Origin of the sequence: uncultured Paracoccus sp., from assembly GCF_947496875.1 — a bacterium.
Taxonomy (GTDB): Bacteria; Pseudomonadota; Alphaproteobacteria; order Rhodobacterales; family Rhodobacteraceae; genus Paracoccus.
In genome coordinates, this window is the sequence record NZ_CANMEH010000018.1 from 1 (window position 1) to 49,173 (window position 49,173).

Below are 49,173 nucleotides of genomic sequence, written 5' to 3' on the forward strand. Positions count from 1 at the left end.
ATCCATGATCCCGCCGGTCTCGTGATGGGCACGGCCTCTGACATGCGGGCCATGGCCGAGGCGCTGGACAAGGTGGGTGGCAGCCTCGCTGCCGGCTATGCCGCCAAATCGGGCCGCTCGATCGAGGAGATTGCGGCGCTGATGGCTGCCGAGACTTGGCTGGATGCCAGCGAGGCGCTGGCGCTCGGCTTTGCCGACCGGCTTGCCGAACCGGTGCGGATCGCTGCGCGCTTCGATATCGCGCGCTTCCGCAACGCGCCGCCGGCGCTGGCAGAAGCGATCGCGGCTGGAACCGACAGCGGCGACGACAACGATGGTGACGACAACGACGGCGCCGGCACCGATGCCGCCGAGGCCGCCGGCGGGGCCGAGGAGAGCGATGGGGCCTCTGGCGCCGGGGAAGAAGAGATCGCCGGGACCGACGCCCAACAGCCGCCGGTCGAGACGCCAGCGCCCGGGGGCGCACAACCCGATCCCGCGGCGATCCGCGCCGAGGCCATCACCCACGCCCGCGCCGTCGTCGATCTCTGCCGTCTTGCCGGACAGCCGCAGATGGCCGGCCGCTTTCTGGAAAGCGATGCGGACCTCGACAACGTCCGCGCCGCACTGCTCGCCGCGAAAGCCGAGGCCGAGCCCGAGATCGCCGGCCATCACGCGCAACCGGGCCGCCCATCGAGCACCCGCCCCTGGGGCGAGATCGTCGCCCGCACCTTCAGGCTGAAAGGATGACCCATGACCACGCTCACCGAGACCCCGCATCCCGGCGGCTTCCTCGTCTGGGAGGCGTTCCGCGACTACACCCGCGAGACCATCACTGTTGCAACCGGCACCCTCGACCCCGGCACCGTGCTCGGCAGGATCACCGCCTCCGGCAAATACGCCGCCTACGATCCCGCGGCCGTCGACGGCACCGAGACCGCCGTCGCGGTGCTCTGGGGCAAGGCCGACGCCTCGGTCGGCGATGCGCTCGCCGTCGCCGTGGTCCGCGGCCCCGCCATCGTCAACCGCCATGATCTCGTCTTCGCCGGCACGCCCAGCGCCCCCGAGATCGCCGCCGCCCATACGGCGCTCCTCGCCGCGGGCATCCTCGTCCGCTGACCCAGAACCGACCGGAGGCATTCCCATGGCGACCATGGACATCTTCGAAGGCGATGCCTTCACCATCATCGAACTCACCCGCGCGCTGGAAAACATCCCCTTCCGGCCCGCGATCCTGTCGGGCGCCGGCCTGTTCTCGCCGCGTGGGGTGCGCGCGCGCACCGTCGTGATCGAGAGCCGCGACGGCACGCTGTCGCTGATCCCGTTCTCCGAACGCGGCGCGGCCTACGAGAGCCAGGTGCCCGAGCGGCGCGAGATGCGCGCCTTCGTGTGCCGGCAGTTCAAGAAGCAGGACGTGCTCTGGGCCTCGGAAATCCAGGGCATTCGCGACTTCGGCTCGGAGAGCGCGGCCCAGCAGGTGCAGAGCGAGGTCGCGCGCAAGCTCGGCCGCCTGCGCCAGGATGCCGAGGCCACGTTCGAGTACCACCTGCTGAACGGCATCCAAGGCATCGTGAAGGACCCGAAGGACGGCGCGACGGTGATCAGCTACTTCACCGAGTTCGGCATCACGCCCGCCGCCGAGATCGACTTCGACCTCGACAATGCAACCCCGACCTCGGGCGCGCTCCGGAAGCGGTGCCAGGCTCTGATCGAAGACGTCGAGGCGTCGATGGGCGGCCTGGCTGCCGGCGCCATCCAGGTTCGTGCGGAATGCGGCTCGGCCTTCTTCGCCGATCTGGTGGCGCACAAGGAGGTGCGCGAGACCTATCTCAACACCGCCGCCGCGGCCGATCTGCGCGGCCGGGTGGCCGACGAGGTCAGCTTCGGCGGCGTCACCTTCCGCCGCTACCGGGGCGGCGCGGGCTTCGGCGTGCCGACCGACAAGGCCTTCTTCTATCCCGAAGGTGTCGAGGGCCTGTTCGAGATCTGTCACGCCCCCGCCGACACCTTCGAGACGGTGAACACGCTGGGTCTGCCGCTCTACGCTCGCACCATCCCGGACCGGGACCGCGACGAATGGGTGCGGCTCGAGATCGAGAGCAATCCGCTGCCGATCTGCACCCGCCCGCAGGTGTTGCGCTCGGCGCGGCGGACGTGATGTCCGCTTTCGCCGCCGCTGTCGACACGCTCTTCGCCGACCCGAACATCGGCCGGGATGCGGTCTACATCGCCGAGGCGGGCGCGCCCGTGCTGGTGCGCGTCGTCGCCCGGCGCGCCGACGCGATCACCGAGTTCGGCGATGCGAGGCTCTGGTCGGAAACCACCCGGTTCGACCTGCGCGTTGCCGAGGTGCAGCAGCCGCGCCCCGGCGACCGGATCGAGATCGACGGCGAGGCTTTCCTCGTCCAAGGCGAGCCCCTCCGCGACCGTGAGCGGCTGGTCTGGACCGTCAATCTGAGGCCTGCGTGAAGCTCGGCATCAACATCGTCGGCGATATCGGCCGGATCGTGGAGGCCGAGACCCGCGCGGGTGAGAAAGCCGTCACCACGGCGATGCGCGACGCCGGAACGGGCCTGAAAGCAGCCTGGCGCGCGCAGATCACCGGCGCCGGCCTCGGGGCGCGGCTCGCCCGGACCATCCGGTCCGAGCAGTTCCCGAAAGGCCGTGCCAGCCTGAACGCCGCGGCGCTCGTCTGGTCGAAGGCGCCGGTGATCGTCGGCGCGCATGACACCGGCCCGCTGATCCGCTCGAAAGACGGCTTCTGGCTGGCGATCCCCACGGCCGCGGCCGGTAAGTCCCTCCGCGGCGGCCGGATCACCCCCGGCGAGTGGGAGCGCCGCACCGGCCTGCGTCTGCGCTTCGTCTATCGGCGCAGCGGACCGAGCCTTCTGGTAGCAGAGGGGCGGCTGAATACGAAAGGCCGCGCGGTGGCGTCGCGCTCGAAGACCGGCCGGGGGCTCACCACCGTCCCGATCTTCCTGCTGGTGCCACAGGTCAGGCTGAAGAAGCGGCTGGACCTCGCGCGGGACGCGGAGCGGGCGCGCGATGCGGTGCCCGGGCTGATCGTGGCGAACTGGGTGGAAGGGCAGACTGGCTGATGGCCCGCACTGGCTGTTCGCCTCCGGCGATCCCGTGGTGCTTCAACGTTAGCTGATCGCTCACTGGGCAACGTCAGCTTTTCGGCCGGTGCTTCAGCTTGACAGCTGTTCGCCACCGATCAGGAGGGTCACAATCAACCCGCTTTCGCACCAGTCGTAAGAGATCGAACCTCCAAGCTGATGCTCTATTGTCTGGCGTATCAGTTCGCTTCCGTAGCTGTCACCGGCTTCCGGAGCGGTCACCTCGGGCCCACCATCCTCTGACCAGACGATCTGTATATCATTTCCATTCGAGGATCCCGATATGTCAAGCCTGCCGCTTTCGACTGAAAGCGCGCCGTACTTCAGCGAATTCGTGGCAAGCTCATGCACCACGAGCGCGAGGCCGGTTGCCGCGGCCTCGCCGATGCCCATGCGAGGCACAGCCACCCTGATGCGGCCTGCAAAGGCACCGTCATCATCGTAGGGCGCCAGCAGCACGCTGAACAGATCCCCCATAAGAGCTGCCTTGCCCTGGCTGTCGGGCAAGGGGCGCACAAGATCATGGGCTCTGCCCAAGGCTATCAGCCTTTGTGTCAGCTGTTTCGACATGTCATCTATGGAGGTCGAAGTGCGCGAGGTGATCTTGGTCAGCCCTGCCGCGATCGCGAGCAGATTCTTCACCCGGTGGCTCATTTCTCCCGCCAGCAGTTCGTGGCCCTCCTCGGCCTGCTTCCGACCGGTGATGTCGATGAAGATACCCGTCATGGAGCGCCCGACGATGCCGACATCGCTGCCTTGCCCACGTGCGGAAATCCACCGGACGTCAGGCCCCACGCGGGTTCGAAAATCTATTTCATAGGCGCCCGTGACCGCGCGAGTTGCCGTGAAGGCTTCCCTGACGCGGTCCATGTCGGCGGGGTGGATCTTTTCCGAAAGCCTCTCGAACGTCAGTTCCTCCCCTGGTGGAATATCCCACAGCTCATACCCATGCGGATCCATGGCCAGACTGTCTGTATCGACATTCCACGACCAAAGCGCCACGCCGGCCGCGTCGATGGCGCGACGAAGGTCCTCATATCCCCATTCAGGGTCACTAAGTTTGCTGGATGACACCGGATTTCCTGTTGATCTGAGTGATCGTGCTCTGTTTGCCGAGTTGGACATAAATCGAGATCAAGGCCAACTGATCAGACCGCATCGCATCCGTTCGCAGCCGACTATGCTTGTCCAGGGGTGGCCCAGGGTCGGCTTTGAAGTCGTAGGTATCATTCCGTTACAGGTCCTGGAACCATGCCCAGCTCCCGCGAAACCATCCTCGCTGCGCTGCATGCGCGGCTCGTGGCGCTGCCCGCCACCGCCATGCGCGGCGAGGTGCTGCCCGAGCGCGTGCCCGCCGCAGGCCTCCTGATCCTGCGCGACGGCGAGCCGGGGGAGCCAGAGGTCACGCTGTCGCCGCTGCGCTACCACTACCAGCACCGCGCCGAGATCGAGGCGGTCGTGCAAGGCGCCAACCTTGACACGGCATTCGACACGCTGACCGCCAGCATCGGCGCGGCGATAGCCGCCGACCGGACTCTGGGCGGCCTCTGCGACTGGGTCGAGGCGGAAGCGCCACGTCCCGTAGACCTGCCGGTCGAGGGCGCGGCCAGCCTGAAGGCGGCGGTGATCCCGGTCATTCTACATTACTCTGTCCCGGACCCGCTTGGCTGACGCCGCCGTGAGGGCGGGTGCTGCGTTCGGCGGGACGACAGTCCACTGGACTGTCGCCTGATCCGCCTTACTCCACGGCCGACCAGCTGGCCTGACCCAACCGCCCACAGGAGACGAACATGGCACGAGCCCAGGGGGCGCGGGCGCTGATGGCGCTTGCGTTCGAGACGACCTATGGAACGCCGCCCGCCAGCGGCTTCACCCGCATGCCCTTCGCCAGCACGTCGCTCGGCGCCGAGCAGCCGCTGCTGAACTCGGAGCTGCTGGGCTATGGCCGCGATCCGTTGGCGCCGATCAAGGACGCGGTCACGGCCGACGGCGATGTCGTGGTGCCGCTCGACGCCGAGGCCTTCGGCTTCTGGCTGAAGGCGGCCTTCGGCATGCCCACGAACACCGGCGCGGAAGCGCCGTACACCCACGAGTTCCAGTCGGGGTCCTGGACGCTCCCCAGCATGTCGATCGAGACCGGCATGCCGGAGGTGCCGCGCTATGCGATGTACTCGGGCTGCGTGCTCGACCAGATCACCTGGCAGATGCAGCGCTCGGGGCTGCTGACGGCAACGGCGCGGCTGGTCGCGCAGGGCGAGACGGTCGGGACCACGACGAGCGCGGGGACACCGGCCGCGCTGGAACTGAAGCGCTTCGGGCATTTCAACGGGGCGATCACGCGCAACGGCTCGGCACTCGGCAACGTGGTCTCGGCCGAGATCACCTATGCCAACAACCTGGACCGGATCGAGACGATACGCTCGGACGGCCGCATCGACGGTGCGGACCCGTCCATCGCGGCGCTCACCGGCCGGATCGAGGTGCGCTTCGCCGACCAGACGCTGGTGACGCAGGCCATCAACGGCGAGGCCTGCGAGATGGAATTCGCCTACGTCCTGCCGTCCGGCGAGAGCTTCACCTTCACCGTGCACGCCGTCTACCTGCCGCGCCCGCGCATCGAGATTTCCGGGCCGCAGGGCGTGCAGGCGACCTTCAACTGGCAGGCCGCCCGCGACAGCGTCGTCGGCCGGATGTGCACCGCCACCCTCGTGAACGACGTGGAGACGTATTGATGCTGACGCTCGACCTGACCAATGCCCCGCGCTGGCATGACCTCGCGCCCGGCGTCCGGGTGCAGCTGCGCCCGCTGACCACCGCCCTGATGGTGGCGACCCGCGGCGACCCCGCGGTCGAGGCGGTGCCCGAGGAGACGTCCGACGAGGAGCGCGCCGTCGCCTTCGCGAAGGCACTGGCGCGGCGGGCGGTGCTCGCCTGGGACGGCATCGGCGATGCCGAGGGCACCCCCATCGATCCGAGCCCGGCAGCAATCGACGCGCTGCTCGACATCTGGCCGATCTTCGAAGCCTTCCAGCTGACCTATGTTTCCAAGGGCCTGCTGCTGGATGCGGAAAAAAACGCCTCCGCGCTCTCGCCGAATGGTCCTTCGGCGGGGGCGACCGCTACTGCGAAGCCTGTGCGCAAGCCTGTCCGGACTGCCCGACGCGGCTGAACCAGCCGCTCACTCATGAAGGCTGGCAGGTCTGGGACTTGGTGAGCCGCCTCGGCGGTCAGGTCCGCGTGCTGCCCGGCGCGGTGATCGGCTGGGACATGGCGGCGGCGCTCGCGCTCGGAGACGCCCTTGGCGTGCCAGCCCTCGCCACGGCCGAACTGCTGCCCGTGATCGAGGCGGTGATGGTCGCCAAACTCAACGAACAGATGGATCACTCCCATGGCTGAGAAGAGGGTCAGCGTCCGCCTCGCGGCCGTGGGCGGACGGCAGGTGCGCGCCGAGCTGGAAGGCGTGGGCGAAGCCGGGTCGCGTGGCTTCGGACGACTGAGCCGGGAGATGGAGGCGGCGAATGCCCGGCTCGCGGCCTTCTCGCGGCGGGTGCGGGTGGCCGCAGCCGCTGCCGTCGCCGCTGCCACGGCCGCCGGTGTCGCCATGGTCCGATCCGGCCTGCAGACCGTCGATGCACAGGCGAAACTCGCGCAGTCGCTCGGCACCACGGTCGCCTCGATCCAGACGCTTGAGCGCGCGGGCGAGCTGGCGGGCGTCTCGATGTCCGGCATCGAGCAGGCGACCAAAGATCTGACGCGCCGTCTCAGTCAGGCGGCCGCCGGGACCGGCCCCGCAGCCGATGCGCTGGACCGGCTCGGGCTTTCGGCCAACGAGCTGATCGCCCTGCCGCTGGACCAGCGCGTGGGTGCGATCAACGCTGCCATCGAGAGCTTCGTGCCCGCCGCCGAACGTGCGGCTGTCGCTGGGCAGCTCTTCGGCGAGGAAGGCTCCATCGCCATGTCGCGGATCGACACCGCTACGCTGCGCCAGGCGACCGAGGACGTCCTCGCTTTCGGAGTCGTCGTCTCCGAGCAGGATGCCGACCAGATCGAGCGCACCAACGACGCGATCTCGCGGCTCGGGCTGATCTGGCGCGGGCTGTCGAACCAGCTGGCGGTCGCAGCAGCCCCCGCGCTGGAAGCCGTCGCCAACGCCATGGCGGCGGTCGCCAGCCGCACCGGACCGCTGGGCATCGCCATTCGCGGCCTCTTCGACAACATCGGTCGCCTGACCACCTATGCCGCCACCTTCGCGGCCTTCCTCGCGGGCCGCTGGGTGGCTGGCATGGCCGCCGCCGCGCTCTCCGTCCGCGGTCTCGCCACGGCGCTCGTCGTGCTGCGCGGCGCGCTGATCCGCACCGGCATCGGCGCGCTGATCGTCGGCGCGGGCGAGCTCGTCTACCAGTTCACCCGCCTCGTCTCCGGCGCGGGCGGCTTCGGCGAGGCGATGTCGCTCCTGAAGGACCTCGCGGTCGAGGTCTGGGAACGCATCAGGATGGGCGCCGCAGCGGCGGGCGCAGCCGCCACGGCGATGTTCTTCGACCTGAAGGCCGACGCCGCCTCGGGCATGCAGAGCGCCATCGAGAGCGTGGTGAGCTTCGGCAACACCGCCGCGAACACCTTCGAGGGCGCTTACGAGGCGATCAAGGCGGTCTGGGGCCTGCTGCCCGCCGCCATCGGCGATCTGGCGTTCCAGGCGGCCAACAGCCTGGTCGACGGCGTCGAGGCGATGCTGAACGGCGTGGTCTCGCGCATCAACGGCTTCATCGACGGGATCAATCAGGGGCTGGAAGCGCTCGGGTCGGAGCGCCGCATCTCGCTGGTGCCCGACCTCGACCTCGGCGAGATCGAGAACCGCTTCGAGGGCGCGGCCAGCGCTGCCACGACAGCGGCGCAGGCGGCTTTCGACCGGGCCTTCGAGGACAACCCGCTCACCGCGCCCGACCTCGGTCTGACCGAGGCGGCAAATCGGGCGCTCGAGTCCGCGAACCTCTATCGCGGCGCGGCCAGCGATTTGGCGGAAGCCGCCCGCGCGCCGCTCGAAAGCTGGCAAGCCCTGCGCGATGCCGTGCGTGGCACCGACGAGGCGAGTGCCGATGCGCTGACCGAGGCTACCGGTGCGGCCGAGCGGCTGGAGACGGCGCTCGGCGATGCCGGACGCGCCGCGACGGGTGCAGGCGCGGCGGCCGGAGCTGCCGCCGCTGCAGTGGAGCCCGCGACCGAGGCTGCCGTCACGGGCTGGCAGGCGGTCACGGCGGCGCTCTCCGACTATGCCAGCAAGGCGCGCGAGATCGGCGGCGATATCGGCCAGAGCCTCGTCGGGGCTTTTCAGTCGGCCGAGAACGCCGTCGGCCAGTTCGTGAAGACCGGCAAGCTGAACTTCCGCGATCTGGTGACGTCGCTCCTGGCCGATCTCGCCCAGCTGGCGGCGCGGCGGTTCATCCTCGGGCCGATCGCCAATGCGCTCTCCGGCGTGTTTGCCGGGGCGGGCGGCATCTTCGCCAACGTCCTGCATGCGGGCGGCATGGTGGGGTCTGCGGGGCCCTGGCGCATGGTCCCGGCCATTGCCTTCGCCGCCGCGCCGCGAATGCATGGCGGCGGCATGGCCGGGCTTCGTCACGACGAGGTGCCCGCGATCCTGCAACGCGGCGAACGGGTGCTGTCGCGGCGCGAGGCGCAGAGCTACGGCGCAGGCGGCGGGGTCAACATCACGATCATGGCCCGCGACGCCGAGAGCTTCCGCCAGTCCCGCACACAGGTCGCGGCGGACATCGCCCGCGCCGTCTCGCTCGGGCGGAGGGGCATGTGATGGCGTTCCACGAGGTCCGGTTTCCCGACAACATCAGCCGGGGCGCGCGGGGCGGGCCGGAACGGCGCACCCAGATCGTCGAGCTCGCTTCGGGCGACGAGGAGCGCAATGCGAGCTGGGCCAACTCGCGCCGCCGCTACGACGTCGCCTACGGCATCCGCCGCGCTGACGATCTGGCGGCGGTGGTCGCCTTCTTCGAAGCGCGGAACGGTCGCCTGCACGGCTTCCGCTTCAAGGACTGGGGCGACCACAAGTCCTGTCTACCCTCTGGCACGCCGTCGCCCACCGATCAGTCGATCGGCACCGGCGACGGCACTGCGTTCCAGCTGGTGAAGCGCTACGCCTCCGGCGCGCAATCCTGGACGCGCGCCATCGCGAAGCCGGTAGCGGGCACCGTGCGCATCACGCTCGACGGGGTGGAGCAGCTCTCTGGCTGGTCGGTCGACACCACGACAGGTGTCGTCAGCTTTGGCGCGGCACCGGGCGCAGGCGTCGCGATCACCGCGGGCTTCGAGTTCGATGTGCCGGTCCGCTTCGACTCCGATGCGCTCGACGTGACGCTCGACCTCGAGCGGCTCGGCTCGATCACCTCCATTCCGCTACTGGAACTGCGCCGATGAAGTCCCTCGATCCCGCCCTGCAGGCCCATCTCGACGAGGGCACGACCACGCTCGCCTGGTGCTGGCGGATCACGCGGGCCGACGGCGTCACCTTCGGCTTCACCGATCACGACCGGACGCTCAGCTTCGACGAGACCGACTTCGAGCCCGAGAGCGGGCTGACGGCCTCCGAGGTCCGTTCCGGCTCGGACCTGTCCGTCGATGCGCAGGACGCCGAAGGCGTGCTGACCTCCGACCGGATCACCGAGACCGACATCCTGGACGGCCTCTGGGACAACGCGGAAGTCGAGGTCTGGCGGGTGAACTGGGCCGACACGAGCCAGCGCGTGCTGATGCGGCGCGGCGCTATCGGCCAGATCCGGCGCGGGCGGCTTGCCTTCGTCGCCGAGGTCCGCTCGCTCGCCCATGTGTTGGGCCAGACGGTCGGGCGGACCTTCCAAGCGACCTGCGATGCCGAGCTTGGCGACGCACGCTGCGGGGTCGATCTGGAGGACCCCGCCTACAAGGGCACGGGCGCGATGATCGATCTTCTGCGCGACCGGGCCCTCACCGCCTCGGGACTCGGCGGCTTCACCTCCGGCTGGTTCACCTTCGGCACGTTGGACTGGACGAGCGGCGCGAACGCGGGGCGGCGCACCGAGGTGCTGGGCCATGACGTGACCGACGGCATCGCCGTGCTGACCCTGCTCGAAGCGCCGGTGCGCGCGATCGCCGAGGGTGACGGCTTCACCATCCGCGCGGGCTGCGACAAGCGCATGGAGACCTGCGGGGCGAAGTTCGCCAACACCGCCAATTTCCGCGGCTTCCCGCACATCCCCGGCCAGGATGCCGTGCTTCGCTACGCCACCAAGGATGGCGGGCACGAGGGGTCGGTGCTGTGACCTCCGCCGATCCCACCCGCGTCATCGCCATTGCGCGGTCCTGGCTCGGCACGCCGTATCATGATCAGGCCAGCCTGCGCGGTGTCGGCTGCGATTGCCTCGGGCTGGCGCGGGGCGTCTGGCGCGAGGTCGTCGGCCCCGAGCCGTTCCCGATCCCGCCCTACAGCCGGGACTGGGGCGAGACCGGGCCGCGCGAGGTTCTGGCCGAGGGCGCACGCCGGATGATGATCGAGGTGTCGCCCGCCGAGGCAGGTCCCGGCGCGCTGGTTCTCTTTCGCATGAAGCCCCGCGCCATCGCCAAGCATGTCGGGATCCTGACCGGTCCCGCCACCTTCCTCCATGCCTACGAGCGGCTCGGCGTGATCGAGGAGGCGCTAACCCAATCCTGGCGGCGGCGCCTCGCTTTCGCTTTCCTGTTCCCGCAACGCTGAGACCCCGACCATGGCCACCCTCGTTCTCGGCGCGGCCGGCGCCGCCATTGGCGGCAGCATCGGCGGCGCGATCCTCGGCGTGAGCGCCGCGACCATCGGCGGCTTCATCGGCTCCAGCATCGGCTCTGTCGTCGACAGCTGGATCATCTCGTCGCTGGCGCCCACGCAGCGCATCGAGGGCGCGCGGCTCGACACGCTGCGCATCACCTCCGCCACCGAGGGCGCGGTCATTCCGCGGCTCTACGGCCGCATGCGCATGGGCGGCAACATCATCTGGGCGACCGATTTCCGCGAGGAGACGAAGACCACCACGCAAGGCGGCGGCAAGGGCGGCGGCGGGGGCGGCAAGGTCAAGACGACCGAATATCTCTACTACGCCTCCTTCGCGGTCGCGCTCTGCGAGGGGCCGATCACCGGCATCGGGCGCATCTGGGCCGACGGCAAGCCGATGGACCTCTCCGGCGTCACCTGGCGCTGGTATCCGGGCGACGAGGCGCAGACCGCCGATCCGTTCATCGCCGCGAAGATGGGTGCGACCAGCACACCCGCCTATCGCGGCACGGCCTATGTGGTCTTCGGGGAGCTGGCGCTCTCGACCTATGGCAACCGCCTCCCGCAGCTGTCCTTCGAGGTGTTCCGGCCGCTTGCCGATCCCGACACCGCTGAGGGGCTGACCCGCGCCGTCACCATGATCCCGGCCTCGGGCGAGTTCACCTACGCCAGGCAGGCGATCCGCAAGACCGATGGCGGCGTGACGGTGCCCGAGAACCTGAACGCGCTGGCCGACTCCACCGACATGGTCGAAGCGCTCGACCGGCTGCAGGCGATGGCCCCGGCTGTCGAGAGCGTCAGCCTTGTCGTCGCCTGGTTCGGCGACGATCTGCGCGCGGGATCCTGCAAGGTGCGGCCGGGCGTCGAGGTCTCGGCCAAGTCGACCACGCCCGCCAGCTGGTCGGTGAACGGCGTGAGCCGCGCCAGCGCCTTCCTCGTCAGCCGGGATGCAGAGGATCGTCCGGTCTATGGCGGCACGCCGTCGGACTTCGCGGTGGTGCAGGCGATCCAGGAGATGAAGGCGCGCGGGCTGCGCGTCACCTTCTATCCGTTCATCCTGATGGACGTGCCGCCCGGCAACACGCTGCCGAACCCGTATTCCGACAACGCCGCCGAGACGGGCCAGCCCGCGTTCCCCTGGCGGGGCCGGATCACCTGTTCGCCTGCGGCGGGTTTCGCCGGAACCGTGGACAAGACGGCGACGGCCGCAAGTCAGGTCGCGGCGCTGTTCGGCGCGGCGACGCCCGCGAGCTTCAGCGTCTCGGGCGAGAGCGTGAGTTGGATCGGACCCTCCGGCGACTGGGGACTGCGCCGCATGGTGCTGCACTACGCCCATCTCTGCGCGGCAGCGGGCGGGGTGGACGCCTTCCTGATCGGCACCGAGATGCCGGGGCTGACCACGATCCGCTCGGGCGCCAGCACCTATCCCGCCGTGCAGGCCTATCGGGATCTGCTCGTCGATGTGCGGTCCATCCTCGGGTCCGGGACGAAGATCGGCTATGCCGCCGACTGGTCGGAGTATTTCGGGCATCAGCCGGGCGACGGCTCGGGCGACGTGTTCTTCCACCTCGATCCGCTCTGGGCCGATCCGGAGATCGATTTCATCGGCATCGACAACTACATGCCGCTCTCCGACTGGCGGGACGGATTCGACCATGCCGATGCGGCCGAGGGCTGGCCCGCGATCTACGACCGGGCCTATCTGCAGGCGAACATCGCGGGCGGCGAAGGCTTCGACTGGTTCTACGCCAGCGCGGCCGATCGTTCGGCACAGATCCGGACCGCAATCACCGACGGCGCCGCCGACAAGCCGTGGGTCTTCCGCTACAAGGATGTGCGCGCCTGGTGGGCGAACCCGCACTATAATCGCCCGGGCGGGGTGGAGGTCGGGACGCCGACGGCATGGGCGCCGCAGTCGAAGCCGATCTGGTTCACCGAGTTGGGCTGTCCCGCCATCGACCGGGGCACCAACCAGCCCAACGTCTTCTTCGACCCGAAGTCCTCGGAGAGCTTCACGCCGCATTTCTCGCGGGGCTGGCGCGATGACGCCATTCAGCGCGCCTATCTCGAGGCGACGTATCTCTGGTGGGGTGAGGCCGCAAACAATCCGGTGTCCTCGGTCTACGGTGGCCGGATGGTGCACGTCCCCGAATGCGCCGCCTGGACCTGGGACGCGCGGCCCTATCCGTTCTTCCCGGCGCTGACCGACGTCTGGACGGACGGCGCGAACTGGCGGCTTGGGCATTGGCTGACGGGGCGGCTCGGCGCGGTGTCGCTGGCCGCACTGGTCCGGCACCTATGCCTGCGCGCGGGGCTGCCCGAGTCCCGGGTCGACGTCTCCGGCCTCTGGGGTGCGGTCGAGGGTTACGCCATCACCGCGCTGGAAAGCCCGCGCGCCTCGATCACCACACTGTCGCGGCATTTCGGGTTCGACGCCGTCGAGACCGAGGGCGTGATCCGCTTCGTCATGCGCGGCCGGGCGGCGGTGGCGAGCCTCTGCCCCGACGATCTGGTCGCGGCCCGCGAAGGCGATGTCCTCGAGCTGACCCGCGGCCAGGAGACCGAACTGCCGCAGGCGCTGAAGTGGCAGGTCGCCCGCGCCGACGAGGATTACGACGCGGCCCTCGTCGAGGCGCGGCGCGTCACCGTCGACACGACGCGGATCGCGTCCGAGTCCTTCGCGATGGCGGTGCCGCCCGAGGAGGCCGAGCGCCGCTGCCGCCGCGCGTTGATGGAGGCGTGGGTGGGTCGCGAGACGGCGGCGTTCCGTCTGCCGCCGTCGCGCTTGGCGCTCGATCCGGCCGATGCGATCCGGCTCGCACATGACGGGCGTCTGGTCGACCTGCGGCTCGTCTCCATCGCCGACGCCGAGGCGCGCGGCATCGAGGCGGTCCGCCAGGATCGCGCGACCTACGATCTGCCGCCCGGCGATCCCCGCGCAGCCTCACTGACCCGGGCCGTGGTGTTCGGCGCGCCGGATGCGGTGCTGATGGACCTGCCGCAGCTGACCGAGGATCAGCCCGCACATCGGCCGCTGGTCGCAGCGCACGCGGATCCCTGGCCGGGTGAGATGGCTGTGTTCCGCAGCCCCTCGACGGATGGCTTCGAGCTGCTGACCACGTTCGGCAGCCGCGCGCGGATCGGGGCGCTGGTCTCTGACCTCTACGCGGGCCCCACGTCGCGCTTCGACCTCGGCAATGCGTTGGTGGTCGACCTGCTGACCGGCACTCTCGAAAGCGTCACGGACCTGACACTGTTCGGAGGGGCAAATGCGCTCGCCATTGAGAGCACGTCCGGCACCTGGGAGATCGTCCAGGCGGGCGCGGTCGAGTTGCTGGCGCCTGGCCGGTATAGATTGACGCGGCTCCTGCGCGGTCAGCGCGGCACCGATGGCGCGATGGGCAGCCCGGCTCCGGCAGGCGCGCGGGTGGTCGTGCTGGACACCGCGCTGGCGTCCCTGCCCATTGCCGAGGCCGATCTCGGCATCCCGTGGAACTGGCGCATTGGTCCGGCGAGCCGACCGGTCAGCGACGAGACCTATGTCGCGCAGGCCTTCACGCCCGAAGGCATCGGGCTGCGGCCGTTCTCGGTCGCCCATGTGGAGCAGCCGTGGCGCAAGGCGCGCAGTCCCGGCGATCTGACGATCCGCTGGACACGCCGGTCCCGGGCACTCGCTGCCGACAGCTGGGGCGGGCTCGAGGTGCCGCTGGCCGAGGAACTCGAAGCCTACGAGGTGGAGATCCTCGACGACGCAACGGTGCAGCGGGTGCTCGTCAGCACAACCACCAGCGCGGTCTACACGGCCGCCCAGCAGACCGCCGACTGGGGTGCGCCGCTCGGTCCCGGCGACACGCTCGACATCCGCATCTTCCAGCTCTCCGCCCTCGTGGGGCGGGGCGCGCCGAAAACCGTCACGCTCACGATCTGAAGGCCATCCCATGTCCGACGCCACGACCCATCTGCTGCTGCCCTACATCCTGGCGGCGCAGGCCCAGAAGCACGTCACCCACAACGAGGCGCTGAGGATCCTCGACGGGCTCGTGCAGCTCTCCGTCCTCGACCGGGACCTGACCGCGCCACCCGGAAGCCACGCCGACGGCGACCGGTACATCGTCGCCTCCGGCGCAATGGGCGACTGGGCAGGCTGGGACCTGAGCGTCGCGCTCTGGACCGATGGCGCCTGGCTCCGACTGCCGCCGCGCAACGGCTGGCGGGCATGGGTCGAGGACGAGGGACTGCTGCTGGTCTACGACGGCGCGGGCTGGGTCGGGACCACGCCAGCCGCGCTGCAGAACCTTGCGCTGCTGGGGCTCGGCACTACGGCGGATGCGTCGAACCCGTTCTCGGCCAAGCTGAACGCCGCGCTCTGGACCGCGAAGACCGTGGCCGAGGGCGGCACCGGCGATCTCTTCTACACCATGAACAAGGAGGCCGCCGGAGACGACCTCGGCCTGACGCTGCAGACCAACTTCGTGACCAAGGCGCTCGTGGGGCTCTTCGGCTCTGACCGCTTTCGCCTCTCGGTTTCCGCCGACGGCAGCACCTTCTTCGACGGGCTGAGCGTCGACAACGCGAACGGCATCGTCGACCAGCCCCGGCTGCCCCGCTTCAAGGCGTACACGAACTACGACAACTACGTCGGTGTCGGGACCTGGACGAAGATCGGCCTCAACAACACCGACTACAACGATCAGGGGGCTTTCGACGCCGCGAACAACCACTTCGTGGCCCCGATCGACGGCACCTACCTCTTCGGCGCGACGCTGCTCTACAAGATCAATGCCAGCGCCACGGCCCGCATGCGCGGGCGGCTCGTGCTGAACGGCACGACCGAAATCCGCGGCTCCCTCGGCGAAATCTCCGCCACCCACGTCTCGCTCGCCACCGCGATCTGGCTGCAGACCATGGTGCCGCTCACCGCGGGCGATACCGTCGAGCTGCAGGGGTACTTCCGGGTCGCGGACGGCTATTTCGCCGCCGTGCACACGTCCTTCTGGGGCTGCAAGATCGGCTGAGCGGCGAAAGGAGGATCCGATGAACCCACCCCGATCCGAGGGCTTCGTGCGCATGCCCGACGCCGAGTTCGAGGCGATCCTGACGCGGGCGGCCGAGGAAGGCGCGAAACGCGCGCTCGCCGATGTCGGCCTCGACGGCGACGAGGCGGCCCTCGACATCCGCGATCTGCGCTCCCTGGTCGACTGCATCCGGCTGGTGCGCCGCACCGCGATGCAGACCGCCGTCCGCATGATCACCACCGGCGTCATGCTGGCGCTGCTGGCGGGCATCGCCATCAAGCTGAAGATCTTCGGCGGCAGCCCGTAGCCGCTCCCCACTCCCGTCATCAGCCCAACCGCACCCGCCCTCGTGGCGGGCTTTTTCGTTTCTGGAGACCCCATGACCACGACCTTCCACAGCCATTGGCGCGACGTGCCTGAGGGCACTTGGCGCTGGCCGAACTTCAGCCCGGCCGAAATCGCATGCCGGGGCACCGGCAGGTTGCTCGTCAACGAGACGGCCCTCGACAAGCTGCAGGCACTCCGTGACCGGCTGAGGAAGCCGCTCATCGTCCGCTCGGCCTATCGCAGCCCCGAGCACAACCGCGCCGTCGGCGGCGCGACCCGGTCGAAGCACCTCGACGGCGCCGCCTTCGACATCGCCATGGCGAACCACGACCCGGCAACATTCGAGGCGGCGGCGCGCGAAGTCGGGTTCCTCGGCTTCGGCTTCTACCCGCGCTCAGGCTTCATCCACGTCGACCTCGGCCCCGCGCGTCAGTGGGGCGAGCGGTTCCCGGTCCGGGCGACGGCATTTGCTGCCGAGACGCCGCCCGCACGCGAAGTGCTGGCCGAGAGCCGCACCATGAAGGGCGGTGGCGCGGCCGGTCTGGCGACGCTGGGTGTCGCGGGTGTCGAGGTGGCGCAGAGCGTCCTCGCCGAGACCCAGACCGCCATCCTGCCGCTGGTGCCTTATCTCGATACCCTGCGCTGGGTGTTCATCGCGGTGGCACTCGGTGGCATCGCGGTCACCATCTATGCCCGCCTCGATGACTGGAAGCGGGTGCGGCGGTGATCGCCCGGCTGCTCACCGGGATCGCCACGAGCCCGTGGTTGCGGGCAACGCTGCGCCATCCAGGACGATTTGAAGACGCTCGCGGCTTGATCCTGCACGACGGGGGCAAGCTTGGGCTGTCGACGGGAAGCAACGTCTGCTCGCCCCCGTCGATGGGCAGACTCATCTCAGTATGTCCGTCGCCCGGTGCTCCGGTCCGACGCCGTCGATCAGGTAGATCGCCCCCTCGGCCCCGTCGCGGCGAAGGGGAACGATCTTCTGGTAGGCGGCCGAGGCATACCAGTTGCGGGCGGCTGCCACGTCGGGGAAAGCGATGACGATCAGATCGTGATCGCTCTCGCCCTCTAGCATCTCTTTGCGGCCCCCGTACACCATGAACTCGCCCCCATAGGGGGCGAGCGTGGCGTCGATGCGGGCGAGGTAGTCGCGGATCCCTCGGGTGATTTCGGCCACTCGCAACTCTCCGATGGCATAGGCGGTCATTGGGCCACTCTCCGCGTCGGGGCTGGATGCGCCCGGCGGTCTGCCGCGTATTCCGCCACTCCGAGCGCGGCGACCACCGCACCCTGGCCGAGGAGGAAGAGCCAGCCCAAGAGGTTGGGCTGGATCAGGCCCAGCAGCGGAAGTGCCAAGCTGACGAGGGCCCAGAGGCCGTTGCCAGCGACAATTACGCCGGTCATCCAGTGCGGCGTCGGCGCTTGGCGGCTGGCGATAGCCATGAAGGCGGCGGTCGGCAGCAGGAGCAGTCCGGCCCACCATAGAAGGCCGGCGGGTATCTGGGTCAGCCCGGCGATGGGGTCGGCGGCGGCGAGCAGCAGGGCACCCATGGCGGTGCAGGTCAGGCCGTCGAAGGCGAGGAGGCGCGGCAGCGCCGGGGTCTTCAGTATCATTGGTCTATCTCCATTGTCGCGCCGGTGAGGGATCGGCATGGCTCGAAGATGGGCAAACCAAGGGGCGTAGGCGATTACCCCATAGGTAATGGAATTCCCAATTCCGATACGGCACACTTCAAACATGAGCATCAAGCAGAACACGCAGCCCGTGGGTGCGCTGCTGCGCGGTTGGCGGGAGAGGCGTAGGCACAGCCAGCTGTCTCTCGCGTCCGAAGCCGAGATATCGCAGCGGCACCTCAGCTTTCTCGAATCCGGGCGCTCCAGCCCCAGTCGCGAAATGATTCTGCGTTTGGCCGAAACGCTCCGGTTGCCGCTCCGGGACCGCAACGAATTGCTCCTGGCCGCGGGCTTCGCGCCCGCCCATGGCGAAGCGACGCTGCAGGGGCCAGACATGGCCGAGGCGCGCGCCGCAATTGATGCGATTCTGGCCGGGCACGCGCCGCACCCTGCACTTGCGGTGGATCGCGGCTGGACGATCCTAAAGGCCAATGCCGCGGTCGCCGTACTGACCGAGGGTGCCGCGCCGCACCTGCTGGAGGGCCAGGTCAACGCCCTTAGACTCAGCCTGCACCCGGAGGGAGTTGCTCCGCGGATCGTGAATTACGGGGAGTGGCGGGCGCATGTCCTGTCGCGGTTAGCGAATGACATCGATCTGTCGAGCGACGCCCGGCTGATCGCGCTGCGGGACGAATTGAAAGGATACCCCGCGCCGCCGGGTGCCGCCGGGTGGCCGGGCACCACGGCGCCTTCTGTGGCCGTGCCGCTGGTGCTACGCAGCAACCTCGGGCGGTTGTCATTCCTCAGCACCACCACCGTTTTTGGAACGGCGGTCGATATTACGCTAGCAGGGATCGCGATTGAAAGCTTCTTTCCGGCCGACGCAGCGACGGCCGCGGCGATGCTGGCTCCCGCTGGTGCCAAGGCTTAGGTACGGTGCTTTTCCGACGATTGGCGAGATGCTGAGCGATTGTTCGGTAATGCGTGATCAGGCGCGAGCTTGCAGATGACAACGGACTGCCTGCCTTTCTCAATTGTTCCCGCGCCTCGCTTGCAGAGCCGAAGCAGGAGCGCCCAAGGTACGCCCATACCTCGAGTCAGAGGGCGTCTTGGCTGAAGTGAACTGGTAAGTCCGGCCACCACTCAATGAGATATCAACACGTGGTGCAATTCAAGCGAAGCTTTCGGACAGTATAGGACCCTGGTGTGTGACGGGTTCTCGGAGTGCCCCTGCTCAACGACGAGGCTGTCTCGTGGTAGTAGCCAGAACACCCATTGCCGGGTCATTCGAGCGGTGACGACGGCACAAGCGAACGAGGCGGGCTCGACGAGGTATGCCGCCGCCACCCAATCGAACGGATAGAACCCGGGAAGCCCAACGACATCATTCCAGAAATCAAGCCAATCCTGCGATGACACCGCGAGCCACTCGCCCGCCGACCCTTGCCGAGCAAGGACGTCCAGATCCGCTCGATCAATCAGCACGCTACGCGCTGCGTCATATGGGACGAGGGTCATCGGCAGCGACATCTCAAGAATGCGACGGGTTGCCTCTGGATCGACCGAGACGTTCAGGTCGCGAAAGATCGGACCGTGTCCGAATAGCGCACCTCGCCCGTTGCCTTCGGTCGGGTGGAACAGATGGCCGGGCTGGTGCCCCATCACGGAGACGATGCGCGTGACGTTTCGTTGCAGGTCTGGCCGGTTGTTCAACGCAGCCGCAATATTTGTCAGCGGGCCGAGCGCCAGGATCGTTAACGGACCCTCTTCCAGGGAGGACTGCAGGGCGGCGATACCCGGTGGCGGCGGCATCCGATCGGTTGCGGGGGCGCCATACCCGACGAACATCGACGGCGAGGACAGGCCTTCGCGGTCCAGCTGCGCGAATAGAGCTGCGAGCCGATCCGCCACGACGTGCCCCGGCGCATTTCCGAAGCTCGTCGAGACCCCCGAAATATCGACGCCCCGCGCCACCAGCCATGCAATGGCGAAGCAATCGTCCGGATCGGTGCGGCCCATCGCGCCGCATGCGGCATCGGTATCGATCCAGATGCGGCCCGGCTGCACGTCGTGCGGTTCCATGGGCGCCAGCGCGATCGGAAGTGCGGCGGGACGCCCAGTCCGCCACTGTGACCATTGCGGTGCCACGACGACCCCGATGACGATCAGCGGAACTATGAGAATGAGGTAACGGAGTCTGATCACAGAAATTCCCTGAATTCCATGATGCTAGGTGCGACGCGGCTGCACGACCATCTCAGCCACCAGGAGGTCCGAAAAGACGCTCAAGCCAGCGGACGCCGTAATCGACAATGTCGGCCGCTTGGAGCAGGTGGCATTGGGCGCCGCCGATGCGGCCCTTGATCCCGTGGCCCTCACTGACGTAGAGGCGCGCGATGGTCTCGACGGCGTCCATCTCGCCTTCAACCGCGAAGCCGTCCAGGATGCCGTTGCTGTCGAATTCCTCGGTCCGCCGCCAGACTTTCCGGCCGTCCTCGAGAATCGGCATTTCATAGCTGACTCGCCGCTTGCGGGGAATGTCGGCCAGCGCCTCGGCGAGGTGCAGGACAGTCACCGCATCAAGCGGCGCGCCGAGCAGCAGAACGCGCCCGCCAGCCGCCCTGAACCGGTCAAGCGGTGACCCGGGGCCGAAGGCCGCTCCGAACTCGTGCGGCCGCACCAGGTGATCGGCGTTGGCACCGGCTGCAACCATGGACGCGTCGGGATGGGCACTGCGCCGTGCGCTGGGCAGCTTGCGAAGATACTCGTTCAGCAGGCCGAAACCGCGATAGGTTCCCGCCGTGGCCGGGTCGAAGGCCGGCCAGGCTTCCCGTTCGGCGGGATCGAGAATCGCGCCGTTCAGCGTTTCCTCGTAAGGCGAGCGATCCCAGGCACAGTAGGCCATAACGGTTCCCCCCGGGCCCACGGCATCCAGTATCGCACGCGCGACCGTCTCGGCTCCTCCGGTGACCGGACCGAGGGCTTTGAGTGAGGTGTGCACCATCAGGGTGTCGCCGGGCCGCACGCCGAGGTCGTGCAGCCCGCCTACGAGTTCCCGAGCGTTCAGGCCCTGCAGATGATGGTGATCGGATGCTCCCGGCATGACATTCGTCCTTCAGGCGGCGCAACGTTAAAAGCGCAAAGCAGGTGTAACTCGCTTCCTCAGGCTCCGTGGCGGGATATTGTCAGCCCGCAGGCTTCCCGGATTGCGATCTGCACCGGGGAAGGCGGCAATGAGGGATCGAAGTCGCCAGCAGGCAGGAGCGGCGGCTGAGCCATGAAACGTGGCGTCGTACCCCGGTGAGGTTGAGCGGAGTGAACAAGAAAGGGATGGCATAGATAGACCGTGCCCGCCTTTCCAGTCGCGAAGACTTCTTCGCAACCTTCTGACGAAGCGTAGTTGTCTTTAGATAGCTCCCTCAGGGTTGCGCCCGCCTCGCCATAAGGCAGGAGCTCTTTGGCCAGGATTCGGTGAGATCCCTTGCGGACTTTGGTGGGCGCGTCGTCAGGACCGACGTCGGAAATCAAGAAGAGCATCAGCAACGCCCTTCCGCGACTTCTGACGTTCGCCCTCCATTCCATGAAGTCGGGGTTTTCCATGCCGAAGCTCACGTCGATGTGCCAGCCGGTATCGGGTGGCGATTTTGACGACGGGAACCGGATCGGAAAGGTGCCGAGACCGTTCGGGCGGACCCAACGGCCCGATCCGACCAGCTGATCGTAGGCGCGATGCAAACGCGGAGTGTTGCCAGCAGCGACGAACGGCGGTGTGAACTTGTGTCCGACTCGCACGACAGGTTCGACCCAGCCTGACGGATCATCCGGCGACAGGCCCGCATCGGCCCACAGTTCATTCCAGCAGGCCAGCGCGACGTCCGCACTGAACGCGTGGTCGATCCTGATGAAGCCTTCGTCGATAAACGCCCTGATTTCCGCTGCTGTCAGGCCGTGGTCATCGTGGCTCATCTTGTCTCGCTTCTTCATCCCGTCCTCTATGCTTCGTTTCCCTGTTCTGAATGCGCATCGGCTTGCCCATGCGCGGCGCGAGGGCCCCATGCCTTGGCCGGGCGATTCGTGTGCATTTCTACCCGGGTGATATTGACGCGTCAATTACACCCGGGTAGAAACTTCGAGAACGAATGGAAAAAGGCTAAGGTGATGTCAGGAACAGTTACCGCCTTCGCAGGAGAGGAACTCTTCGCGCGGGGCGAAAGGATGGAGGTGGGCGTTCTGCTATGGCGTGCCGCGCGTCGGCGCGACGAGCAGACCTATCTCGTCTTCGACGATCAGACAGGTCGGCCCGCTGACTTCGACCTTTCAGGGACGGAGGAAGACGTCCGCGCGCGGTACCAGCAGCCGCATCGGGACTCTACATCAGGAGCGAAAGGGCCAGGGCGGCCGAAGCTCGGTGTGGTGGGGCGAGAAGTGACGCTTCTCCCTCGGCACTGGGAATGGCTGCAGAACCAGCGCGGCACCGCCTCTGCGGCCATCAGGCGGCTCGTCGACGAGGCTCGCCGCAGCGGGCAGACGGAACATCTCGCCGCCCAGGCTCGGCAGGCTGCTGATCGGTTCATGGCCGTGATGGCCGGCAACCGACCGGGGTATGAGGAGGCTTCAAGGGCACTTTACTCCAATGATCGAGCGCGGCTGCACGAGCTCACCGAAGATTGGCCCACCGACATCCGAGATCATGCGCGTCACCTGGCAGAGCCTTCCTTTGTCGAAGCGTCCCAGCGGGAACGCTCTTCCTTGAAGGCTTTGCTGCTTGGCCAGTTCGAAACCGCGTGGGCCTTGACGGATCATCATCTACAGGGATTGACGACATCGGAGTGCATGTGGCGGCCCGCAAATAAATGTCTGCACATCAGCAAGGACCCCGAAGGCGGGTGGCGAGCGGACTGGCCCGAGACCGAGGACTACACGATTGGCCCCCCAAGTATAGCCTGGACCACCTGGCACATTCTCTTCTGGTGGGAGACGGTGCTTTGTCATCTCGAAGACAGACCACCTCCGCAGCGCGAGTCCATCTTGTGGCCGGGCGCGGCTGAAACAGCATGCCAGGCTATCGGCGATCTGTATGCGCAGTGGTTGCGCTTCTTGAATGGCGCCAGCGAGCAGGACCTGAAACTTCCGCTTGGCGAGAGCTGGCCAATCAAAGACGCTTCCACAGCTCAGATTGCGGTTTGGCTGAACGTCGAGCTCACAAAGAACGCCGCCGAAATCGGAATGGTGCGGTTTCTTTATGCGGTTGGACACAAGCACCAGGAGCCAGAACCGTGACCCCGACCAATCGGATGCTCGTGTTCGCATCACGACCGACGGATCTTGTCGGGCCCGAGCACTTCAGGACGGTGGAGGCTGCAGTTCCGGACTTGGCTCCGGGCGAGGCACTCGTCCGTGTACGCGTCCTCGGAATCGATCCCACGCAACGCACATGGCTCAATCCGGAGGAGACATACATTTCTCCAGCGCGCCTCGGCCGTGTCATGCCCGGCAGCGGAGTCGGTCAGGTTGTTGATACCCGAAATCCGTCTTTCCCGATCGGGGCATGGGTCTTCGGCATGACCGGTTGGCAGAGCTATGTGGTCGCGCGCGAGGAGATGGGGATTTTCGGCCTGAACCTTGTTCCGCCTGGTGTAAGGCCGGAGGACATGCTGGGCATCTTCGGCCCCAGTGGCCTCGCTGCCTATTTCGGCATGCTCGACATCGCCCGCCCGGTTGAGGGTCAGACCGCGCTCGTGACAGGTGCGGCTGGCAGCACCGGCTCGATCGCAGGACAGATCGGAAGGATCCTTGGTTGTAGAACCGTCGGGTCCGCGGGCGGCGACTACAAGTGTCGCTGGGTGGTCGACACCGCCAATTTTGATGGGTGCATTGACTATAAGTCTGAGCCGCTCGCCGATCGTTTGGTCGAACTGGCACCCTCCGGGATCGACATCGTTTTCGACAATGTCGGCGGTGAAGCGCTCGAGGCTGCACTGGACCATCTTGCGCCAGGCGCTCGGGTCGTTCTTTGCGGAAGTATCTCATCACGCTATCGCAGCAGATCGTACGGGCGAGGGCCCGGAAATTACATGCAGCTGGCCTTCAAGCGCGCGCGGATGGAGGGGTTTATCTTCCTGGATTACGCTGACCGATTTCCGGAAGCCTTCGACCGGTTGAAAACGTGGCGCGACGCCGGACTTTTGACCGTGGCAACAAGTGTTTCAGAGGGATTGGAATCCGCTCCAAGTGCACTTGCGGGTCTTTTCACCGGCAAGAATCTCGGAAAGCAGCTCGTGAGAGTTGCGGCCCAGTGTGCGGCGAAAGAGCTTTCGCCATGGTAGTCGACAAAAAATGTAGATTGCCACGATAATCTTCCTTTTCGGACGCTATGGCCCGCTCAATATGGCTGGTGAACTGAACGGAGGCAGACGTGACGGCGCAGGTTCATATCGAATGGGGACGCCACGGGGTTGACCAAGCTGCCGAGCGCTGCGCCATCGGCACTCTCGTGATCGTGGATGTCTTGTCGTTCTCGACTGCGGTCGATGTGGCCACGAGCCGTGGAGCAATCGTGTTTCCCTTTGAGCTAGGGGATCGTGCGGCTGCACAGGCCTATGCCGAGTCGATGGGAGCCCTGTGCGCCGGGCGGCGCGACGAGGAAGGACCGAGCCTGGCACCCGGGTCGCTGACAAGCCTGCAGGCCGGCACACGGCTCGTCCTTCCATCGCCCAATGGATCTCGGCTCAGCCTCGCGAGCGCCAAACGTCCTGTCTTTGCCGGATGTCTGCGCAACGCCAGAGCGGTTGCAGATGCAGCGGCAGGAGCGGCAGACGGCGGCGATATCATAGTCGTCGCCGCCGGTGAGCGCTGGCCCGATGGCTTGCTACGACCGGCTATTGAGGACTGGCTGGGCGCGGGATGCATTGCCTTGCATCTTGCGCGGGCAGGCTTCGAACTGACCCCAGAAGCGGAAGCCGCAACTGCGTGCGTAGCGGGCTTGAGTGACGCCGGAATTGTGCGTGTCATCGCTGCCTGCACGTCTGCAGCCGAGTTGGTTGCACGCGGCTATGCCGCCGACGTCGCTCTGGCGATCCAGATAGAAAGCAGCATCGGCGCCCCACGTCTTATCGCTGGCGGATACCGGACAATGGAGACGGATCGGTAGGCTGTACTTGTGGGACGGAACTGCTGTGACTGGTGGGGGCAGCCGATCCGCGGCATCGCTGGATGCCCGCGCACATGAAGCAATCGCGAGGCTCGTCGGCAACGTTTGGGTAAAGGAAGCCCCTGATTAGCTGCCGCGCTGGGTCGCGCCTGCTTCCCATCGATCTCTTGACAGACACCAGTCGACTTCAGTCCACCCGCGTGCTTTCATCCATTCCGGCCCGGGCCGCTCGGCGATGATGACGGCACCATAGTGTTTGGCGATCTTTGCAATGCGCGTGTTTCCGCTCGACGTATCGCTGAGGATCTGGTGGGCGCCGAGATCATCGAAGGCAAATTCCGCAAGCCGTTCGCCTGCTTCGATTGCCAGTCTGTAACGTCCCCAGCAACGCGGAGCGAGTTCTAGCCCCATGACCGCCGTCGCCGGATCCTCGGGTCTCAGTCGGATGCCGCCACAACCGCAGAGGCTACCATCCTTCTTGTCAAAGATGCCAAGCTGGAAGTTTATTCGCGGACGTTCTTCTTGCCAGCCTAGAAACAGGGAAAAGAGGTCCGAACCCGGCGTCTTGGCTCCCATCGGTATATCGTAGAGCGCGCGATATCTCGGGTCCGTCTGGTAGTCCCGAAAATCGGAATAGTCCTCGCCGGTGAAATCGCGCAAGATGAAGCGCGGCGTCTCCAGTTGCATGCTTCTGAACCTTTCCACATCGCGGTGATAGGTGGTGATGACCGCGGCAGTTATCTACCTCTGTGCCGTGGGGCCAGTTTAACCTGCAACTGACCGCTTGTTTCCGCGCACCCGGCATCATTCTCTTTGTCGATATGCTTGAGATATGCGACCAACCCATCAAGGTAGCGGTCAAGTGCAAAGCGGAAGGCGGTATCGGGATCGTCGGGACCCTGAACCGCTTCACCCACAGCAGAGCCGACCCGAGTGGCAACAGGGAACGCGTCCGGGCCGGTGATCTGCTGCAGGAGCGGAGCACGCAGGGCCCACCACTGTTGGTCCGTCTCGCCGGTTCGTGCCACCGCCGTCAGCGCATCGTGCTTGGTCTTGGCCGCGCCTCGCACCAGAGCGAGCAGCCCGCTCAGCGCAGCCTGCATTTCGATGTCGGACAGACCCGAACCGTCCAGCACGGCAAGCTCGCTGTCGTATTTGGCCAGAACGTTTGGCCCGAGCACGGGACGGTGATCGTCGATCTCCAGGAGCCAGGGATGGCGCATGTAGAGATCCCAGTTCGCGGTGGCGAGAGCTGCCAGACGCGAACGCAGGCTGTCAACTCGCTCGGTCTTTCGGCAGTCGCCGAGCGCCTGATCGATCATCAGATCGAGCAGGTCGTCCTTGGCAGGCACGTATCCGTAAAGGCTCATTACGGACACGCGGAGGTGATCGGCCACCCGCCGCATGGTCAGCGCCTTCAAGCCGTGTCGATCCGCAAGGTCAATCGCGGCCAGTGCGATTTCGCGTGGAGTGAATCTCCGCTTTGGGCCAGGACCAGGAGATTTTGCTTCATTCCATAGCCGCGCCAGTCCCTGTTGGGCGCGATCCTGGTCGGATTTGGAGAATCGTCTCGTCATCGTCTTTACACCCGGTTTCCAGACTGCCATAACATCACCGTACATAGTACGGGAATCATCATGAAACAAGCTTCGATCACGCCGGATTCGTTCCGTGACATCAATGAGATCGCCGCGGCGGTCCAGATTCTTGTCGATAGGGGAATGGCAGAACGCCTACCAGACCGTAAGCAGGAGTTTCAGGACCTGTTCGATCAGGTGGGCGATGCGGCTTACGGAAGGCTGAACACGGAACTGTTCTGGCCGGTTCGCGCGATGCTCGGAACGGCCGGCCTCAAAGCCACTCCTCGTCTGCCCGGCCGTTTCCAGAGCAGCCGCGAATGGGGCAACGCCGACGAATCGCACCAGCAGCGTTGGTCATGGTCGGTCGTCTCGAAAGCCGATGGAACAGCCATTGGCGCCATAGCTGTAGGTTCGCACCACGATCACGGTCGCTTCCACCTTCCCCGATCCCCGGAGGTCATTGCCGTCGAGGCGACGTCGGAGGCCGCGATCATACGAGAGCTTTCGGCCAGAATGCCGGCGTTCGGCGAGGCCCAGGACTTCAGGACTTGGTATGCGGACTACCTAGCCGGGCAGGCGGATCGAACGTGAGGCGCGGGGGACAATCCACGTGCCTTGGAAAGGTCCATGCCCCGTCGCGTGCTTCGCGATCAATTCGCATCCGCGGACAGCAGACGAAGCCGGAGCGATCTATTACTGTCCCGTTGAAATTTTCCCTTGACCCTCACGCGGCGTGAGGGACCACAAGCCTTCGTCACGGAGGTGGGATTCGTGGAATACCTGACTGTGAACGAGCTTGCGAAAGCGTCCGGAGTCTCTGTCCGGACGTTGCACCACTATCACGAGATCGGTCTTTTGCGGCCGACGCTGATTGGCGGGAACGGCTATCGTTACTATGGACAGGATCAGGTGCTTCGTCTGCAGCAGATCCTGTTCTGGCGCGAGTTCGGAGTGGCTCTGGCTGACATCGGGCGCATTCTAAATCAGCCCGATTTCGACCTCATCGCCGCGCTTACAAATCACCGCGCGCGATTGGCAGCCGACGCTCAGCGGATTAGCCGGATTCTGCGGACCATCGACCGCACCGTCGCGGTTCTGAAAGGAGAACGAGAAATGAAGATCGACGAATTGTATCAGGGCTTTGCCCCCGAAAAGCAGGCCGAGTATCTGGATTGGCTGGACAAACAGCTAAACTTTTGCGCGGGGTCGAAGGCAGACGAGGCGCATTCGCAAGCGCGGGGTGAGGAACTGATGGCTTCCTTGCGGCCCATCGAAGCCGCATTGACGGACGCGTTTATGCGGGGCATCGCGGTCGGTTCGCCTGCAATCGCGCCTGTGCTCGAGGAACACCGCGGTTGGGTCGGTCAAAGCTGGGGCCGCGAGTGCGAGCTTACCGCCTATGGCCGCCTTGCGGATGTGTACGAGCATCCCGATTTCCGAGCGCGGTTCGACACGCTGGCGGTCGGCCTGTCAGACTGGCTGATCTCAGCCATGCGTGCGCATGCGCAGCGTTGAAGGCAGGGGACACGGATTTGTTCGTGTCCCCTGTGGGCGTTTTTTTTGCATGACAGTGGCAATCCATGCCGGCTTCCGCTCAGGCGAGATTATGCAGAACATCGAACTGTGGCATCGTCATCCCAAGCGGGAGGACCTTATTCGAACGTCATCCCCGCCAGTTGGTCAATGATGCCGATCTCGATCAAAAAGCGAAAGATATCATCGAGCTCGACATTTTCCGCCATCATGCCCTGATCCGCGATTCAAGAGGCCAACGCGGCGCGCTGTTTACGCTTCGTCCGTAGCCAAGGCGGGCGAACATTTGCAGCGTTTCGTCGGCCCAAGGCGGACATCAGCACGCCGCCACCTGCGATCTTCAATAGCTTCCGTCGGGTTGTCATCGTTCATCACTCTGTTAGTTCAAAGTCAAACCAATTTCGGGTCGCGACTGCGCCCGCTGCCGGGCGCAATGCGGAATCCGACTGACGGCGTGCAACCGCTTGGCCGAGTCTCATTTCCGAGGCAACCGTTTCAGGGCGGCCCGGCATGGGCCCAAGCAGCATGCAACGCGGATCGCATGTCGTCGGCGGTCAGCGCGGCCAGGGTGGCGACCGTCCAACCCTGTTTCCCCCATTTGTTCGGAACGGGAGCGAAGGCCTCCGGACGCACGAGGCATTTCATCTCCTGTTCATCCGGGTTGAGTTTCAGGTTCACGCTCAGGCCATCGGCGGCGAGCGTGGCGTAGATGCGCCGCACCTTGAACGCGGTTCGGTGGAAATGTCGGGACGCCTTGGTCCCCTCAAGCGCCAGGGCAACCAGCGTGACGTCGGATGCCGTGACCATCACGTCTCCTTTCCGCCGGACGCGGAATAGCGTCTTTGCATCTCCTCGGGCGTGATCTCCTCGATGGAATGTCCGATGATCCAGTCATAGCCGAAAGGGTCACGAATCGTTCCTGAACGTTCGCCGTGAAAGGCGTCGGCCGGTGCGCGCACAAGGGTTGCGCCCAGGTCGACAGCCTTGGCAATCATCGCATCCGCGTCATCGACATGCAGATGGATCGCGAAGGTGCCGCGCGCCGCCGGGTCCGGCGCGTGAATTCCGTATTCGGGAAACTCTTCGGACAACATGATGATCGTGTCCCCGAACATCAACTCGGCATGACCGAGCCGACCACCAGGCTCGACCAGCCGGAACTTCTCGGTTGCGCCGAACGCCGCCTTGTAGAAGGCGATCGCCGCTTCGCCGTCCCGGGCGCGCAAATACGCGAAAACTTCATGGATCTGCATGACCGGACTCCGTATCCATTATAGGTTGGCAATCTATAAGACCCGCGAGGATGGCGGTATTGAAGAAATCGGACATGCCAAGGGTCAGATCCGAACGTGATGCCGATCAGGAGGCGCTGCGTCGATATATTGCATCGGCGTCACTCCCGTAAATCTGCGAAACTCGCGCGTCATATGGGCCTGGTCGGCGTAGCCTGCCTCTGCGGCAAGGCCGGCCAGATCGGATGCGGAGCTTGCAATCATGGTTTCGAGGAAACGACTGAACCGGCGGACGCGGGAGTACGCCTTGGGCGTCAGCCCCACCCACTCGGTGAAAGTGCGGGTGAAATGGCGTTGGCTGAAACCCGTCTCGAACGCGACCTCTTCGACGCCTGCCGCAACATCGAAGCGTCTCAGGGCATGCGCGACAAGCGGGTGGATTGCGTGGACCCGCGGCAGTCTGGATGACAGAATATCCTCGAACAGCTTCAGGCGATCAGCGAGGCTTGGCGTCTCGCGAAGCCGATCGATCAAATCCGCCAGACCGGACCTCGGCCAGAGATCCTCGAGCCGCGTATGCCTGCCTGCCAGTTCGATGGCGGGAATCCGCGACAGCAATTCGACTGCGCCCGGACGCAGCATTGCGCCAACAACGGGCACTGGCTTCGAGATGTGCTTGATATAGAAGGAAGCGCGTGATCCACCAATCAGGGCTGTTCCAACGTCTTTCCCAAGGGCATCGTCGAGATCCCTATAAAGGCGCAAGGGCACATCCTCCAGCCGCAGAACGATATGCGCAGCGCCGGTGGGAAGAACCAGTTCCTTTTGGGCGGAACGCGGCGCGGGGGCCGCATCTTGTACGGACGCCCAAATCAGATCGACAAATGGCCTCAGCGACGGTCTTGGTGGACGGCACAGCTTCATAGTCGCGTGCCCTCCGAACAATCCGTGCCAGCACCGCATGCAGTGCCCCGTTGACCCTGCAATGTGCTCTCCCTCCTCCAGAATATCCCGACCGCCGTCCTGTCGGCTGCGCGTGCGGGTCGTTCGGCTACCCCGGTCATCGTCAGGCTGACGTCGATTGTCATGCGGACCTCCCCTCGGCGTTGTCGTACACCGCCTTTTGCGAAGCGAAGGCGCGCGAAAAGGCAGGACGTGCCTCGGCGCGGGCGACATAGGCAGCAAGCCCGGGCTGTTCGCCCAGCAGGTCAGACCCCTGCAGGCGGCGCAGCACCGTGACCATCATCAGATCGCCAGCGGTGAACTCCCCCTCAAGCCAGTCGCGCTCTCCCAACCATGCGGCCAGTTCGCGCAGCCGGGTGCGCACGCGATCCTCGAGCATCGGTTTCCGTTCGGCGTGCCAGGGCTTGCCGCCTTCGACGATCCCCGCGATGTCCAGATCGAAGATCGGCGGCTCGACCGTGTCGATGGCGGCAAAGATCCACGCCAAGGCGCGGCCGCGCGCAGTGACGTCCACCGGCAGCAGGCCCGAGTGCTGCTCAGCGATGTGCAGCACGATGGCCCCCGATTCGAAAAGCGAGAGTTCCCCATCCTCGTAGGTCGGGATCTGGCCGAAAGGATTGCGCGCCCGATGCGCCGGTTCCTCGAGAGCGGAAAAGGACACCAGACGAACGTCATACGGCTGCCTGACTTCCTCGAGCGCCCAGCGGACGCGCATGTCGCGCGCAAGTCCACGGCCCCGGTCGGGCGAGGTCTCGAAGACGCTCAGGATCGGGTTCATGACGCGGACCCGTCTGGTGCGTAGGTCAGAAGGACCGTGCCGCTGTTGAAGGCGCGGTGGTCGGTCAACGTGAAGTCGAGCATGCCGGAGAGGCCGGCGAACAACGACGTTCCCGCGCCTATGACGACCGGATAGATCATGATCTCCAGCGCGTCGATCAGTCCCTCGGCGGCAAGGCAGGTAACGAGTTCGGCGCTTCCAAGGATGGTCATGTCCGGCCCGTCGCCAGCCTTCAGCGACCGGAACGCTCCCGCGACGTCACCGCCGATGATGCGCGCCGGTCCCCACAGCGCCTCGCGCAGGCTGTTCGAGACGACGATCTTCTCGGCCCGGTTCATGGCCCCAGCAATCGCCGGCAGATGCGCGGCGGCGGCTGGCGTGGGCCAGAAATCCGCCATGTGATCATAGGTGCGCCGCCCGAAGACGAGCGTGTCGCCCCGCGCCAGCTGCGCCTCCGAGAACGCGATTTCCTCCGGCCCGTGGCGGTTCCAGGAAATATCCTCGTCCGGTCCCTTGAAGAACCCGTCGATCGACTGGAAGGTGAAACTGGTCAGGCGGCGCATGGATCATTCTCCACTTTGCGCTTTGTCAGGGCTTGCCGCGATCACGCAGAAGCCGTGGCCGAAGGGATCGCTGCAGAAGGCGGCCGGCCTAAGACGCACTTCGCGCACGAAGCCACGCGGGCCATCGGGCACCCAATCGAAAGTCGTGAGAATCAGGCCGGTCATGTCTTCACTCCTGCTGCGCCTTCATACTCGTCGTGACGACGCCACCAGTGGTAGGGTTCGGTCTGTGGCGTGCCCGCTGGCGCGTCTTCCCAGGTCTCCTGTCGACCCAACGGTGTCAGATCGAGAAGCGTCCAGACGGTGCCAAGCGTCTCGACGCCGCGGCCAGTCGTGAAGTAGCTGCGGTAGACGTCCGGTCCATCGCGGAAGAAAACGTTCAGGCCAAAGCCGCCGGTCACGTCGTGATCGGCATTGAAGGTGTCCGTCGTCTCGTACCACGGCAGTGCCCATCCCATCCGGCGCTGCAAGGCGTCGATTTCGGCGAAGGGCGCCTTCGAGACGAAGACGAGCGTTGTATTTCGAGCATTGAGATGCGCCAGATGCGGGATCTGGTCGGCGACCATGCAGCAACCTTCGCACGGGCTTGGATCGGCGGGCTTCAGCATGTGGTGATAGACGATCAGCTGCTTGCGATCCTGAAACAGCTCGACGAGGGTAGCCTCCCCAGACCGCTCCCTGAAAAGGTAGGGACGCTCGACCCTGACCCAGGGCGCCCGGCGACGCTCGGCAGCCAGTTGGTCGTGCGCACGGGTCAGTTCCTTCTCGCGCGCGGCGATCTCGCCCAGACGTGACTGCCAGATCTCTTTAGTTGCGATCTCGCGCGCGATACCGTCGATCATCGTGGTTCCGTGCGGTTGGTAAGTGCGTGTACTCATGCTTTGATCTCCTTCACATACGTGGTGAAACTTTCGAGGATCGCCCTCCATCTATCGCATGCCGGCTCAGGCGGGCCTGTAACGCAGCCTGATCACATCCTCGTCCATGAGGTCGTGTGAGATCAGCCGCAGGGGTGGGCGGGGCTTGGCGAAGTAGGGTGTGCCATCACCAAGAACGACAGGGTGCAGGTAGATGCGGTATTCGTCGATCAGGCCCATCCCGGTCAGGCATGCGGCCAGATCAGGGCCGGCGACTTCGATCTCGCCGTCATGCTCGGCCTTCAATGCACGGATCGCGGTGCCAAGATCGCCATCGATCAGACTGGCGTTGGGGCCGACCGTCTTCAGCGTGCGCGAGACAACCCATTTCGTCTGCTTTCGCCAGGCGGCCGCGAAGGCGCGCTCCGGTTCACCCCAATCGGGATGATCGTCGTCCCAGTAGCGCATGATCTCGTAGATCCTGCGCCCGTAGATGCTGCCGACCTGTGTTTCGGCCTCCGCGATGAAGTGGCGGAACAGCGCGGGGGCCGGCGCAAACCTGTCGTGATCGACATAGCCGTCCAGCGACTGGTTCATGCCGAATACAAGTTGCGCCATGTCATTTCCCCCTGATCGAAAGGCATTATCCCCACTGCCTTATCCCCGTCGTGCCGCCTCGATCGCCGCGACGTCGATCTTCTGCATGGTCATCATCGCCGCGAAGGCACGCTTGGCCTCGGCCCCGCCTGCGGCGATAGCCTCGGTCAGCGTCCGTGGTGTGATCTGCCAGTTGACGCCCCAGCGGTCCTTGCACCAGCCGCATTCGCTGGTCCGCCCGCCATTGCCGACGATCGCGTTCCAGTAGCGGTCAGTCTCCTCCTGGTCGTCCGTGGCGACCTGGAACGAGAAGGCCTCGGTGTGCGGAAAGATCGGCCCGCCGTTGAGCCCGATGCAGGGGATGCCGAGCACGGTGAATTCGACCACCATGACGTCGCCCGCCTTGTTGCCGGGGTTGTCCATGGGCGAGCGGTGCACCGCGCCCACATGGCTGTCGGGGAAGGTCGCGGCATAGAAGCGCGCGGCCTCTTCGGCGTCTTTGTCGTACCAGATGCAGATCGTGTTCTTGGGACTTGTCATGGCGTACTCCGTCGATATTTGGCCCCGGCGCGGTTGATCGGACGCACCTTCGCCGTCATGCTGGTTCATTCTCGGCGAAGGTCGCAAATTGGGCGGCCAGCGCCGTCTCGAAACCCGGCCGCGCCAGGCATCGCTCCAGATAGGCGAAGACCACAGGGTACCCGGCCAGCACCGGTTCCTCCTGCAGGCCGCGCAGGACGGTGGCCATGACGATGTCGGCGACGCCGAAGCGCCCTGTCAGCCACTCGCGGCCATCGAGCCAGCCCGCCAAGGATGTCAGCCGCAGGTCCACCATCCGCTCGGCATGGGGGCGGAATCCGTCCACCCAATCCTCTCCGGCATGGAACGTGCCCGGCAGGATCAGGTTGTCGATCTTCGGCTCCAGGGAGTTCAGCGCACCGAACACCCAGGCCTGCGTCTGTGCCGCCTCCTGCGCATCCCGCGGCCGCAATATGTCCGACCGCTCGGCGATGCGCAGCAGGATCGCGCCGGATTCGAACAGCTGGACCTCGTCGTCGCGATAGGCCGGAACCTGCCCGAACGGCTGCCATCGGCGATAGTCCGGTGCATCCGCATCACCCTCTGACAGCAGGTGAACTTTGTAGTCGAGCCCCGCCTCGGCCAGCGCCCATCGCGGCCGCAGATCCTTGACATAGCCTTGGGCAAAGGGCGGCACCCAGGCGAAGCTGCTGATCGTGATGGTCATGCCACCACCTCGGCGCGATCCGCGTGGTCGGGTCCGCGCGATTGCCTGTCATCCTGCAGGATCGCCCATTTGATGCCGAACGCGTCTTGCAGAAGGCCCCAGTCGTCGCCCCAGAACTGCCGCTCGTAGGGCATGATCACAGTACAGCCCGCCGCGACCGCGCGATCCCACCATTCCCGGCCATCGGAAACGACGAGTTGCAAGTGCCCAAAATTGGCCGAGGGCACCGGACCGTCGCCCATATGGTCGGTCAACATCAGCATGCCGCCATTGATCGAGACCTGGGCATGCATCAGCCCGGGTTCGCCATCGGGGCGGGGCATCCGCCCGGCATCCTCGGCCGCGAAGGCGCGGATGTAGAAATCGCAGGCGTCGGCCGCCCGGCCGTCCATGGCCAGATAGGGAATGACGCCTTTCATCGGATCAGGTTCTGTCATCGGTTCCTCCCTGTGACAGAATGGACTGTTGAGTCGTTCTAGTTACTTTGATATCAAAGCAATATGAATGACGCAATCTCGGATATCCTGCCCCGCGAAACGGTCCTCCACATCCGCGACACCTGCCTGTGCCTTGCGGCGCAACGCGCCGCGCGACGGCTGGCCCGCAGGTTCGATGCCGCGCTGAAGCCCTTCGGCCTGACCAACGGCCAGTTCTCGCTGATGGTGGCCCTCAACCAGCCCGAACCGCCGCCGATCGGCCGCCTGGCCCCGTTCCTCGGCATGAACCCCTCGACGCTCACCGCAGCCGTCAAGCCGCTGGCCCGACGCGGCCTGCTGACGGTGGAGCCCGACCCGGACGACCGCCGCTCCCGCCGCCTGCGCATCACGCGGGAAGGCGTGGCGCTGATGCGGGAAGCCGTCGAAGTCTGGCGCGCGGAACATGCGGCGCTCGAAAGCGACATGGACGAAGACCTGCCCGACACCCTTCGGCAGGGCTTGGCGGGGATCAAATGATCATGCGCGAAAGAGCAGGGCAGAATTCCGTGAAGAGAGCTAAGAACGTGAGTCGGGCCCGGTCCCTCAGCGCGCTTCCGTCAGATCCTGCGTCGAGAGTCGGATTTCGGCCAATGTTCGCGGTCGGGGGACAGGCAGGTCCCAAACCCTGAAGGAGAACTGCATCAATGTCATCTGGACCAAAACCGTTCGCACAATCCTTTTTTCACGGAACCAAAGCCGATCTGAAAGTCGGCGACGTGATCAAGGTTGGCCATGGCTCCAATTTTCTCGAAGCGGGTGCGCTGTCCTGGACTTACTTCTCCGCGACGATGGATGCCGCCATCTGGGGCGCCGAACTCGCCAGAGGCGATGGGCCGGAACGCATCTATATTGTCGAGCCTACAGGCCCGATTGAAGATGATCCCAACCTCACCGACAAGCGCTTCGCTGGCAACCCGACCATGTCCTACCGTTCGCGGGACCCGCTTCGGATCATCGCAGAGGTGAAGGAGTGGCAGGGGCATCCGGCCGACCAGATCCAGCAGATGAAACAAGGTCTTGAGGAACTGGAAGCGCAGGGAGCCAATGTCATCATTGATTGATTTACCGAGCAGCTTCATCGTCGAGCGTGGACCGACAAGATGGATTCTCCGCGTCATTCGATGATGTCACAGGTGAGTCTGAACCAGGTAGCTGATTTTCTTGTCCGGAATTCAGGCGCTGCCGGGCGGCGTCGCTGGCGCTGGCGTACCGACTGATCAAGGAACGACGAGGCGGGCCATCTTCAGCTTCCAAGCAACGCCACCTCTTGTGCTGTGTTCGATTTTGGTTATCTTGAATACGCACCGAGAAGGGAGAGCGCCATGGCCCGCACCACCACCATGACGGTCCGTGTCAGCGGCGCCCTCAGCGAGTTCGTTGCGACCAATGTCGGCGAGGACGGCGCCTACGAGAATGTCAGCGAATACATCCGGGACCTGATCCGTCGCGACAAGGAGCGCGCGGAGCACGAGGCTTTCGACCGATTGAAGGCCGAACTGAACCGAGCCTTCGCTGCGCCCGAGGACACCTACAAGCCGCTGACCGCTGCTGAGGTGATCGCCCGGAACCGGACCTGAACCTATGGCGATCCGCGTCCAGGAGACGGCCTCCCTCCGCCTCGATGAGATCTACAGATACACCCGCGACCGGTGGGGGGAGGCACAGGCCGAAACCTACATTACCGGTCTGTTTGCCGCCTTCGAGCAGATCGATACACGCGGAGTCATTTCGAGACCCGTACCGGCAGAGTTCGGAGTGGAGGGGTGTTTCTTCCGCTACGAGCGGCATTTCGTTTACTGGCGACGGCTGTCAAATGGGGACATCGGCATCGTCACGATCCTTCACGAGCGGATGCATCAGATGGACCGCTTTAAGGAGGATTTTGGGTAAGTCTTTGTCCAGATGTAAATTTCCTGGATAGTGTCAGTGCTGCTGCCGGCGGGTCAGACTTGGAGAACGTTGGATTTCGGTCCCGTCCCCTCCGCCACTTGCCCTCGCGAAAGCGTTCTCTCCATCCGGCTGCGGCCGGATTTTTCCGTTGTTTTCGAGGGTTATGTGGGAGGGGCTGAGCACTGGCCACGTGGCCAAGAGGCTCAGAAGCGGTCTCTCCGGGCCGTTATTCTCCGGACCTCATGACTGCGCCTATTTGGTGAACTGTTTGTAAGGCTTTGTAAAACAACAACGTTGCGGCAGGATATCCTGAGCACTTCGACTGGTGTCGCGTTCGGCGAGATGGAACGGAAATCGAACGTTCGCAGGTCATCCTACTTCGCTCACACGTGAGGGATCACCAGTACCAAGCCGAAGAAGGCCCTTTATCTCATCGACCGTGAATGGCGGGTTTCTTCGATGGGCCACGGCATGGCAATTTGGACAGAGTGGAACGAGGTCCTCTTTCGGATCGATCATGTAGTTGCTCCCCAGCTGGCTGACCTGCACAACGTGGTGGACCTCGATGTACCCGTCCGCGTGAGGGCCGTATGTTCTTCCGAAGTCCATCCCGCAGGCAAGGCAGGCGCTACCGTGTATCGCTAGGGCAGCCGCACGGTTACGCCTGTCCCGCTCGTAGCGGTTTACCTCCACCTTCTGGACAGCGCCCTCGGGATATCCCTCAAGCTCCTCCGCCTCATGCTGCTCTAGTGGCAACAGCGATATGACTGCGGCGGCGAAGCGCGTGGTCCAGCTCTGAACGATTTCAAAGTCCGGGATGCCATCCTCGGTACCCAACTCGAGGTTCCCCTTGCTTAGCTGAAAGGATAACCGCCGCCATGTAGCGTCCCAGATGGACTCTTCACCATAGCGCTGTTCCGTTCCGTTCAGTTTAAAGCTGACTTTCGCGCCCTGGCTTTCGCAGTCCCTAAGGACGGCCCTAAACACAGCCCGCCCCGAGTCATCAGCCTCTGACATCGCCTGCAGCAGCGGCCCGGCGAATTTCCCGGGAACAAAGCTCAGTTCAAGTCGCCGCCACCCAATTTCGACATCAATCCCGAAAGTATGGGCAGGGTTGTGGCCCGCCGGCGTTAGCGAGATGATCTGGCACCCGTCACTATCCTTACGGGAGCTAGTCTCGAAATCCAGTCCAGTTTCGAGGCTGACAATCGATCCAATTGCACGGGGATCATGCAACATCGGCATCCGAGTTCGTCACCGGCTCTGGCAGGCTCTCCACGAGCTTACGGAGGATACGTGACACCTCGAAACGCATGTCACTGAAGTTCTCAGCAGTTTTGTCCGTTGTCGCGCTGAGTTCGGCGACACACAACGCCCAGAAAAGGGAATCCATCCCCTGTATGGTAACGCTGGTATTTAGGTTTGGGACGTAGACCTTGCGGTAGTATGGATGGTCTGTGTTGATCCTGACCGCCTTGTGCTGCTCGATAATCGCGGGCTCGAAGAGCAGACCATCGCTCACATCATCGGCGGGCTGGATGAAGACCTCACCGGGCTTGGCAGCAGCACCTATCGGAAGCTTCAGTTTGAACTTTCCGCGAGAATTTACGACCGTCACGTCACCGGTGTTGGGGTCAGTGACATTGACCTCGGCCCCGCCGACCTCAGCCTCCTTGTTGCCGATATTCCTGTTGCTCGCGTCGTGCGCGCCTTTGCTCTTCTTGTTGATATCCTTCTTCTGACCCTCTCGATACCGTCGGTTAGCCTCTCGACGTGGTGCGGGCAGGAACTGATCCTTCAGCCAGGTCCAGAGATCATCATTTAGGATGATCTGCGACTTCTTAATGTCGAGATGGAAGGCTTCATCAAGTCTGTGATCGAAAGAGAATTCGATGCGTAGTAGGGTGCTGTGCGGTTCCTTCTGGAACATACCAAGCCAGTCGGCGTCGTGGATTAGCCGGTCCTGGCGATAGATGTAAATTCCCTGACGATCCGATGACAGCTTCGCAGCCTTTGCCTGCTCATCACTTGGGAACTCCTCCCGGCGTGGGAGAATGTATGCCTTGACCGTGAACTCGGCTTCAGCGCCGCTCTCCGTCTCTGTCGGAATACTCTCTGCCGCGACAAGCTCGGACAGCCCCGCCTGAAAAGGGTCCCATGCCTTAACGTCTTCTCCATTAAGCGTGATCTTCACATTACGGGCACGCTTGTCCTTGGTGTCCAGAAAACGCTGGTAGATTTCAGCAAGATGCTCGTTCAGTTCGCCCACCTTCTTTGCGAGCGCTTTCTGAGCAGGTTTGCCGCCCGGGTCCTGATAGTTGCCGAGCAGACGGTCAACCTTTGTCCACACAACTACTGTTCCCGATCTCTCTGGCGCGACCTCGTTCAGATGCTCTACGGCTTCTTCGTCGGGCTCATCACTCATCAACAGAAGCCACTTCTGTGACTGCATCACGTGATCGAGATCCCATGTGGCCATATGAAGAGCGGCGGAGCCATCCTTGCGGGATATCACGGACAGCCTGCGGCAATAGGCTGTTGATGCTGTCTTTAGGCCGAGCCCATACTTCCCGAGGCTTGCAGGATCAGAACGCTTCGGCGAGCCGTAGCGCATGGCATCAACCAGTCCATCACGGTCCATGCCTTCACCATTGTCTGCGATCGAGACCCGGACGTTACCTCTGAAGTCCTGATTGATGCGAATGTCGACAACATCGGCATTAGCAGCAATTGAGTTGTCAACGAGATCCGCAATTGCCGTCTCAAATTCATACCCGGTATCCCTGAGGCCTTCCATGGTCCTCCCGGGATCAGGGACCGACTCAATTCCTACCTCTGATGACATTATCGCCTCCCTTCCATATCAACTATCTTCCATCCCGAGCCCAGCTTGAGAACGCCCCTCTCATCCGGTCTTGCTTCGGATTTCCTCTTAAAATCGATACTGTACTCATCCGCTTCGCTTCGAGACAGTATGACTTCGTCATCAGCGGCGAGCCCTGCTTCTCGAATAAACCTAGTCATTCGAGTAAGGCGATATTCGTTTCGCGTTCCGCCAAAAAACTTGTTGTTGTAATAAATAAACGCGAACTCCCATTCAATTCCCGAGGCGTCCACAAATTTCAGATGCGCCCTTGGGTTGTAATCTTTTTCATTTAGGCTGGGGAAGAACGAAAGTAGCCGCCGCTCTCGCGGCACGAGAATACCAGCCTGATGTCCGCCGGTTTCACCGGTGTCGTTTGCACTCAAAACCTTAGTTATGGAGCGTGTCTCAAAAGTCATGAATCTCCTCTTCGCATTGGTGATTGCGCAAGGGCCGCCATGAGGTCAGCGTATTCCCCCTCGGCGCCGCTAACGCCGACCACGGCGGTCTCCGATATCCGGCGTTTACGCTGTACCCTTTCCTCAACGATCTCTTCGACCGTTCCTTCACAGATCAGACGTCGCACCATCACTGGCCTTGTCTGGCCCCGTCGATGAGCGCGTGCCGAAGCCTGGTCTTCAAGCGCCGGGTTCCATTCGAGATTGTAGTGGATCACATGCGTGGCTGCGGTGATGTTCAGACCGGCGCCGCCAGCCTTCGGATTGAGAACCAGAACGCCGGCCCCCCCTTCCTGACTGAATTTGTCAATCAGCGGTTGCCGATCATCAATGGGTGTCCGCCCGTCAAGAACTTCGGCGAACGCACGAAAACGATCCCGGACAGCGGTCGCAATCCTGTCAGCCATACTCGTATAGGAAGTGAAGATGATTGCCTTGTCGCCACACTGAATGATCTCTTCAATGATCTCCAGTAGCCGCGCGAACTTCACGAACTCTTCCGGGAGATTCTCAGGATCGTGATCCGGCAGCAGACCCGGGTGTGCGCAGAACTGCCTAAGCTTCGTCAGGGAGACCAGCGTCGCGGATTGGCCATACTCGTCCAAGATGGCTTGTCTGATCCGGTCATACTCCTGAGCCTCTGTTTCAGAGAGTTCAATAATCTCAGGTATGTCGATGCGTTCGGGAAGGTCACTAGCGACCTCTGAGACCCTGCGACGGAGCATGAGCGGAGAGATCAGTGGCTCGATGCTCGCTGCAGCGTCGACGTCGTTATCATATGTCTCGCTGAACTCCTTCAGGCTGCCGAGATATCCCGGAAGCGCAAAATCCATGATCGACCATAGATCAGTGAGCCGGTTCTCAATCGGCGTACCCGTGATCGCGAGGGACGCAGACCGTGGCAACTGCTTGACTGACAGCGTCCGCTTGGCCTTCGGGTTCTTGATGTTCTGCGCTTCATCGAGTGCTACGACGGACCAGTCGATCATCTTAAGCAGCGACAGGTCGCGGACGACGGTGTCGTAAGAAGTTACGACCACATCGTACCTCTCGAGATCTTTGGGCCGCCCGGTTCTCATGCTGCCCTGATGTTTGAGAACACTCAGATCAGGACAGAACTTGTCGATTTCTCTTTTCCAGTTCTCGAGAAGCGATCCAGGCGCCACGATTAGTGATCGGGACACTTTGCTACCGGTGCCCGGATCGCGCAGGGCGCTGATGACCTGCAGGGTTTTTCCAAGACCCATTTCGTCGGCAAGCAGGGCGCCAAGTTCTTCGCGAAGAATGAAGCTAAGCCACCTCCAGCCATCAATCTGGTAGGTGTAGAGCTTTGCGTCGACACCTGCCGGGGCCTCGTCGCTACTCCGAAAAAGGCGCGTGGCGCTCTGCCGATCTGAGGACGTCAGATCAGTAACCGGCTCTCCGTTGGCTGCGGCTTTTTTGAGCGCGAGAAGGCCCCTGAAAGACGATACCACGCCCACCCCGTCCACTTCCCCCTCACGGAGTAGGTCGAGGATGGTCGAAACGCTGGATGGAGTAAGAGGGAACCACGTTCCAGCCTCGACAACGTGACCGACACTGAGCAACTCAGCTGATATACGAAAGCCACTACCAGACTGCGGCTGCGCCATCAGTACTGTGGCTGGCATCTCGCCTTCGGCACGATCCTCAATCACCAAATACACTTCGGCAGGATAGCGGCTGAACTTTAGGCTGCTCGCTTCGCCAGTCTTGCCTGGCGGAACATCAGGCCAGGGCGACGATCCCTCGATAACGGATGAATAGACTTCCTCGGCAGTCGGCACTGCGTCGACACCATTTCCCCTCAACACCAGGGTCTGCCCTTCAAGCGCCCATGCGCTCATGCCGAGCCTCGTATCTCGGTGCTGTCGGCATCACTGGGAAGCCATCCGACAACGCGGTCGACAACTGCATCTAGTCCGATCTTCTCCCTGCCACGCAAAGCGCACTCCCAGATCGTGAGAACCCGCCATCCCGAATCTCGCAGAGTCTTGCGCACAGTGTCGTCACGCTGACGGTTTCCTACGATCTTCGCCTTCCAGAACTGCGTTCTGGTCGCTGGCAGTTTGTGAAGGTAGCAGTCGTGGCCGTGCCAGAAACAGCCATTCACAAAGATCACGGCCTTCAATTTTGGGAAGACCATATCGGGCTTTCCGGCCACCTTCGGGTCATGCAGCCGATATCGAAACCCCCGGGCATGCAACGCCTTGCGCACCATGAGCTCCGGTTTCGTGTTCTTCCCCTTGATGCCGGACATCATCCGGCTGCGTGTCTCCGGATCGACAATGTCAGGCAACTTCCTTCACCTTTCGTGGTGACGCGATGTCCTGACGAAGGAAAGGCTCCATATGACGCGCGACCGCCTCCACGACGGGCACAACTACGGCATTGCCGAACTGCTTGTAGGCTTGGGTGTCCGACACTGGAATAGCGAAAGGCTGCTCGCCGAGTCTGTCAAAACCCATGAGCCGTGAGCATTCACGCGGGGTAAGCCTGCGTGGGTTCTTATGTCCTCTCTGCCGGACCAGGATCTCCGAGCCATCCTTGTAGTATCTTGCCGATAGGGTCCTTGCGACATCATACCGGTCAACAAGACCGAACCCAAACCCGTTACCTTTCGCCCGGTGCTTTTCTGCATAGTTCTGCAGATATCCCCATAGATGATCTGAAAGCGTATACTTGGGCAGCACGCGGGCCTTGGCGCCTTCCGTAAAGCGCTCCTCAGGATCTTCGCTGCCATCTTCCGGATGCAGGATGGAGTCTAGGCGGGGCCCCTTGTCACGGTCGGGCAGCGCGAGCCCGTCGAAGTCAAAATCATTCTCTTCCCTAAAGCCCACGATGAAGATGCGCTCGCGGTGCTGCGGTACGAGAGACTTTGCATCAATCACGCGCGTCTGAACGTGGTAACCCAGTTCTTCAGTCAGTGCCTTCCTGATTACCTCAAACGTTCTTCCGCGATCATGGCTGACAAGGTTCTTCACGTTCTCGAGCAGAAAAGCCTTCGGCCTGTGATGCTCGATTATCCTTGCGACATCGAAGAATAGGGTACCCTGCGCCTCGCAGCGGAAACCATGTTGACGGCCAAGCGCGTTCTTCTTCGACACGCCCGCGAGCGAGAACGGCTGACACGGGAATCCAGCAAGCAGCACGTCATGCGATGGTATCTCCCCTGCCGGCACCTTGGTGATGTCGCCTACAACCTCGTGGTCGCATGCGTGGTTGGCAAGGTAGGTCGCAACACTAAAGCGGTCCCACTCAGAGGTGAAGACACACTTGCCGCCGATGGGCTCGAAGCCTTTCCGCAGGCCGCCGATGCCCGCGAACAGATCGATAAAGGTGAAGCTATGGGAGAGAGGCGGCTTGTTGCGCGCGACCTGACGGAGCATCTCCAGAGCTGCTTTGCGCGGGGCACTGTCACCAGTCTCCCACCGGTAGATCGTCCGCTCGCAGTAGCCAAGCGCCTCAACTGCATCGGGAATACTGAGGCCCGCCTCTTTGCGAAGTCTGGAGAACTCTGTCACCGCCCGGCCCCTTTGTGCTTTGTTTTGCTGGGAATCATTCTGCCATGCTTGCAAAAGAACATCAAGAGAACGCTAACCATATCATGGGCTTCTGCATCGGCGCCGCCCAAGATGCGGGGGAAGCGGAGAACCATCGCTCGACGCTTCAGGCTGACTTGCCACTAGGGGCCGTTCACCTCGACTTTGCGAAGAATTGTTGCTGTTCTGACCACTCCACGGGAAACGGCGCCAGCACCTGCGCGAGCGTCACCTCCGGCCCCTGCTTCCCGTCCAGGATCGCCTCCACGATGTCGGGCGCGAGCAGGGTCAGCCGCAGGACGCGGGTCATGTAGGAGGGTGCGATCCCCTCGCGCTCGGCCAGTTCGGCGATGGTCGCGAACTCGCCCGACTCAAGCATCCGCTTCCATCGGAACGCACGGGCCAGCGCCTTGACCAACGTGCTGTCCGTCCGGCGCGGTTGCGTCGCGCCTTCCGGCATCTGCATTTCTTTACGCCCGCCGCGCTTCACGACGCGGAACGGTACGTGGAGCGTCACCGTCTCGGGGATCGGCGACACGCGGATCACGCCGCTTCTCCGATGTCGCCGGCCAGCATCTCGCGGGCCAGACCGCTGAGCCCGTCGACGCGCAGCCTGACGTTCAGGCCGTCGCTGGCGATGTCCACCCGCTCGACCAACAGCGCCACGATGCGCGCCTGCTCGGCGGGGAAGAGTTCGTCCCACAGCGGGTCGAGCTGCTGCAGGGCCGCGCGGGCGTCGGCCTCGGAGATGTCGTCGGCGTGGGCACGTGCCGCCTTCCACGTCCCCGCAACGATCTCCGGCTGCCGGAACACCGCGCGGAGCTGGTCTATGACAGCCGCCTCGATCTCGCCCGCTGGCACGCGGCCCACTGGGCAAGATCCTGCGCCATGCTTCAGCACCGTCTGGCTGACGTAGTAGCGGTACAGCCGGTCGCCCTTTCGGGTGTGCGTCGGCGAGAAGGCGGCGCCGTCCGGCCCGAACAGCAGCCCTTTCAGCAGCGCCGGCGTCTCGGCGCGGGTGCGTGCGGCGCGCTTGCGGGGGCTTTCCTGCAGGATGGCGTGAACGCGGTCCCAAGTCTCGCGGTCGATTATGGCCTCGTGCTCGCCCGGATAGCTCTCGCCTTTGTGCACCGCTTTGCCGATGTAGGCGCGGTTGTTCAGCACCCGGTACAGGTACTTCTTGTCGATCCGGTTGCCGCGCGGCGTGCGGATCCCGCGTTTCGCGACCTCCCGCGCGAGTTCGGTCCCCGAGCCGATCTCGAGGAAGCGGGCGAAGATCCAGCGGACATGGTCCGCAGCTTCGTCGTCGACCATCAGCTTCCTGTTCTCGACCCGATAGCCGTAGGGCGGCACGCCGCCCATCCATATGCCCTTCTTGCGAGAAGCGGCGACCTTGTCGCGGATGCGCTCGGCCGTCACCTCGCGCTCGAACTGGGCGAAGGAGAGCAGGATATTCAACGTCAGCCGACCCATCGACGTGGTGGTGTTGAACGACTGCGTAACGGAGACGAACGTCACCCCGTTCCGGTCAAACACCTCGACCAGCTTGGCGAAATCGGCCAGCGACCGGCTGAGGCGGTCAATCTTGTAGACCACCACCACGTCGACCAGCCCGTCCTCGATGTCTTCGACCAGCCGCTGAAGACCGGGCCGTTCCAGCGTGCCGCCGGAGATGCCGCCGTCGTCATACTGATCGCGGACCAGCACCCAGCCCTCGGAGCGCTGGCTGGCGATGAACGCCTCGCACGCCTCCCGCTGGGCATGGAGACTGTTGAACTCCTGCTCCAGCCCTTCCTCGGAGGATTTCCGGGTGTAGATCGCGCAGCGCAGCTTGCGGACGACCTTCGATTTTTCAAGCGGCTTCGTCATGTCCGACCCCTCCGGTTCTTGAGCCCGAAGAACACCCAGCCGTTCCAGCGCGTGCCCGTGATGGCGCGCGCGATAGCGGAGAGCGACTTGTACGGCCGCCCCTGCCACTCGAAGCCGTCCACAGTGACGGTGACGACGTGCTCGACACCCTGCCATTCGCGGATCAGCCGCGTGCCGGCGATGGGCATAGTGTCGGCGCGGACGCGGCTCTTCTTCCGGTCGCCGCCATCCAGTTCCTCACCCAGCCTCTCCAGCCGTCGGATTGTCTCGGGCTTCAGCCCGCCGTAGGCGAGTTCCTGGATGCGGTAGGCCAGTCGGCTTTCCAGGTAGCGGCGGTTGAACGGCGGCGGTTCGCTGTCGAACAGGTCACGCCACTGCGCCTTCAGCTCCGGCGTCGTCGCCGTCTTCAGCGCGGCCAGGCGCGCGGGGATGGGGTCGTGGGTCGTCATGCGGTTCTCCGGTCAGTTGGAGTTGCATGACGGCATCGGTCGGCCGGAGAGTGTAGGCGAATTTCTCCAGTAGCGTCAGAAGGTTCGCCGCGCTCGCGCAGCTTCAACCGAACCAGCCCGAGTGCCAGCAGGCCGCACACCTCGGCGCGGCGTTCGGCAGGTGTCATCTGGTCGGGCGGCAGCGGGTTCGAGCCCAGCCGCGGATATGTCGGCGCGTTTCGCATGGGAGAAACGCTACCCGCACGCGCCCCCAAAACAATTACTTTCAGATGCTTAGGGGAAAGCTGCGTAGCCCTGCGGTGTTCTTGGGGTGTGCTATCCTAACCGATGGGCATCGAACAGCTGATCGAAGAATGACGTCACAAGCTTGTCGACAGCTTCCTGCATCGATCCCTTCGGCTGAGAGAATTCCGAGCCCCCGAACCGAAACACCTCGTAGCCGCGAAGTCGCAGGCTGCGATCAGCCGCAACCATTTCGGCGTACAGGCCGGGATCGGCGCGCTCGCCTTTCGCGTAGTGGTGCTTGCCGTCTATCTCAAGGACGATCCTCTGTCGGCCCGGCAACAGCATCAGGAAGTCCATGCGCTGCCGGAATAGAACGCGTTTGTCAGCGAGACGCCTTGCGATCTCCGGATCATAGTGCAGGTAGACCTGCGGGATGAGTGCCGGCAGCCGGTCTCCAAGTCGTTCAGCGAAATTGCGAAAGTACGCCTTGAAGAACTCCTGCTCAGGCCCGTCGTCAAGCGAGGCAAGTAAACGCCGCCCGAGGCTGGTGCGTGCTTCGGCGAGGTCGGCGATCCCTCTCTGATCCATCCACCAACGGACGAGGTCGAGCCATGACAGTCCATTGCCGATGGGGCGCTCATAAACGAGGCAGCTGTCGGCATGCTCGAGCACGACGACTTCGTTGTCGATCGCATCCGAGAACCCGAGCCTCGGTTTTGGTCCGTTGGAAGCGAAGATCAGGTTCTTCGGCCGCCCGTCGACGCCGCGGCGAACGGGGCGTACCGAGAATGTTGCGCGGCCCGAGACCTCTCCTGTCTGAGCAACCTCGTAGCCATCGAATTGCAGGATGCGGGTCAAGTCCGCTGCCAGCGCAGCCTGGTCGTCGGCATCACGAAACCTAGGATCCAGAGCGGTCTCGATCAGCTGCGCAAACCTCCTCGAAGGACATGTTATTGCTCCGATGACTTCGAAGACCTCCTTCGCGTTCCACAACGGGTCCGCGCCAGTTGCGTGTTGTCTGATCTCTTCAATTTTGGTGGGGCCATCGAAGAAGTCGGCAGGCGAACTCAGATCGAATAGCCCCTCGATCACGTCCGGACGAACGCCTTGTCCATGGATCCCGACACCAAGGCGATCGGCCACCCGGTCGCGAGTGATCGCGGAGATCTCCGGCTGGTCCTTGTCCTGCAGGAGGTACACCCGGTCCTGTAGGCCGATATCGCGCCGTTCTCGCGCAAACTCGAGGACCAGCACCAGCGCCTTTGTTGGTGGAAGGCTTGCAAGTGTATTCTGGGCAACCGTCTTCTTGCTGGTCCCTTCTGCAACTGGGATGTCGCGTCTGGAGAAGAACGCCTCGATATCGACGGCCCGCATGGAATCCCGAAAGCAGCAGCCCGCCAGCTCGAGAAGATCATCCAAATCCTCTTCAGTGGCCACTGCTATATCTCCCGCGCGAACCAACGGATGCGGCCGACGATGTGGATCTCGTCGGCCGTTCTTTCGTATTCGGGATAGTGCTTGTTGTCGGAGATGACGCGCACCGCGGGCGGGTCGCTGTTGGGGATGTGCTCGAGCCGTTTGGCCACCAGCCCCATTCCGTCGTCCAGCACGAAGATGCCGGGTGGGTTGGGCGCGCGACGGGTCATGTCGACCAGCACCGCGTCGCCGCTCAGCAGCGTCGGCGCCATGCTGTCGCCTTCGACATGCATGATGCGCAGCTGCGACGGGGTGGCCTTGAGGCTGTTTCGGATCCAGGAGCGGCGGAAATGATAGACCCGGCCGGGCGTGTCGCCATCCTCGGTCACGACTGCACCACCGCCCATTGCGGGGCGCGGGGTGGCATGGGCGATGGCGACGAAGGCGTCGTCAGGATTGTCCAGGAAGGGGGGCTTCCCTTCCACCTCGCCGATGCCATGGATCAGCCAGTCGCGATCCACCTTCAGCACGCGGGCGACCTCGGCCAGCCGGTCTATGCCAGGGCGGGCTGAACGGCCACGGAGGATGTCGTAGACGAAGGACCGGTTCACGCCGGCCATCTCGGCGACATGGGCGGGACTGATGCCGAGCTGGTTGGCCCGGGCTCTGAGGCGGTCGGAAAGTGTGTGGTGCTCGGTCATGTCATCCCCACCCAACTGTGGATGAAATAGGATAAAATCGGATTGATCGAAGCCCGTCAAGCGAATAAGAACAGAAGGTAAACATCTTACACGGGAATCGGTGCGGAGGGCAGTGAATGCATATCGATAAATCGTACTTCACGCTCCCCGAGATCCTCGAGCGCTGGCAGATCACCGAGGCCGACCTGATCTACCTTGCTGAGAACGACAAGCTCCGCCTGTCGGTGCGCGTGTTCGGCGTGCCGATCGAGTTCGGCGACTACGAGGAAGCCGCCGACGGCGAATCCTACCGAGTGCCGTGGGAGCAAAGCCACTACAGCGGCCTGCTCGATCTCCATGCCCGCGACGTGTTCCAGCTCTTCCGGTGCGGCGAGGTGCATCTCGAGAGCTTTCGGACGCCGAAGGCCGACTACGCGACGACCTGGGGCGATGCGCAGCCCGTCCTCGTCATGATCGGTGATCTGCTCCTAAGACGCGATGAACGCGACCGTTTCGAGATCGAGACCGGGTTCTCGCCCGGCGGACAGCCGATTGAGGAGGCCACCTTCATCCACTCAGCCGACTACTTCGAGGTTCGCTGCAACGGCTGCCGGTTCAAGCTTGGCCCGATCCAGGCGGAAGTCGTGCGCGCGCTGCACGAGGCCGCGCAGGCTGGAGAGCCCTGGCAGAACGGCAAGGCGATCCTGTCGCGCGCCGGCTCGAAGAGCCTACGCATGGCCGACGTCTTCAAGTCGCAGAAGGACTGGCGGCATCTGATCCGCTCAGACCGGCGCGGCGGCTACCGTCTGAATCTCGACTGACGGATCCCCCTCCGCCCGGTCCCCTGTGGGATCGGGAGGGGGACGAGTGAGGGATGGTGGGGGATGACGGCGCCCCGCCGGCCGCCAAACGTCAGTCCTGCAAGGGCCGACTGATCCCCCT

Annotated in this window: 58 protein-coding genes; 28 read left to right on the forward strand and 30 right to left on the reverse strand. The window is 64.2% G+C overall.

Annotated elements, in window-relative coordinates; genetic code table 11:
* The 5 genes from Q0938_RS15525 to Q0938_RS15545 all read left to right on the forward strand — a co-directional run.
* The coding region (locus Q0938_RS15525; protein WP_299364171.1) for an ATP-dependent Clp protease proteolytic subunit at positions 1 to 729 on the forward strand (729 nt) is incomplete at its 5' end.
* A 3-nt stretch (positions 730 to 732) separates the two neighbouring features.
* Complete coding sequence (locus Q0938_RS15530; protein WP_299364173.1) at positions 733 to 1,098, forward strand: head decoration protein; 366 nt, start codon at positions 733 to 735, stop codon at positions 1,096 to 1,098.
* A 25-nt stretch (positions 1,099 to 1,123) separates the two neighbouring features.
* Positions 1,124 to 2,137, forward strand: a complete 1,014-nt coding sequence (locus Q0938_RS15535) for a major capsid protein (protein WP_299364175.1) — start codon at positions 1,124 to 1,126, stop codon at positions 2,135 to 2,137.
* A complete protein-coding gene (locus tag Q0938_RS15540) occupies positions 2,137 to 2,448 on the forward strand; it encodes a hypothetical protein (protein WP_299364177.1) in 312 nt (103 codons plus the stop codon). Before Q0938_RS15535 ends, Q0938_RS15540 begins: the two co-directional genes overlap by 1 nt.
* Positions 2,445 to 3,077: a DUF6441 family protein gene (locus tag Q0938_RS15545; protein ID WP_299364180.1), complete on the forward strand. Its 633-nt coding sequence runs from the start codon at positions 2,445 to 2,447 to the stop codon at positions 3,075 to 3,077. The genes Q0938_RS15540 and Q0938_RS15545 overlap by 4 nt, the downstream gene beginning before the upstream one ends.
* 93 nt (positions 3,078 to 3,170) lie before the next feature.
* Here the strand turns inward: Q0938_RS15545 and Q0938_RS15550 are convergent, their stop codons facing one another.
* A complete protein-coding gene (locus tag Q0938_RS15550) occupies positions 3,171 to 4,172 on the reverse strand; it encodes an HWE histidine kinase domain-containing protein (RefSeq protein ID WP_299364182.1) in 1,002 nt (333 codons plus the stop codon).
* Positions 4,173 to 4,349: 177 nt separating this feature from the next.
* Between Q0938_RS15550 and Q0938_RS15555 the strand changes: the two genes are divergently transcribed.
* From Q0938_RS15555 to Q0938_RS15610, 12 genes are all read left to right on the forward strand, one after another.
* Positions 4,350 to 4,769: an acyl-CoA transferase gene (locus tag Q0938_RS15555; protein WP_299364184.1), complete on the forward strand. Its 420-nt coding sequence runs from the start codon at positions 4,350 to 4,352 to the stop codon at positions 4,767 to 4,769.
* Positions 4,770 to 4,888: 119 nt separating this feature from the next.
* Positions 4,889 to 5,830, forward strand: coding sequence for a phage tail tube protein (locus tag Q0938_RS15560; protein WP_299364187.1), 942 nt, complete (start codon positions 4,889 to 4,891; stop codon positions 5,828 to 5,830).
* Complete coding sequence (locus Q0938_RS15565; protein WP_299364190.1) at positions 5,830 to 6,267, forward strand: hypothetical protein; 438 nt, start codon at positions 5,830 to 5,832, stop codon at positions 6,265 to 6,267. The genes Q0938_RS15560 and Q0938_RS15565 overlap by 1 nt, the downstream gene beginning before the upstream one ends.
* A gap of 41 nt (positions 6,268 to 6,308) precedes the next feature.
* Positions 6,309 to 6,494 (forward strand): hypothetical protein, encoded by a 186-nt coding sequence (locus tag Q0938_RS15570; protein WP_299364372.1) that lies wholly within the window; start codon positions 6,309 to 6,311, stop codon positions 6,492 to 6,494.
* Positions 6,487 to 8,904, forward strand: a complete 2,418-nt coding sequence (locus Q0938_RS15575) for a phage tail tape measure C-terminal domain-containing protein (RefSeq protein WP_299364192.1) — start codon at positions 6,487 to 6,489, stop codon at positions 8,902 to 8,904. Before Q0938_RS15570 ends, Q0938_RS15575 begins: the two co-directional genes overlap by 8 nt.
* Positions 8,904 to 9,524: a DUF2460 domain-containing protein gene (locus tag Q0938_RS15580; protein ID WP_299364194.1), complete on the forward strand. Its 621-nt coding sequence runs from the start codon at positions 8,904 to 8,906 to the stop codon at positions 9,522 to 9,524. Before Q0938_RS15575 ends, Q0938_RS15580 begins: the two co-directional genes overlap by 1 nt.
* Positions 9,521 to 10,405 carry a DUF2163 domain-containing protein gene (locus tag Q0938_RS15585; RefSeq protein WP_299364197.1) on the forward strand — a complete coding sequence of 295 codons (885 nt, stop codon included), beginning with the start codon at positions 9,521 to 9,523 and terminating at the stop codon, positions 10,403 to 10,405. Before Q0938_RS15580 ends, Q0938_RS15585 begins: the two co-directional genes overlap by 4 nt.
* The gene (locus Q0938_RS15590) at positions 10,402 to 10,836 is read left to right on the forward strand and encodes an NlpC/P60 family protein (protein WP_299364200.1); all 435 of its coding nucleotides are present in this window, start codon (positions 10,402 to 10,404) and stop codon (positions 10,834 to 10,836) included. Before Q0938_RS15585 ends, Q0938_RS15590 begins: the two co-directional genes overlap by 4 nt.
* Before the next feature lie 10 nt (positions 10,837 to 10,846).
* On the forward strand, positions 10,847 to 14,815 hold the full coding sequence (locus Q0938_RS15595) for a glycoside hydrolase/phage tail family protein (RefSeq protein ID WP_299364202.1): 3,969 nt from the start codon (positions 10,847 to 10,849) through the stop codon (positions 14,813 to 14,815).
* A gap of 10 nt (positions 14,816 to 14,825) precedes the next feature.
* Positions 14,826 to 15,902 (forward strand): DUF2793 domain-containing protein, encoded by a 1,077-nt coding sequence (locus tag Q0938_RS15600; RefSeq protein WP_299364204.1) that lies wholly within the window; start codon positions 14,826 to 14,828, stop codon positions 15,900 to 15,902.
* 19 nt (positions 15,903 to 15,921) lie between these two features.
* The gene (locus Q0938_RS15605) at positions 15,922 to 16,209 is read left to right on the forward strand and encodes a DUF6127 family protein (RefSeq protein ID WP_036708271.1); all 288 of its coding nucleotides are present in this window, start codon (positions 15,922 to 15,924) and stop codon (positions 16,207 to 16,209) included.
* Positions 16,210 to 16,281: 72 nt separating this feature from the next.
* Positions 16,282 to 16,956, forward strand: a complete 675-nt coding sequence (locus tag Q0938_RS15610) for a D-Ala-D-Ala carboxypeptidase family metallohydrolase (RefSeq protein ID WP_299364209.1) — start codon at positions 16,282 to 16,284, stop codon at positions 16,954 to 16,956.
* A 162-nt stretch (positions 16,957 to 17,118) separates the two neighbouring features.
* Here the strand turns inward: Q0938_RS15610 and Q0938_RS15615 are convergent, their stop codons facing one another.
* Positions 17,119 to 17,439, reverse strand: coding sequence for a DUF1330 domain-containing protein (locus Q0938_RS15615; RefSeq protein ID WP_299364213.1), 321 nt, complete (start codon positions 17,437 to 17,439; stop codon positions 17,119 to 17,121).
* Positions 17,436 to 17,846, reverse strand: coding sequence for a hypothetical protein (locus Q0938_RS15620; RefSeq protein WP_299364216.1), 411 nt, complete (start codon positions 17,844 to 17,846; stop codon positions 17,436 to 17,438). The genes Q0938_RS15615 and Q0938_RS15620 overlap by 4 nt, the downstream gene beginning before the upstream one ends.
* Positions 17,847 to 17,970: 124 nt before the next feature.
* Between Q0938_RS15620 and Q0938_RS15625 the strand changes: the two genes are divergently transcribed.
* The gene (locus Q0938_RS15625) at positions 17,971 to 18,777 is read left to right on the forward strand and encodes a helix-turn-helix transcriptional regulator (RefSeq protein WP_299364218.1); all 807 of its coding nucleotides are present in this window, start codon (positions 17,971 to 17,973) and stop codon (positions 18,775 to 18,777) included.
* 212 nt (positions 18,778 to 18,989) lie between these two features.
* Here the strand turns inward: Q0938_RS15625 and Q0938_RS15630 are convergent, their stop codons facing one another.
* From Q0938_RS15630 to Q0938_RS15640, 3 genes are read right to left on the reverse strand one after another with little or no spacing between them, the layout of a single operon-like run.
* Positions 18,990 to 20,051, reverse strand: a complete 1,062-nt coding sequence (locus Q0938_RS15630; RefSeq protein WP_299364222.1) for a nucleoside hydrolase — start codon at positions 20,049 to 20,051, stop codon at positions 18,990 to 18,992.
* A gap of 52 nt (positions 20,052 to 20,103) precedes the next feature.
* Entirely contained in the window at positions 20,104 to 20,949 is an 846-nt protein-coding gene (aac(3), locus tag Q0938_RS15635) for an aminoglycoside 3-N-acetyltransferase (RefSeq protein WP_299364225.1), read from the reverse strand.
* Between the two features lie 59 nt (positions 20,950 to 21,008).
* Positions 21,009 to 21,830, reverse strand: coding sequence for a phytanoyl-CoA dioxygenase family protein (locus Q0938_RS15640; protein WP_299364228.1), 822 nt, complete (start codon positions 21,828 to 21,830; stop codon positions 21,009 to 21,011).
* Between the two features lie 174 nt (positions 21,831 to 22,004).
* Here Q0938_RS15640 and Q0938_RS15645 point away from each other — a divergent pair, with 174 nt between their 5' ends.
* The 3 genes from Q0938_RS15645 to Q0938_RS15655 all read left to right on the forward strand — a co-directional run bounded on the left by Q0938_RS15645 (position 22,005) and on the right by Q0938_RS15655 (position 24,996).
* The gene (locus Q0938_RS15645) at positions 22,005 to 23,126 is read left to right on the forward strand and encodes a DUF2239 family protein (RefSeq protein WP_299364230.1); all 1,122 of its coding nucleotides are present in this window, start codon (positions 22,005 to 22,007) and stop codon (positions 23,124 to 23,126) included.
* On the forward strand, positions 23,123 to 24,172 hold the full coding sequence (locus Q0938_RS15650; protein WP_299364232.1) for an NADP-dependent oxidoreductase: 1,050 nt from the start codon (positions 23,123 to 23,125) through the stop codon (positions 24,170 to 24,172). The genes Q0938_RS15645 and Q0938_RS15650 overlap by 4 nt, the downstream gene beginning before the upstream one ends.
* 89 nt (positions 24,173 to 24,261) lie before the next feature.
* Positions 24,262 to 24,996, forward strand: a complete 735-nt coding sequence (locus Q0938_RS15655; RefSeq protein ID WP_299364234.1) for a 2-phosphosulfolactate phosphatase — start codon at positions 24,262 to 24,264, stop codon at positions 24,994 to 24,996.
* A 126-nt stretch (positions 24,997 to 25,122) separates the two neighbouring features.
* On the opposite strand, the gene Q0938_RS15660 is transcribed toward Q0938_RS15655, so the two are convergent.
* Both Q0938_RS15660 and Q0938_RS15665 read right to left on the reverse strand, forming a co-directional pair.
* A complete protein-coding gene (locus tag Q0938_RS15660) occupies positions 25,123 to 25,683 on the reverse strand; it encodes a GNAT family N-acetyltransferase (protein ID WP_299364236.1) in 561 nt (186 codons plus the stop codon).
* Positions 25,684 to 25,733: 50 nt separating this feature from the next.
* The gene (locus Q0938_RS15665; RefSeq protein ID WP_366942770.1) at positions 25,734 to 26,618 is read right to left on the reverse strand and encodes a TetR/AcrR family transcriptional regulator; all 885 of its coding nucleotides are present in this window, start codon (positions 26,616 to 26,618) and stop codon (positions 25,734 to 25,736) included.
* Positions 26,619 to 26,633: 15 nt separating this feature from the next.
* Between Q0938_RS15665 and Q0938_RS15670 the strand changes: the two genes are divergently transcribed.
* Positions 26,634 to 27,167: a DUF6022 family protein gene (locus Q0938_RS15670; RefSeq protein WP_299364239.1), complete on the forward strand. Its 534-nt coding sequence runs from the start codon at positions 26,634 to 26,636 to the stop codon at positions 27,165 to 27,167.
* Positions 27,168 to 27,347: 180 nt separating this feature from the next.
* On the forward strand, positions 27,348 to 28,091 hold the full coding sequence (locus tag Q0938_RS15675) for a MerR family transcriptional regulator (RefSeq protein ID WP_299364241.1): 744 nt from the start codon (positions 27,348 to 27,350) through the stop codon (positions 28,089 to 28,091).
* Between the two features lie 513 nt (positions 28,092 to 28,604).
* Here the strand turns inward: Q0938_RS15675 and Q0938_RS15680 are convergent.
* From Q0938_RS15680 to Q0938_RS15730, 11 genes are all read right to left on the reverse strand, one after another.
* Positions 28,605 to 28,916, reverse strand: coding sequence for an MmcQ/YjbR family DNA-binding protein (locus Q0938_RS15680; RefSeq protein WP_299364243.1), 312 nt, complete (start codon positions 28,914 to 28,916; stop codon positions 28,605 to 28,607).
* Entirely contained in the window at positions 28,916 to 29,362 is a 447-nt protein-coding gene (locus tag Q0938_RS15685) for a VOC family protein (RefSeq protein ID WP_299364245.1), read from the reverse strand. The genes Q0938_RS15680 and Q0938_RS15685 overlap by 1 nt, the downstream gene beginning before the upstream one ends.
* An 84-nt stretch (positions 29,363 to 29,446) precedes the next feature.
* Complete coding sequence (locus Q0938_RS15690; protein WP_299364248.1) at positions 29,447 to 30,265, reverse strand: AraC family transcriptional regulator; 819 nt, start codon at positions 30,263 to 30,265, stop codon at positions 29,447 to 29,449.
* A gap of 160 nt (positions 30,266 to 30,425) precedes the next feature.
* Positions 30,426 to 31,082, reverse strand: a complete 657-nt coding sequence (locus Q0938_RS15695; protein ID WP_299364251.1) for a glutathione S-transferase family protein — start codon at positions 31,080 to 31,082, stop codon at positions 30,426 to 30,428.
* The gene (locus Q0938_RS15700) at positions 31,079 to 31,645 is read right to left on the reverse strand and encodes a dihydrofolate reductase family protein (protein ID WP_299364253.1); all 567 of its coding nucleotides are present in this window, start codon (positions 31,643 to 31,645) and stop codon (positions 31,079 to 31,081) included. Before Q0938_RS15700 ends, Q0938_RS15695 begins: the two co-directional genes overlap by 4 nt.
* A 3-nt stretch (positions 31,646 to 31,648) precedes the next feature.
* Positions 31,649 to 31,810 (reverse strand): hypothetical protein, encoded by a 162-nt coding sequence (locus Q0938_RS15705; protein WP_299364311.1) that lies wholly within the window; start codon positions 31,808 to 31,810, stop codon positions 31,649 to 31,651.
* Positions 31,807 to 32,487: a DUF899 domain-containing protein gene (locus Q0938_RS15710; protein WP_299364316.1), complete on the reverse strand. Its 681-nt coding sequence runs from the start codon at positions 32,485 to 32,487 to the stop codon at positions 31,807 to 31,809. The genes Q0938_RS15705 and Q0938_RS15710 overlap by 4 nt, the downstream gene beginning before the upstream one ends.
* A gap of 102 nt (positions 32,488 to 32,589) precedes the next feature.
* A complete protein-coding gene (locus tag Q0938_RS15715) occupies positions 32,590 to 33,120 on the reverse strand; it encodes a dihydrofolate reductase family protein (RefSeq protein ID WP_299364319.1) in 531 nt (176 codons plus the stop codon).
* Between the two features lie 39 nt (positions 33,121 to 33,159).
* Entirely contained in the window at positions 33,160 to 33,639 is a 480-nt protein-coding gene (locus Q0938_RS15720; protein ID WP_299364322.1) for a VOC family protein, read from the reverse strand.
* 55 nt (positions 33,640 to 33,694) lie between these two features.
* Positions 33,695 to 34,345 carry a glutathione S-transferase family protein gene (locus tag Q0938_RS15725; protein ID WP_299364324.1) on the reverse strand — a complete coding sequence of 217 codons (651 nt, stop codon included), beginning with the start codon at positions 34,343 to 34,345 and terminating at the stop codon, positions 33,695 to 33,697.
* Positions 34,342 to 34,782: a glyoxalase/bleomycin resistance/extradiol dioxygenase family protein gene (locus Q0938_RS15730; RefSeq protein ID WP_299364326.1), complete on the reverse strand. Its 441-nt coding sequence runs from the start codon at positions 34,780 to 34,782 to the stop codon at positions 34,342 to 34,344. The genes Q0938_RS15725 and Q0938_RS15730 overlap by 4 nt, the downstream gene beginning before the upstream one ends.
* A gap of 63 nt (positions 34,783 to 34,845) precedes the next feature.
* Here Q0938_RS15730 and Q0938_RS15735 point away from each other — a divergent pair, with 63 nt between their 5' ends.
* From Q0938_RS15735 to Q0938_RS15750, 4 genes are all read left to right on the forward strand, one after another.
* Complete coding sequence (locus Q0938_RS15735; protein ID WP_299364329.1) at positions 34,846 to 35,298, forward strand: MarR family winged helix-turn-helix transcriptional regulator; 453 nt, start codon at positions 34,846 to 34,848, stop codon at positions 35,296 to 35,298.
* Between the two features lie 167 nt (positions 35,299 to 35,465).
* Positions 35,466 to 35,882 (forward strand): NAD(+)--rifampin ADP-ribosyltransferase, encoded by a 417-nt coding sequence (arr, locus tag Q0938_RS15740; RefSeq protein ID WP_299364330.1) that lies wholly within the window; start codon positions 35,466 to 35,468, stop codon positions 35,880 to 35,882.
* 261 nt (positions 35,883 to 36,143) lie between these two features.
* Entirely contained in the window at positions 36,144 to 36,398 is a 255-nt protein-coding gene (locus Q0938_RS15745) for an addiction module antitoxin (RefSeq protein WP_299364332.1), read from the forward strand.
* A 4-nt stretch (positions 36,399 to 36,402) separates the two neighbouring features.
* Positions 36,403 to 36,711: a type II toxin-antitoxin system RelE/ParE family toxin gene (locus Q0938_RS15750; RefSeq protein WP_299364335.1), complete on the forward strand. Its 309-nt coding sequence runs from the start codon at positions 36,403 to 36,405 to the stop codon at positions 36,709 to 36,711.
* A 369-nt stretch (positions 36,712 to 37,080) separates the two neighbouring features.
* On the opposite strand, the gene Q0938_RS15755 is transcribed toward Q0938_RS15750, so the two are convergent.
* The 11 genes from Q0938_RS15755 to Q0938_RS15805 all read right to left on the reverse strand — a co-directional run bounded on the left by Q0938_RS15755 (position 37,081) and on the right by Q0938_RS15805 (position 48,252).
* Positions 37,081 to 37,956: an HNH endonuclease gene (locus Q0938_RS15755; protein ID WP_299364337.1), complete on the reverse strand. Its 876-nt coding sequence runs from the start codon at positions 37,954 to 37,956 to the stop codon at positions 37,081 to 37,083.
* Positions 37,940 to 39,556 carry an ATP-binding protein gene (locus Q0938_RS15760; protein WP_299364339.1) on the reverse strand — a complete coding sequence of 539 codons (1,617 nt, stop codon included), beginning with the start codon at positions 39,554 to 39,556 and terminating at the stop codon, positions 37,940 to 37,942. Before Q0938_RS15760 ends, Q0938_RS15755 begins: the two co-directional genes overlap by 17 nt.
* Positions 39,556 to 39,993, reverse strand: coding sequence for an EcoRII N-terminal effector-binding domain-containing protein (locus Q0938_RS15765; RefSeq protein WP_299364341.1), 438 nt, complete (start codon positions 39,991 to 39,993; stop codon positions 39,556 to 39,558). Before Q0938_RS15765 ends, Q0938_RS15760 begins: the two co-directional genes overlap by 1 nt.
* Positions 39,990 to 41,897, reverse strand: a complete 1,908-nt coding sequence (locus Q0938_RS15770; protein WP_299364343.1) for a DEAD/DEAH box helicase — start codon at positions 41,895 to 41,897, stop codon at positions 39,990 to 39,992. The genes Q0938_RS15765 and Q0938_RS15770 overlap by 4 nt, the downstream gene beginning before the upstream one ends.
* Positions 41,894 to 42,349 carry a very short patch repair endonuclease gene (locus Q0938_RS15775; RefSeq protein WP_055663668.1) on the reverse strand — a complete coding sequence of 152 codons (456 nt, stop codon included), beginning with the start codon at positions 42,347 to 42,349 and terminating at the stop codon, positions 41,894 to 41,896. Before Q0938_RS15775 ends, Q0938_RS15770 begins: the two co-directional genes overlap by 4 nt.
* Positions 42,342 to 43,574, reverse strand: a complete 1,233-nt coding sequence (gene dcm, locus Q0938_RS15780) for a DNA (cytosine-5-)-methyltransferase (RefSeq protein ID WP_055663669.1) — start codon at positions 43,572 to 43,574, stop codon at positions 42,342 to 42,344. Before dcm ends, Q0938_RS15775 begins: the two co-directional genes overlap by 8 nt.
* A 172-nt stretch (positions 43,575 to 43,746) precedes the next feature.
* On the reverse strand, positions 43,747 to 44,139 hold the full coding sequence (locus tag Q0938_RS15785; protein WP_299364360.1) for a hypothetical protein: 393 nt from the start codon (positions 44,137 to 44,139) through the stop codon (positions 43,747 to 43,749).
* Positions 44,136 to 45,461: a recombinase family protein gene (locus Q0938_RS15790; RefSeq protein WP_299364362.1), complete on the reverse strand. Its 1,326-nt coding sequence runs from the start codon at positions 45,459 to 45,461 to the stop codon at positions 44,136 to 44,138. Before Q0938_RS15790 ends, Q0938_RS15785 begins: the two co-directional genes overlap by 4 nt.
* Positions 45,458 to 45,910, reverse strand: coding sequence for a DUF2924 domain-containing protein (locus Q0938_RS15795; protein WP_299364364.1), 453 nt, complete (start codon positions 45,908 to 45,910; stop codon positions 45,458 to 45,460). Before Q0938_RS15795 ends, Q0938_RS15790 begins: the two co-directional genes overlap by 4 nt.
* 315 nt (positions 45,911 to 46,225) lie before the next feature.
* Complete coding sequence (locus Q0938_RS15800) at positions 46,226 to 47,572, reverse strand: hypothetical protein (protein WP_299364367.1); 1,347 nt, start codon at positions 47,570 to 47,572, stop codon at positions 46,226 to 46,228.
* Between the two features lie 2 nt (positions 47,573 to 47,574).
* On the reverse strand, positions 47,575 to 48,252 hold the full coding sequence (locus Q0938_RS15805) for a S24 family peptidase (protein ID WP_299363542.1): 678 nt from the start codon (positions 48,250 to 48,252) through the stop codon (positions 47,575 to 47,577).
* A 116-nt stretch (positions 48,253 to 48,368) separates the two neighbouring features.
* Between Q0938_RS15805 and Q0938_RS15810 the strand changes: the two genes are divergently transcribed.
* Positions 48,369 to 49,052: a hypothetical protein gene (locus Q0938_RS15810; protein ID WP_299364369.1), complete on the forward strand. Its 684-nt coding sequence runs from the start codon at positions 48,369 to 48,371 to the stop codon at positions 49,050 to 49,052.
* Positions 49,053 to 49,173: the final 121 nt, after the last annotated feature.

What these genes read in the sequence shown, in the direction of transcription:
- Q0938_RS15735 (WP_299364329.1), top strand. Translation starts at nt 34,846, where the DNA reads ATGAATGACGCAATCTCGGATATCCTGCCCCGCGAAACGGTCCTCCAC.
- Q0938_RS15605 (WP_036708271.1), top strand. Translation starts at nt 15,922, where the DNA reads ATGAACCCACCCCGATCCGAGGGCTTCGTGCGCATGCCCGACGCCGAG.
- Q0938_RS15690 (WP_299364248.1), bottom strand. Translation starts at nt 30,265, where the DNA reads ATGAAGCTGTGCCGTCCACCAAGACCGTCGCTGAGGCCATTTGTCGAT.
- Q0938_RS15555 (WP_299364184.1), top strand. Translation starts at nt 4,350, where the DNA reads ATGCCCAGCTCCCGCGAAACCATCCTCGCTGCGCTGCATGCGCGGCTC.
- Q0938_RS15595 (WP_299364202.1), top strand. Translation starts at nt 10,847, where the DNA reads ATGGCCACCCTCGTTCTCGGCGCGGCCGGCGCCGCCATTGGCGGCAGC.
- Q0938_RS15795 (WP_299364364.1), bottom strand. Translation starts at nt 45,910, where the DNA reads ATGACGACCCACGACCCCATCCCCGCGCGCCTGGCCGCGCTGAAGACG.
- Q0938_RS15540 (WP_299364177.1), top strand. Translation starts at nt 2,137, where the DNA reads ATGTCCGCTTTCGCCGCCGCTGTCGACACGCTCTTCGCCGACCCGAAC.
- Q0938_RS15565 (WP_299364190.1), top strand. Translation starts at nt 5,830, where the DNA reads ATGCTGACGCTCGACCTGACCAATGCCCCGCGCTGGCATGACCTCGCG.
- Q0938_RS15695 (WP_299364251.1), bottom strand. Translation starts at nt 31,082, where the DNA reads ATGAACCCGATCCTGAGCGTCTTCGAGACCTCGCCCGACCGGGGCCGT.
- Q0938_RS15575 (WP_299364192.1), top strand. Translation starts at nt 6,487, where the DNA reads ATGGCTGAGAAGAGGGTCAGCGTCCGCCTCGCGGCCGTGGGCGGACGG.
- Q0938_RS15640 (WP_299364228.1), bottom strand. Translation starts at nt 21,830, where the DNA reads ATGAAGAAGCGAGACAAGATGAGCCACGATGACCACGGCCTGACAGCA.
- Q0938_RS15665 (WP_366942770.1), bottom strand. Translation starts at nt 26,618, where the DNA reads ATGTACGGTGATGTTATGGCAGTCTGGAAACCGGGTGTAAAGACGATG.
- Q0938_RS15710 (WP_299364316.1), bottom strand. Translation starts at nt 32,487, where the DNA reads ATGATCGACGGTATCGCGCGCGAGATCGCAACTAAAGAGATCTGGCAG.
- Q0938_RS15720 (WP_299364322.1), bottom strand. Translation starts at nt 33,639, where the DNA reads ATGACAAGTCCCAAGAACACGATCTGCATCTGGTACGACAAAGACGCC.
- Q0938_RS15750 (WP_299364335.1), top strand. Translation starts at nt 36,403, where the DNA reads ATGGCGATCCGCGTCCAGGAGACGGCCTCCCTCCGCCTCGATGAGATC.
- Q0938_RS15805 (WP_299363542.1), bottom strand. Translation starts at nt 48,252, where the DNA reads ATGACCGAGCACCACACACTTTCCGACCGCCTCAGAGCCCGGGCCAAC.
- Q0938_RS15660 (WP_299364236.1), bottom strand. Translation starts at nt 25,683, where the DNA reads ATGCAACTGGAGACGCCGCGCTTCATCTTGCGCGATTTCACCGGCGAG.
- Q0938_RS15700 (WP_299364253.1), bottom strand. Translation starts at nt 31,645, where the DNA reads ATGCGCCGCCTGACCAGTTTCACCTTCCAGTCGATCGACGGGTTCTTC.
- Q0938_RS15580 (WP_299364194.1), top strand. Translation starts at nt 8,904, where the DNA reads ATGGCGTTCCACGAGGTCCGGTTTCCCGACAACATCAGCCGGGGCGCG.
- Q0938_RS15715 (WP_299364319.1), bottom strand. Translation starts at nt 33,120, where the DNA reads ATGGCGCAACTTGTATTCGGCATGAACCAGTCGCTGGACGGCTATGTC.
- Q0938_RS15770 (WP_299364343.1), bottom strand. Translation starts at nt 41,897, where the DNA reads ATGAGCGCATGGGCGCTTGAAGGGCAGACCCTGGTGTTGAGGGGAAAT.
- Q0938_RS15790 (WP_299364362.1), bottom strand. Translation starts at nt 45,461, where the DNA reads ATGACGAAGCCGCTTGAAAAATCGAAGGTCGTCCGCAAGCTGCGCTGC.
- Q0938_RS15765 (WP_299364341.1), bottom strand. Translation starts at nt 39,993, where the DNA reads ATGACTTTTGAGACACGCTCCATAACTAAGGTTTTGAGTGCAAACGAC.
- Q0938_RS15755 (WP_299364337.1), bottom strand. Translation starts at nt 37,956, where the DNA reads ATGCCGATGTTGCATGATCCCCGTGCAATTGGATCGATTGTCAGCCTC.
- Q0938_RS15535 (WP_299364175.1), top strand. Translation starts at nt 1,124, where the DNA reads ATGGCGACCATGGACATCTTCGAAGGCGATGCCTTCACCATCATCGAA.
- Q0938_RS15600 (WP_299364204.1), top strand. Translation starts at nt 14,826, where the DNA reads ATGTCCGACGCCACGACCCATCTGCTGCTGCCCTACATCCTGGCGGCG.
- Q0938_RS15730 (WP_299364326.1), bottom strand. Translation starts at nt 34,782, where the DNA reads ATGACAGAACCTGATCCGATGAAAGGCGTCATTCCCTATCTGGCCATG.
- Q0938_RS15610 (WP_299364209.1), top strand. Translation starts at nt 16,282, where the DNA reads ATGACCACGACCTTCCACAGCCATTGGCGCGACGTGCCTGAGGGCACT.
- Q0938_RS15705 (WP_299364311.1), bottom strand. Translation starts at nt 31,810, where the DNA reads ATGACCGGCCTGATTCTCACGACTTTCGATTGGGTGCCCGATGGCCCG.
- arr (WP_299364330.1), top strand. Translation starts at nt 35,466, where the DNA reads ATGTCATCTGGACCAAAACCGTTCGCACAATCCTTTTTTCACGGAACC.
- Q0938_RS15745 (WP_299364332.1), top strand. Translation starts at nt 36,144, where the DNA reads ATGGCCCGCACCACCACCATGACGGTCCGTGTCAGCGGCGCCCTCAGC.
- Q0938_RS15725 (WP_299364324.1), bottom strand. Translation starts at nt 34,345, where the DNA reads ATGACCATCACGATCAGCAGCTTCGCCTGGGTGCCGCCCTTTGCCCAA.
- Q0938_RS15585 (WP_299364197.1), top strand. Translation starts at nt 9,521, where the DNA reads ATGAAGTCCCTCGATCCCGCCCTGCAGGCCCATCTCGACGAGGGCACG.
- Q0938_RS15530 (WP_299364173.1), top strand. Translation starts at nt 733, where the DNA reads ATGACCACGCTCACCGAGACCCCGCATCCCGGCGGCTTCCTCGTCTGG.
- Q0938_RS15810 (WP_299364369.1), top strand. Translation starts at nt 48,369, where the DNA reads ATGCATATCGATAAATCGTACTTCACGCTCCCCGAGATCCTCGAGCGC.
- Q0938_RS15620 (WP_299364216.1), bottom strand. Translation starts at nt 17,846, where the DNA reads ATGATACTGAAGACCCCGGCGCTGCCGCGCCTCCTCGCCTTCGACGGC.
- Q0938_RS15670 (WP_299364239.1), top strand. Translation starts at nt 26,634, where the DNA reads ATGAAACAAGCTTCGATCACGCCGGATTCGTTCCGTGACATCAATGAG.
- Q0938_RS15615 (WP_299364213.1), bottom strand. Translation starts at nt 17,439, where the DNA reads ATGACCGCCTATGCCATCGGAGAGTTGCGAGTGGCCGAAATCACCCGA.
- Q0938_RS15645 (WP_299364230.1), top strand. Translation starts at nt 22,005, where the DNA reads ATGTCAGGAACAGTTACCGCCTTCGCAGGAGAGGAACTCTTCGCGCGG.
- Q0938_RS15685 (WP_299364245.1), bottom strand. Translation starts at nt 29,362, where the DNA reads ATGCAGATCCATGAAGTTTTCGCGTATTTGCGCGCCCGGGACGGCGAA.
- Q0938_RS15625 (WP_299364218.1), top strand. Translation starts at nt 17,971, where the DNA reads ATGAGCATCAAGCAGAACACGCAGCCCGTGGGTGCGCTGCTGCGCGGT.
- Q0938_RS15560 (WP_299364187.1), top strand. Translation starts at nt 4,889, where the DNA reads ATGGCACGAGCCCAGGGGGCGCGGGCGCTGATGGCGCTTGCGTTCGAG.
- Q0938_RS15680 (WP_299364243.1), bottom strand. Translation starts at nt 28,916, where the DNA reads ATGGTCACGGCATCCGACGTCACGCTGGTTGCCCTGGCGCTTGAGGGG.
- Q0938_RS15760 (WP_299364339.1), bottom strand. Translation starts at nt 39,556, where the DNA reads ATGTCATCAGAGGTAGGAATTGAGTCGGTCCCTGATCCCGGGAGGACC.